The organism is Allobranchiibius sp. GilTou38, assembly GCF_017565325.1.
Lineage (GTDB): Bacteria > Actinomycetota > Actinomycetes > Actinomycetales > Dermatophilaceae > Allobranchiibius > Allobranchiibius huperziae.
Map to the genome: position 1 here is coordinate 1 of NZ_JAGEKN010000005.1, position 55,832 is coordinate 55,832.

Here is a 55,832-nt window from a genome sequence, read left to right on the forward strand (position 1 = left end):
CAGGATCAAACTCTCCAAAAAAACAATCTTGCAAAATCAAATCCCAGCTGAAATCAACAGAAGATAAAACTTCGTCAACATCAACCAAACAAAAAATCTGGCATCAATCACTCGACACGCTGTTGAGTTATCAAGAAACGATCATGCATCCCGTCAGCCGCCGACAATGCGACGATCAACCGGAACTGACTTCCTCAGGTTCTGTTCGGCTCTTGGGCGTCAGACCGAGGTCCTCGCGCACTTGGCTCCGAACAAGATCCAGATTAGCAGGGCCTGCGTGGCCCCGTCCAACCGGATCCGCCAGCCCGTTTCGCGCTGACCTGAGGAACAGTACGGCACGTTCCGCGCGGTGTGCAAATCGAGCCCCGCGCCGACCCAAATTCCCTGCGAATACTGGGAATTGGGCTCATTCAGCGAACTCGCCGAGCAGGTCCGCCCGCGTCAGGACGCCGGTCGGTTTGCCGTTCCGCACGATCATCACCGCGTCGGTGCCGCTGAGGGCCGCACGGACCTCCGAAACCGGCTCCCCGGCGCCGATCAACGGCAGCGGCTCGTCCATGTGGCTGCCCACGGAATCGGTCAGGCTCGCCTTCCCCGCGTAGAGGGCGTCGAGCAGGGAGCGCTCGCTCACCGAGCCTGCCACCTCGCCGGCCATCACCGGCGGCTCCGCGTTCACCACGGGCATCTGGGAGACGCCGAACTCCTGCAGGATCGAGATCGCGTCGCGGACCGTCTCGCTGGGGTGGGTGTGCACCAGCGCCGGCATGTCCCCCGCCTTGCGCTTCAGCAGCTCCCCGGCCGTGCGCTCGGTGTGCTCGCGCAGGAATCCGTACGACGCCATCCATTCGTCGTCGAAGATCTTGCCCATGTAGCCGCGTCCGGAGTCCGGCAGGAGCACCACGACGGTCGCCTCCGCCGGCAGCGTCGCCGCGTGCCGCAGCGCGGCGACCACGGCCATGCCGCACGAGCCACCCACGAGCAGCCCCTCCTCGCGGGCCAGCCGACGGGTCATCGCGAACGACTCCGCGTCGGAGACCGGGATGACCTCGTCGACCACGCTCGGGTCGTACGCCGCGGGCCACATGTCCTCGCCCACGCCCTCCACCAGGTAGGGGCGGCCGGTGCCTCCGGAGTAGACCGAGCCCTCGGGGTCCGCGCCGATGATCCGCACCCGTCCGCCGTCCCTGTCCGCGGAGACCTCCCGCAGGTAGCGACCGGTGCCGGTGATCGTCCCGCCGGTGCCGATGCCGGTGACGAACGACGTCAACGCACCGTCGGTGTCCCTCCAGATCTCCGGGCCCGTGGACCTGTAGTGCGAGTTGGGTCCCTCGGGGTTGGAGTACTGGTCCGGCTTCCAGCCGCCCGGGGTCTCTGCCGCGATCCGGTCCGAGACCGAGTAGTAGCTGTCCGCGTGGTCCGGCGGGACCGAGGTGGGCGTCACGACGACCTTCGCGCCGTACGCGCGCAGCACCGCACGCTTGTCCTCACCGACCTTGTCCGGGCACACGAAGATGCACTGGTACCCCTTGCGCTGTGCCACCAGCGCCAGGCCGACGCCGGTGTTGCCGGACGTCGGCTCCACGATCGTCCCGCCGGGGAGCAGTGCGCCCGACGCCTCCGCCGCCTCGACCATCCGCAAGGCGATCCGGTCCTTCACCGATCCCCCCGGGTTCAGGTACTCCACCTTGGCGAGCACCGTGGCGGCGATGCTCTCGGTGACACGGTTCAACTTGACCAGGGGGGTCTCCCCTACGAGGTCGGCGATGTGCTCGGCGTATTTCATGCCTCCATGGTCGCAGGCGTATTCAGCCCACGACGTCCCAGTCCCCGCCCCGGATGAGACGATCAGGTGAGGGCAGGGGCACCTGTCCGCGGTTCGCGCGAGAGGAGGTCAGCACCGACATGGGTAGAGCACGACGGGCACGCAAGATCGCGGCGCGCGCGGCGTACGGCGGCGGCATCGGAGCCGTCGGCGCGGGACTCGTCGGAGTCACGGGGTGGGCCGTGCTGAAGGGCGAGGCGGCGATGGCCCGCCGGATCGTCGGGCATCCGTTCGACGGCGCACCCGATGATCAGGGCACCTACGGCTCCGCGCCCGGGGTGCCGCTGGACCTGCTGGTGCTCGGCGACTCCACGGCGAAGGGCCTCGGCGCGGACCTGCCGCACCAGACCGTCGGCGCGATCAACGCCACCGCGCTGGCCGCTATCGCCGGTCGCCCCGTCCGGCTGACCAACTTCGCCGTCGTGGGCGCCGTGTCCACCGACCTGGACCGCCAGGTCGAGCAGGCGCTGGCCCTGCTGCCGCACCCCGACGTCTGCATCATCATGGTCGGCGCCAACGACGTCACCCAGCGGATGGCGCGCTCCACCTCGGTCCGCCACCTGTCCTCGACCGTCGTCGCGCTGCGCGAAGCGGGGTGCCAGGTGGTGGTGGGCACCTGCCCGGACCTCGGCGTCATCGAGCCGGTGCCCCAGCCGCTACGACTGCTGGCGCAACGGTGGTCCCGCGATCTCGCCGCGGCCCAGACCGTGGGGGTCGTCGAGCACGGCGGCCGCACGGTCTCCCTGGGCGACCTGCTCGGGCACGAGTTCCGCAGCACCCCGCAGGTCATGTTCAGCAAGGACCGCTTCCACCCGTCGGCCGCCGGCTACGCCCGGGCCGCTTCCGCACTGCTGCCCAGCGTCCTGGACTCCCTCGGCTTCGCGTCGGCGGACACCGATCGCACCCCCGACGTACGCCGCGGAGAGGGCATCAGCCCGGTCTCCGTCGCCGCCACGTACGCCGTGCGCGACCCCGGCACCGAGGTCGCCGGCACCGAGGTCAGCGGCGACACGCGCAGTCGGCAGGGCCGCTGGGCGGTCCTGTTGCGGCGGCACCGGACCCCGCTGCCCGACACGCAGGACGAGCCGCGAGCGCCCGCCGACGGTCCCGACGCGGGATCCGCGGACGGCGACCTGCGGGACGAGTCCAGCGTCGACACCGCAGACGTCTGAGCGGTCCTGAGCCCGTGGCGAGCACGCCACCGGGGCCATTCGTCGACCGTCACCGCTCGCATAGGATCGCCCTTAGTCCGAGCGATGTCACGTCGGGCAGATGAGAGCGATCCCCAGCTATCCCCCAGTGATCCAGGAGTGCCGCAATGCCCGAGGCCGTCATCGTCTCCACCGCCCGTACGCCGATCGGTCGTGCGTTCAAGGGATCGCTGAAGGACATCCGCCCGGACGACCTGGCGACCCAGGCCGTGCTGGCCGCGCTCGACAAGGTGCCCGGCCTGGACCCCGCGCTGGTGGAGGACTTCTACCTCGGCTGCGCCGAGCCCTGGGGCGAGCACGGTGCCAACATGGCCCGCGTCGTCGCCGTCCTCGCCGGCCTGGACCACGTCCCCGCCTCCACGGTGAACCGCTTCTGCGCCTCCTCCGTGCAGACCACCCGGATGGCGGCGCACGCCATCCGCGCCGGTGAGGGCGACGTCTTCATCTCCGGCGGCGTGGAGTGCGTGTCGCGCTACGCGTCGTTCTCCGGCGCCGGCGGCACCTCCGCCGACTGGCAGAACCCGAAGTTCGCCGACGCGATCGCCCGCACCGAGCAGACCGCCAAGACCGGCGCGTCCTGGCACGACCCGCGCGAGGACGGCCAGCTGCCCGATATCTACATCGCGATGGGCCAGACGGCCGAGAACGTCGCCAGCTCCCGGGGCATCAGCCGCCGCCGTCAGGACGAGTGGGGCGTCAGCAGCCAGAACCGTGCCGAGGCCGCGATCGCCTCCGGCTTCTTCGAGCGAGAGATCACCCCCGTCACGCTTCCCGACGGCACCGTCGTCTCCCGTGACGACGGCCCCCGCGCCGGCGTCACCCTGGAGAAGGTGGAGGCACTGCAGCCGGTCTTCCGCGAGAACGGCACCGTCACCGCCGGCAACTGCTGCCCGCTGAACGACGGCGCCGCGGCGGTCGTCGTGATGAGCGACGTCAAGGCCAAGGAGCTCGGGCTGACCCCGCTGGCCCGCGTCGTGTCCACCGGCGTCTCGGCGCTGTCCCCCGAGATCATGGGTCTCGGACCGGTCGAGGCGTCACGGCAGGCACTCGACCGCGCCGGCCTGACCATCGCCGATGTGGACCTCTACGAGATCAACGAGGCCTTCGCCGCCCAGGTGCTGCCGTCCGCGGACGACCTGAAGATGGACTTCGACAAGCTCAACGTGCACGGCGGGGCGATCGCGCTCGGCCACCCGTTCGGGTCGACCGGAGCCCGGATCACCACCACCCTGCTCAACGGGCTGCGCGAGGTCGACGGCACGTTCGGCCTGGAGACCATGTGCGTCGGCGGCGGCCAGGGCATGGCCGTCATCTACGAGCGCCTGTCCTGACCTCGGACATCTCGGTCAGCTCGATCGTCGCGATGACCGGCACCGGCGGTGTCGCCCTGCTGCAGGATCCGCGTCCGGACGACGTCCGGCGCGCCCTGCAGCGGGTGACCCTCCGGTGGCGTCAGCTGCCGGTCGACCGGGCGGACGCACTGTCCGCCACGGTGCGTGCTCTCGCCGCCCGGTCCGCGGAACTGGACCCGGCGGACATCCCGGATCTCGGTCCCGCGACCGCGGTCGACCAGCTGTCGGTCGCGGTCTTCGACGCGTGCGCGAGCGGCCGCTGCGCCCACCTCAGCGAACGGCTCGGCGAGTTGCTGGCGAAGTTGGCCTGAGGACGCGCGTCCTCACGGCATCCGCTCGCCGGCCTCGACGGACTGCTCGATGATGTTCTGGGCCGGCGCCAGCGGACACACCCAGCGGTCGTCGTAGCGACAGGACGGGTGGTAGAGGAAGTTCAGGTCCACGACCATCTCCTGCCCGGCGCCTCCCAGGTCCGCGCCCTTGGCCGTGTCGAGCAGATAGCGTCCGCCGCCGTACGACGTGCTGCCCGCGGTGCCGTCGCGTAGCGGCAGGAAGAGGCCGCCGGCGTACTGGTCCAGCCACCAGACGGCGACCCGCGCATCGAACGGGTCCGGCAGGGTGATCCACCCGGCCAGGCTCAGGCTGGTCGATCCGTCGGCGCCCGAGTCGATGGCGAGCTGTTGCGCCGCGCCCGCGGGCTGCAGCGGGAGCGTCCACCGCAGAGCCGGGTCGTAGGGAAACACCGGGATCCCGTGGCGGCGCAGAGGGTCCGCGGCTGGCAACGGACTCTGCGGGTGGTGCAGGAACAACGACTCCCTTCCCGCGCGCCAACGTGCGTGACCCTCGGCCGGGTCGGCGCTCACGCGCACCCGCGCGTAGAGCTGGGCCACCTCGCGACGCCAGGCCGACAGTTGCAGTGCGGTGCGCGAGTCCATGCCCGCGAGACTACGGACGGGTCACCGACCGACCTACGACGCAGGGCCGCCGCCCGGGACATCTCCCGGGCGGCGGCCCTGTGCGTGGTGCGGGTGGCGTCAGTTGCGCATCCGCGCGAGCAGCCGCAGCAGCTCCAGGTAGAGCCAGACGATCGTGACGATCAGACCGTGCGCCATCAGCCAGGAGTACTTCTCGGGCAGCCCGGCCTGCACGGCGCGGGTGATCGAGTCGAAGTCGATGGCGAGGGAGTACGCCGCGAGCGCGATGCCGATCAGGCACAGCGCGATGCCGATGCCGCCCATCCCGAAGAAGCCGAAGCCGCCGAGCACGCCGGTGAACTGCAACACCAGGTTGATCAACCCGAAGAGCATGTAGCCCACGAGCGCCATGAAGAAGATCTTCCGGCTGCGCTCGGTCACCTTGATGAGGCCGAACTTCCAGCCGGCGAACATCGCCACGAAGACGCAGGCCGTGCCGAGCACGGCCTGGGCGACCACACCGGGCCAGATCGTGTTGAAGTACTGGCTGCACGCTCCGACGAAGAGCCCCTCCACCACGGCGTAGGTGAGGATCAGCGGCACCGAGACCTTCTTCATGAAGGCGATGGCCAGCCCGATTCCGAGCCCGACGAACATGCCACCGATCCAGATGGCGAGCCCCACGGACTGGTCGCCCCGTGAGATGAACCAGGAGACCGCGGCCGAGACGACCAGGAGACCGAAGAGCGTCAGCGTGCGCACGAAGACGTCGTCGAGGGTCATCGCACGACCCTGGCCGGTGGTCACCGGCGGAAAGCCGTACCCCTGCTCCGGCTTGTCGAAGGTCGGCTGCGGGGCGTATCCCTGCGGCGCCTGCCGGCCGTAGCCGCCCGGAGGCGGGCCATACGGGTCGCGGGGCGGCGGGTTGTAGGGAGTCGCCTGGCCGCGCTGACCGAACTGCGGCTGGCCGATCCCGGCGTACTTCCCCTGCGACAGCTCGCGGTTGAAACGCGAGAAGACGGGGTTCGTGGGCATTGCTTCCTCCGAAGCCGAGACGGTGCGCCCCATCGGCGCACACCTGCGTCACATCCTATGACGATCGAGGGGGCCCGCCGGTTCCCCGCGAAGCCCGCCGAGCACCGGAACCGCGCGGTTTCAGCGGCTCTGTCGCGCGTCGTGGACGGTGATCGCGACCTGGACGCGGTTGGCCGCCTCCAACTTGGTGAGCACCCGCGAGACGTGCGCCTTGACCGTCGGCACGCTCAGATAGAGCTGCCGGCCGATCTGGGCGTTGGACAGACCCTCCCCCACCCCGATCGCCACCTCCCGTTCGCGGTCGGTGAGCCGATCGAGCCGGTGGCGTGCCGCGGCCCCGCGGTCGTCGTCGCCGCTGGAGGCGACCCTGCTCATCAGGCTCGCCGTGATGGTCGGCGACAGCATCGGCTCGCCGTCCGCGACGGCCCGCACGGCCTGCACCAGGCGGTCCGGTGGCGTGTCCTTCAACAGGAACCCGCTGGCTCCCACCCGCAGCGCCCGCAGGATCAGGTCGTCGGTGTCGAACGTGGTGAGGACGATCACCCGGACGTCGTCGGCGTAGCGCCGCACCATCTGATCGCACGCGCTGATCCCGTCCAGCCGCGGCATCCGGATGTCCATGAGGACGACGTCCGGTCGATGCCGGGCGACCACGTCGAGTGCCTCGAGGCCGTCGCCGGCCTCGGCCAGGACGGTGATGTCCGGCGCACCGCCCAGGATCATCCGCAATCCGGCGCGTACCAGCGCCTCGTCGTCGACCAGGACCACCTCGACGCCGCCCACATCCTGCTCAACCATGGCCGGCACGCTCCCACGGCAGCGACGCGCGGACCAGGAAACGGTGCGCCCGGTCGACCTCGTAGGTGAGCTCGCCGCCGGCCAGCACCGCGCGCTCGGTGAGACCGATGAGGCCGAGGCCCGAACGCGTCGGCGCATCCGCGTCGCGGCCCGACGACGGCGTCGCCATCGCGTTGCTGACCTCGATCTGCACGCCGGCGCCGTTGTCCACCTCGATCCGGACGGCGACCTGCGACGTCGGGGAGTGTTTGCGAGCGTTCGTCAGACACTCCTGGACGATACGAAAAGCGTTGCGGGACAACGGCTCCGGCACCGACCTCAGATCGCCCTCGGTGTCGGCCTCGATGGACGCTCCGGCCTCCCGTTCGTGGTCGATGAGCGCGGGCAACTGCGCCAGGGTGGGTAGTGGAGCCGCCACCTGACTCTGGTCCAGATCCGGATCGCGCAGCACCCCCAGCACATCCCTCAACTCGGTCAGTGCCAGGTGGGAGTTCTCCTGGATGAGGGTCGCGGTCTCGCGGACCTGGTCGGGGGGCAGGTCCGCGCGGTAGGCCAGGGCGCCGGAGTGCATGGCCACCAGCGAGATCCGGTGTGCGAGGACGTCGTGCATCTCGCGGGCGATCCGGGCCCGCTCTCCGGCCCGCGCCTGCGCGACGCGCAGGTCCCGTTCCCGCTCGGCGGTCTCGGCGCGTTCGTGCAGTTGTGCCACGAGCTCCCGCCGGGCCCCGATGAACAGTCCGACCGCCACGGCGAACGCGAGCGACAGCACACTGGTCGTCAGATTCGTCACCCGCTCGCCCAGCCCGGTGTCCGCGGGGTGCACCGCGCTGAACACCACTCCGGTGACGATCCAGGCGGTCCCGGCGAGGACGATGTCTCGTCGCACGCGATGCGTACAGAGGGAGATGAGCGCGATCCCTGCCGCGGCGACCGTGCTGGCCACCACCGCCGTGGACGCGATGAGGACGAGCGTGACAGCGAGCGGCCGGCGGTGGCGCAGCAACAACAACGGCAGGAGAAGGGCTCCCGCGAGGAGATCGACGTAGGGCCACCAGTCGTGGAACCGGTAGTGAGCCGTCGTGCCGTCGGCCACCGTCGCCAGCCAGAGCAACGCGCCGACCACGGCGGACGCGAGCAGACGCCACGTCTCGCTCCACCACCGGGGCATCCGGATCCGGACATCGCTCGTCACCCTGCCGACCCTAGGGCGGATCACGGGCCCGGGCCCTCCGTGGCGCAGCATCCCATCCCGACGGACCGGCGACCCCCTACCGAAGTCGCACGCGCCGTATGCGCACGGCCGATGTGCGACCCCTGCGGCTTTCGGCAGCGTGGTCGTCATGATCACAGTCGAGAACCTGACCAAACGCTACGGCGGGTACACCGCCGTCGACGACGTGTCCTTCACCGTCCGCCCGGGGGCCGTCACCGGCTTCCTCGGCCCGAACGGCGCGGGCAAGTCCACCTGCATGCGGATCGTCTGCGGGCTCATGCCCGCGACCTCCGGGCGGGCGACCGTGCTCGATCGTCCGTACGCCGCCCTGCCGAACCCCGGTCGGCACGTCGGGGTGCTGCTGGACGCGTCCGCGCAGCACGCGGGCCGCACGGGCCGCGAGGTGCTCACCCTCGGCGCCGTCACGATGGGGCTGGCGCGCACCCGGGTGGAGGAGCTGCTCGATCTGGTGGGGCTGACCGACGCCGAGGCCGGGCGCCGCATCGGGAACTACTCGCTCGGGATGCGCCAACGCCTCGGAATCGCCCACGCCCTGCTCGGCGACCCCGAGGTGCTCATCCTGGACGAACCCGCCAACGGCCTGGACCCCGCCGGCATCCGATGGATGCGCACGCTGCTGCGCGGATACGCCGACCAGGGCGGCACCGTGCTGCTGTCCTCCCACCTGCTGCACGAGATCGAGGTCGTCGCGGACGAGCTGCTCGTCATCGGCCGCGGGAAGATCGTCGCCCGCGGTCCCAAGAACGAACTGATGCAGGCCACCGGCACGACGGTGCGCTCGACCGACGACCCGGCGTTCGAACGCGTGCTGGCGGACGCCGGTCTGCGGTCCGTCACCGACGGTGATGGACTGCGCGTCAGCGCGGACCCGGGTGAAATCGGCGCACTCGCCGCTCGGCACGGCGTCGTCCTGACCCTTCTGGCACCGGCGGGATCCGCGGGCCTGGAAGACATGTTCCTGCGGCTCACCGCCGCCGACGCACGAGAGGAAGTGCCAGCATGACCACCGTAGAGACCTCCCGGGTCACCGCACCACGGCTGCCGGCCCGCCTGCCGGCGCCCGACGACCGCGCGGTGCCCTTCACCCGGCTGGTGCACGTCGAACTGCGCAAGATCCTGGACACCCGCGCGGGCCGATGGCTGCTCATCGGCATCACTGCGGTCACGGCCATCGTCGTCGGCATCGTCATCTTCACCGGGTCTGCCGACGCTCACAAGGATCTGAGCGACTTCCTGACCGCGACCGTCATCCCGCAGTCGATCCTGCTGCCGCTGCTCGGCATCATCACCGTGACGTCCGAGTGGACTCAGCGAACGGGTCTGGTCACGTTCGCGCTCGAGCCGGATCGCACGAGGGTCGGCCGATCCAAGCTCGCCTCCGCTGCGCTGCTCGGCCTGCTCGTCCTCGCGACAGCCGTCCTCCTCGCCGTCGTGGCAACCGGGCTGTGCGAGGTCCTGCGCGGCGGCCACCCGGCCTGGTCGTTGGACGCCTTGACGATCGGCGGCGTGGTGCTCGCCCAGCTGCTCGCCGTCGTGCAGGGGGTCGCGTTCGGCCTGGTGCTGCAGAACACGCCCGCGGCGATCGTCTCGTATCTCGTGCTCCCCCAGGCATGGACGATCGTGGGCGACCTCGTGCACGGTCTGCACGGTGTGCAGCCCTGGCTGGACCTCAATTCGGCGACCAGTCCGCTGGTCGATGCCTCGATGACCGCCGAGAACTGGGCACAGCTCGGGGTGGCGGGGCTCGTGTGGGTGGTCCTACCGCTCATCGCCGGCGTCGTCCGTCTGCGGCGCAGCGAGGTCAAATGACCCGCGCCGCTTGACGAGAGCTACGCCAGCACGGCCCGGTGGGATATCAGGGGACCCACCGGGCCGTGTGGCGAGCTGTCTCGACATGTCCGTGACCGGTGCCCCCGACGGGACTCGAACCCGCACTCGAGCGATTTTAAGTCGCCTGCCTCTGCCGATTGGGCTACGAGGGCAGAGACAGGCTAGCCAGACGGGGCGGGCGTGCGACGCCACGTCCCCCCGTCGACACGTCCCTCAGTCGGTGTGCAGCAGTGAGAGCGCGATGCCGTCGAGGATGTCGGCCTCGCTCGCGCGTACCTGCTCCATCCCGGCGGTCTGCGCCAACCGGGTCACGATGCGGCTCCAGATGAGGGCACCCGCGCCGATGACGTCAACCCGCCCCTGGTGCATGAACGGCATGGCAGCCCGCTCGGCCCGGTCCGCCGCCAGGATCGCCCGGCAGGACGCGAGGATCTGCTCCACCGGGAGGCTGGCGCCGTGGATGACGGCGGGGTCGTACGCGCGCAGTTGCAGCGCGTGCGCGGTGATGGTCGTGACCGACCCGGCGAGCCCGACGAGGGTCGCGACCCCGTCGAAGCCGACCTGTGCCTGCGCCCGGTCGACGGCGGCGTCGATGTCGCGGGAGGCCGCATCGATCTGCGCAGCGGTCGGCGGGTCGGAGCGCAGGTGCCGCTCGGTCATCCGTACGCAGCCGATGTCGGTGGACAGCGCCGCGTCCACGGTGCGTCCGCCACGAACGAACTCGGTGGAGCCACCACCCAGGTCGACGACCAGGTAGAGGCCGGGCACACCGGTCGCGATCAGGTCGCCGGTGGCTCCCCGGAAGCTGAGCCGCGCCTCCTCGTCGCCGGTGACGACCTCGGGTGAGACGTCGTACGCGGCGAAGGCCTGGCGTACGCCGGCCACGAACTCCTCCGCGTTCGATGCATCACGGGACGCCGAGGTGGCGACGAATCGCACTGCGGTGACGGCGTTTTCGGTACACTGGGCGGCGTACTCGCGAGCCGTGGCCAGGGTACGGTCCATGGCCTCCGGCGCGATCCGGCCGGTGGAGTCGATGCCCTGTCCGAGCCGGACGAACTCCATCCGGCGCACCACGTCGACGGGCGGGCGAGCGCCGTCACTGTCGGCGATCAGCAGTCGGATGGTGTTGGTGCCGCAGTCGACCGCCGCGACCCGGGTCACTCGGCCTCCGGGGAGCAGCAACCGCCGGTCCACCACGCGGGTAGCGCAGCCAGCGCCTCGTCACCGAGCGGGTTCACACCGGGGCCGACGGCCATCGAGTGAGCGACGAGCACATGCAGGCACTTGACGCGGGTCGGCATCCCGCCGGCGGAGATCCCGGCGATCTCGGGCACATCGCCGAGCTCGGCGCGGTGCCGCAGATAGTCCTCGTGCGCGGATCGGTAGCGTGCGGCCAGGTCGGGGTCGTGCTCCAGCCGTTCGGTCATCTCGCGCATCATGCCCTGGGACTCCAGGGTGCTGATGGCGCCGGTCAGGCGCGGGCAGGTCGCGTAGTACGTCGTGGGGAACGGCGTGCCGTCCGGCAGTCGCGGCAGCGTGCGGACCACGGCCGGGCAGCCGCACGGGCACCGGGCCGCCACGTCGATCGCGCCACGCGGCACCCGGCCGAGCTGCTGTTCGATCGCCGCGAGGTCGGCCTCACCGATGGAGCTCGTCGTCATCGGACTCGTCATCGGGGCGGGGTGCGCACCAGCGACTGCCACAGCTGCCCGTACCACGGGTGGGTGCTGGACGCCGTGGTCGCCGCCACCACGCCCGACTTGGTCACGGGGTGCGTCGTGCCCTGCTTGTCGACCACGATCGTGAGCGTGCCGCCCGGTGCCACGAAACCCAGGCGCTTGGCGGCCTGCGCCTTCACGTACGCCGGGTCGTTCCACTCCCTCTGCTGCGCCTGCAGGGAGCGGATGTCGGCCTGCTGGGAGGCCACCTGACTGCGCATGCCGTTGATGTCGCCCTGGGCCCGCAGGTAGCTGCGCAGCGTGGGGGTGATGAGCACCGCGAGGAATACCACGAGCGCGCCGAGCACCGTGAGCCGGCGCATCGAGCGCGGCGTACGACGCCGGCGTGCAGCACGGGCCGCGCCGCCCGACGTCGACGAGGCACGCGGTGTACGGGTCGGCCGCGACCCGGCGGGGCGGCTCGCCGCGGGTCGCGAACTGTGCCCACGCGGTTGCGCGGGCCGGGTCGAGCGCGGGTCGCGCGGCATGACGGTGTCTCTCCCTGCTCAGGCGGTGAAACGCGGGAACGCCGAGGCGCCGGCGTACGTCGCCGCGTCGTCCAGCTCCTCCTCGATGCGCAACAGCTGGTTGTACTTCGCGACGCGGTCCGAGCGGGCGGGCGCGCCGGTCTTGATCTGACCGCAGTTGGTGGCGACCGCGAGGTCGGCGATCGTGGTGTCCTCGGTCTCGCCCGAGCGGTGGCTCATCATGCAGCGGAAACCGTTGCTCTGGGCCAGCGTGACCGCGTCGAGGGTCTCGGTCAGCGAGCCGATCTGGTTGACCTTCACCAGCAGCGCGTTGGCCGTGCCGGTGTCGATGCCGCGCTGCAGTCGCTCGGGGTTGGTGACGAAGAGATCGTCGCCGACGATCTGCACCTGGTGGCCGATCTGGTCGGTCAGGGTCTTCCAGCCGTCCCAGTCGTCCTCGTGCAGCGGGTCTTCGAGCGAGACGAGCGGGTAGTCCGCCACCAGCTGTGCGTAGTAGGCGGACATCTGCTCGGCCGACTTCTTCGTGGCCTCGAACTGGTAGCCGCCCTTGTCGAAGAACTCGCTGGCTGCGACGTCGACGGCCAGACCGATCTCCTTGCCCGGGGTGTAGCCGGCCTTCTCGATCGCGGTCAGGATCAGGTCGAGCGCCGCGCGGTTGCTCTCCAGGTTCGGTGCGAAACCGCCCTCGTCGCCGAGGCCGGTCGACAGGCCCTGCTTCTTCAGCACCGACTTCAGGCTGTGGTAGATCTCCGCGCCCCAACGCAGTGCCTCGCGGAAGGACTCCGCGCCGATCGGGGCGATCATGAACTCCTGGATGTCGACATTGGAGTCGGCGTGCGACCCGCCGTTCAAGATGTTCATCATCGGCACCGGCAGCACGTGCGCGTTGGGGCCGCCGACGTAGCGGAAGAGTGGCAGGTCGGCCGACTCGGCGGCCGCCTTCGCGACGGCGAGGGAGACGCCCAGGATCGCGTTGGCGCCGATCTTGCCCTTGTTGGGGGTGCCGTCGATGCCGATCATCTCGGCGTCGACCAGGCGCTGCTCACTGGCGTCGAAGCCGAGCAGGTGCGGGGCCAGCTCCTCGCCGATCGCGTCGACCGCGTCCTGCACGCCCTTGCCGAGGTAGCGCTTCTTGTCGTTGTCGCGACGCTCGACCGCCTCGAACTGGCCGGTGGACGCGCCGGAGGGAACGGCCGCGCGACCGACGACGCCGTCGTCCAGTGCGACCTCGACCTCGACCGTCGGGTTGCCGCGCGAGTCCAGGATCTCGCGGGCGAGGATTGCATCGATGCTGGCCACTTCAGGCTCCCAAGGTCGGTGGACGGCGTACTGATCCACGAGCCTAACGGCGTCGGCAGGGCAGGCGCGCGCGGCGCGCAGAACCACCGTGACTCAGGTAGGGCCCGGAGCCACAGGTCGGCCCGTGGCTCTCGGTCCTCCCCGCGTCCCGGTCACTCCTCGGGGCGGGACAGCGGCCGTGACCGCTCCGCCACCGCCTGCACCTCTCGAGCCAGCAACGCTTCGGCGGACTCCCCGCGCTCGCGCGCCGCCGCGACCTGCCGCAGTAGCTGGGAGCCGGCCGACTCGTCGTACGCGAGGTCGACGCCCCGCCGGGCGGCACGGGACAGCAGCTTCTCCGCGACGAGCAAGGTGGGCAGTCCCTTGGGGATGCCGGCCAGCAGGTCGCCGGCGTCCCGGTCGGGCTTCTCGGTGGCCTTGATCTGCTCCCACGAGGCCTCGACCTCACCGGCGGTGGTGGCGTCACCGTCGCCGAAGACATGCGGGTGGCGCCGGATCAGCTTGGCGACGAGGCCGCCCGCGACGTCGTCGATGTCGAACGGCTCCTGCTGGTCCTCGGCCGCGAGACGCGCGTGGAAGAGCACCTGAAGCAGGACGTCGCCGAGCTCCTCGGCGAGGTGGGCACGATCGCGTCGTTCGATGGCCTCGAGCGTCTCGTAGGTCTCTTCGATCAGGTACTTCGCCAGGCTGTCGTGGGTCTGCTCGGCGTCCCATGGACAGCCGCCGGGCGACCGCAGCGTGTCCATCACGGCGACCGCGTCCAGCAGCCGGGCTCCCGGCAGATCCCAGGAGCCGACGACGATCTCCACCGACGGCGGGGTCTCCAGCCGGGTCAACTCACCGGCGAGTGCATCGGTCAGGCCGGGGTCGCCGTCCGCGGAGCCGATCCAGACCACCCGGCCGTCGTGCTGGGCGAGCGCCCGCGCCAGCTCGCGGCGGTCGTCGTATCGGGTCGCCCGCACCTCGACGCCGCTGGTGCGGACCGCGTCCGGCACCGGCTCGTCCGGATCCGCGGCGTAGACGACGTCGGCCGCCTCGAGCACCTGCCAGGCGGACCTGCTGAGCAGGCCGGCGGGCACCCGGGGGGAAGTGACGAGGATCGCGAGCGACGCCTCGCGCGCGACGACGGCGATGGTCAGCCCTTGCTCGAGCTCTTGCTGACGATCCACGGCTCCGAGGTCGCGAGCACCCCGTTGGCGCCGCCCCATCGGCCGAACCGCGGGTTGATCTCGACCTTGGCGGCGTTGACGATCTTGGTGATCTCGGCGACACCGGCCTGGGAGTTGCTGATGTTGGTGACCGCGACGTTGCTGCGCAGCGCGTCGATGGCGGCGGTCGAGGGGTTGGCGACGTTGCGCTGCGCGAACTCCTGGCGGGCCTGCGCTGCGGAGAACGCGCCGCCCTGCTCCGCGGCCACGCGCTGGAAGTCGTTGGCGAACACCAGATAGGTGATGGCGGAGCGGGAGTTGAAGTCCGCGGCGCCGGAGCCGAACGCCTGCTTGATCTGGGTGACCGCGTCCTGCACCTGATCGACGCTGACGCGGGTGCCGTCGTAGGACGCAGCGGTGGTGCTGTTGTGGAACAGCTGGCTGCTACCGCACCCGCTGACCCCGACGACGGTGACGGCTAGGGCGGCGATGCCGACGGCACGGCGCGACGTACTCACTTGTGGACCTCCTCGAACGACAGCGGTCATCATGCCAGCACGCTCCGGCTCACGCGCCCGCGGCTCCGGCGGCCGCCGCGATGTCGTCCAGCAGCACCGCCTTCACCAGGGCCGTCGCCCAGCGCAGCACCTCCAGGTCGCGCAGCGGCTGGCCGCCGACCGGTGCCGTCTTCGGCGTCGGCACCAGGGCGTGCGTCGGCTTCACCAGCGTGCCGGGGAAGAGCCGCTGCAGGCGCAGCGACTGGCTCTCACGCAGCTCCAGCGGGCCGAACCGGATATAGCGGCCCTGGGAGCTGATGTCCCCCACCCCGCCCTGCCGCGCGATGATCCGCAGCCGCGCCACCTCGAACAGGTTGCGGACCGGCTGCGGCGGTGTGCCGTAGCGGTCCTGCAGCTCCGCCTCGATCTCGGTGAGGCCGTTCTCGTCCTCCACGACCGCCAGCTTCTTGTACGCCTCGAGCCGCAACCGCTCCCCCGGCACGTACTCGTGCGGCAGGTGCGCGTCGACCGGCAGCTCGATCTTGACCTCGTTCGGGGTGGTGTCCTTCTCCCCGCGGAAGTCGGCCACGGCTTCGCCCACCATCCGCACGTACAGGTCGAAGCCCACGCCGGCGATGTGCCCGGACTGCTCGCCGCCGAGCAGGTTGCCCGCGCCACGGATCTCCAGGTCCTTCATGGCGACCTGCATGCCGGCGCCGAGGTCGGTGTGGCTGGCGATGGTCTGCAGCCGGTCGTGGGCCGTCTCGGTCAGCGGCTTCTCGGGCGGGAAGAGGAAGTAGGCGTAGGCGCGTTCGCGCCCTCGACCGACGCGGCCGCGCAGCTGGTGCAGCTGCGACAGGCCCATCAGGTCGGCCCGCTCGACGATCAGCGTGTTGGCGTTGGAGATGTCCAGGCCCGTCTCGACGATCGTGGTGCACACCAGCACGTCGGCGCGGCGTTCCCAGAAGTCGACGACGACGTCCTCGAGGCGCTGCTCGGGCATCTTGCCGTGCGCCGTCACCACCCTCGCCTCGGGCACGAGTTCACGCAGCCGCGTGGCCGCCTTCTCGATCGTCGCCACCTTGTTGTGGATGAAGAAGACCTGACCCTCGCGCATGAGCTCGCGGCGCACGGCGGCGCCGATCTGCTTCTCGTCCCAGCCGCCGACGAAGGTCAGGACCGGGTGACGCTCCTCGGGCGGCGTTGCGAGAGTGGACATCTCGCGAATGCCGGTGACGGCCATCTCCAGGGTGCGCGGGATCGGCGTCGCGGACATCGCGAGCACGTCGACCGCCGTGCGCATCTGCTTCAGCTGCTCCTTGTGCTCGACACCGAAGCGCTGCTCCTCATCGACCACGACGAGGCCGAGGTCCTTGTACTGGACCTCCTTCGACAGCAGTCGATGGGTGCCGATGACCAGATCGACGCCGCCGCCCTTGAGCCCCTCGATGACCTCGCGTGCCTCGCGGTCGGACTGGAAGCGCGACAGCGCCTTCACCACGACGGGGAAGCCGGCGTACCGCTCGGTGAAGGTCTGCACGTGCTGCTTCACCAGCAGGGTGGTCGGGCAGAGCACCGCGACCTGCTTGCCGTCCTGGATGGCCTTGAACGCCGCCCGCACCGCGATCTCGGTCTTGCCGTACCCGACGTCTCCGCAGATGAGCCGGTCCATCGGCACCGACTTCTCCATGTCGGCCTTGACCTCGTCGATGCTGGAGAGCTGATCGGGCGTCTCGACGTAGGCGAAGGCGTCCTCCAGCTCGTGCTGCCACGGGCTGTCGGGCGCGAACGCGTGCCCCTCGGTGGCCATCCGCGCCGAGTAGAGCCGGATGAGCTCGCCGGCGATCTGGCGCACGTGCCGCTTGGCGCGCGACTTGGTGGTCTGCCAGTCCGAGCCGCCCATCTTGTTGAGGGTGGGCATCTCACCGCCTACGTAGCGGGTGACCTGGTCGAGCTGATCGGTCGGCACGAAGAGCCGGTCGCCGGGCTGCCCACGCTTGGACGCGGCGTACTCCAGGACCAGGTACTCGCGGGTCGCGCCGCCCACGGAGCGCTGCATCATCTCCACGAAGCGGCCGACGCCGTGCTGCTCGTGCACGACGTAGTCGCCGGTGCGCAGCTGGAGCGGGTCGACCACGTTGCGGCGGCGCGCGGGCATCCGGCGCATGTCCTTGGTGCTGCCGCTCGTGCCGCGACTGCCCGTCAGGTCGGCCTCGGTCACGACGACCAGGTCGCTGGACGGCAGCGCGAAGCCGCGCCCCAGGCAGCCGGTGCTGACCTCGACCATGCCGGGGTCGAGGGGGCCGAGCGCGCGGGTGGTGACGTCGTTCTCCGACAACACCTCGGTGACCCGCTTGGCCAGGCCCGGGCCCTCGGTGACCACGAGCACCCGCTGCCCCTCGGCGGCCCACTTGCGCAGGTCGTCGACGGCGTGCTCGGTGTTGCTCCGGTAGGCCGGGATCTCCTGCGTGTGCAAGGTGATCCGCTCCCCTGGCAGCTCGTCCTCGGCGAACTCGGCCAGCTCCTCGTCGGACGAGAACGACGACATCGACCACCACGGCCGGCCGGTGGCCAGCGCGTGGTCACGCAGCTGAGACAGGCTCCAGTACGACGCGGTGCCGAGCGCGCCCCGCAGGTCGACTGGTACGACGTTGCCGGCGGCCGCGTTGGCCCAGCTCGCGTCGAGGAACTCCTCGCTGGTGGTCACCAGGTCGGCGGCGCGGGTGCGCACGCGTTCGGGATCGCAGAGCACGACGTGGGTGCCGGGCAGCAGCACGTCGAGGAGCGGCTGCATCGCGTCGCCGAGCAGGATCGGTGACAAGGACTCCATGCCCTCGACCGCGATGCCCTCGGCGACCTTCTCCAGCATGTCGCTGACACCGGCGAGCTGCGGCGCGAGCTCCCTGGCACGGTCGCGGACCGCGGTGGTGAGCAGCAGTTCGCGGCACGGCGGGGCCCACAGTCCGCCCTCGGCGATCTCCAGCGAGCGCTGGTCGGCGACCTTGAACCAGCGCACCTCCTCGACGGTGTCGCCCCAGAACTCAACCCGCTGCGGGTGCTCCTCGGTCGGCGGGAAGACGTCGAGGATGCCTCCGCGGACGGCGAACTCGCCGCGGCGTTCGACCATGTCGACCCGGGCGTACGCCGCGTCGGCGAGAGCCTCGACGACGTCCTCGAGTCGCGCGTCGGTGCCGGGCCGCAGCTCGACCGGCTGCAGGTCGCCGAGACCGTGGGCGAGGGGCTGCAGGACGGCGCGCACGCTCGCCACGACGACGTCGATCGGGCCGTGTTCCGCATGCTCGGCGTGGTCGGGGTGTGCGAGGCGCCGCAGCAGGGCGAGTCGACGGCCGACGGTGTCGCTGCGCGGGCTCAGCCGCTCGTGCGGCAACGTCTCCCAGCTGGGGAACTCCGCGACGGCGTGCTCGGGCAGCAGGCTGCGCAGCGCCTCGGACAGGTCGCCGGCCTCGCGTCCGGTGGCGGTCACGGCCAGGATCGGCACCCGCGCCCCGTCGCCGGGACGCGTCAACAGGGACAGCAGCGGCGCCCGGGCGCCGGGCGAGGCGGCCACGTCGACGACGTCCGCGGAGCTGCGGAAATCGAGGACACGGCGTACGGCGGGGTCGCCGGACAGCAGATCGAGCAACGGGTCGAGGCGCACGGGATTTCTTCCGGTCGGCAGCACAAAAGCCCCGGATCACGAGATCTCGGGGTGGTGTTTCCAGTGTAGGCGCGGGCTGAGACAGCCCTCACGGGCCCGCGCAACGGCACCGCCCGGTCCCTCGCAGCGGATGGACGTCGACGGCCGGGCACCTACGATCGAGCGATGCCCCGTGAGATGAGCGTCCAGGACACCGTCACCATCGCCGGTGTCAGCCCGCAGGAGGTCTTCGCGGCCATCAGCGACCCGTCCCGGATGGGGCGGTGGAGCCCGGAGAACACCGGCGCCGTCATCGAGACCGCCGGCGGGCCCGCTCCGGTCGGCACGTCGTTCGTCGGCGCCAACATCCGGTTCGGCGCGAAGTGGCACACACGATGCGTCGTGACCGCCTCGGACCCGGGCCGCCGGTTCGCGTTCGACGTCAAGGCGATCGGTATGCGCAAGCCCGGCCTCAGGGCCCGCATCGCCACCTGGGAGTACCGCCTGGAGCCGTCGACCGACGGCACGACGGTCACCGAGGTGTGGACCGACGGACGCGGCGGGTGGCCGGCGTTCGCGGCGAAGGGTTTCGACAAGGTCGTGACCCGCGGGTCGACGTTCGCCGACTGGCAGCGCGGCAACATCGCCCGCACCCTGGCGAACCTGAAGAAGGACCTCGAGCGCACCTCGGCCTGACGCCCCGGAACTCGCCGGTTGTCAGCGGTTCTGTGGCGCCGGCGTCACGGAACCGCTGACAACCGGGCGGCCGTCACCAGGCGTGCACGACGTTCTGGGCGTCGGGAAGGTCCTTCTGCACCAGCAGGTCGATCGCGTCGACCGCCGACGGCAGGAGGAAGTCCAGCTCCTTGCGCTCCGTGGCGTTGAAGTCCTTCAGCACGTACGACGCCGCGTCCATCCGGCCCGGCGGGCGCCCGATGCCCACCCGCACCCGCAGGTAGTCCTTGGTGCCGAGTGACTTGGTGATCGAGCGCAGCCCGTTGTGGCCGCCCTCGCCGCCACCGCGCTTGAGCCGGACCGCGCCGAAGTCGATGTCGAGCTCGTCGTGCACCACGATCAACCGCTCGGGCGGGATCTTGAAGAAGCTCATCAGCGCGGCGACCGGGCCGCCCGACTCGTTCATGTAGGTGGAAGGCACCGCGACCACCGCCGACGGGCCCGGGAGACCTCCCCCGGCGGTGCCGAGGCGGATCTGCGCCCCGCGGGCACGCGCCTTGTGGGCCTTCAGGGTGGCCCCGGCGCGGTCGGCCAGCAGCTCGGCCACCATCGCGCCGACGTTGTGCCGGTTGCCGGCGTACGCCGTGCCCGGGTTGCCGAGTCCGACGATCAGCCAAGGGTCCACGGGCAGTCAGTATGCCCGGACGGACACCGCCGCCGCGCAACGGCCGATCACCCCCATCGACGCCGAATGCGCGCTTCGCACGCCCGGACCGACAGCTTCCGGGGGCGAAACGCGCACTCGACGTCTCAGGGAGATGCTTACTCGGAGTCGTCGCCCTTCTCGGCGTCGTCGGACTCGCCCTCGGCAGCCTCGGCCTCGGCGGCCTCGTCCTCGTCGGACTCCTCGCGCTCGATGCCGGCCTCGGCCTCGGCCTCGGCGAGCTCGCTCTCCAGCTCCTCGACCGACTGCTGCTGCACGATGTTGACGATGAGCAGCTCCTCGTCCGCCTCCAGCTCGGCGCCGGCGGGCAGCGTGACGTCCTTGGCCAGGATCTGGCTGCCGGCCTCGAGGCCCTCGACGGAGACGGTGACCGACTCGGGGATCTTGAAGGCGTCGGCCAGCACGGACAGCGTGCTGTTCTCGACGGTGACGACGGTCTCGATGCCGGCCTCGCCCTCGATGTGCACGGGGACGTCGACGACGACCTTCTCGCCGCGGCGGACGATGACCAGGTCGATGTGCTCGATGACCGGCTTGATCGCGTCGCGCTGCACGTCCTTGGCCAGGGCCAGGTGCTCGGTGCCCTCCAGGTCGATGGTGAGGATTGCGTTCGCGTTCTTCAGCAGCAGCATGGTCTCGTGCCCCGGCAGGGTCATGTGGACGGGGTCGCTGCCGTGCCCGTAGAGCACCGCGGGGATCTTGTGCGCCCGGCGGATGCGGCGGGCCGCACCCTTACCGAACTCGGTGCGCGACTCGGCGTGGAGCTTGTTCTCGGTCGTGGCCATGACGAAATCCTTTGATCAGCGGGGTGTTCAGAAGATGGGCCTCGACGCGGGACAGGGCGTGAAGATCGCGGAGCTCATGCTCGACGCGCACCACCGCGGGTAGAACGCCTCGCGGGCGGAGCATCGTCGATCACGGATCACCGGTGCGTTCGCGCACCGTCCCTCGCCGAGGCAACGTCGCTGATCGTATGCCGAGCGCTCGCCGACGCCCAAATCGAGCTCCGGCCGGTGGTGGGGTCGCCGCGCGCCCTATGGAGCGCGCAGCGACCTCATCGTCACCGGAAAGGTCAGGACTGACCGTCGAACATGCTGGTGACCGAGCCGTCCTCGAAGACCTCGCGGATGGCCTGGCTGAGCAGCGGTGCGATCGACAGCACGGTGAGCTTGTCGAACTGTTTGTCGTCAGGCACCGGCAGGGTGTCGGTGACGATCACCTCGGAGGCGACGGAGTCGCGCATCCGCTCGATGGCCGGCCCGGAGAAGATCGGGTGGGTCGCTGCGATGACCACGCCTGCGGCGCCGTCGTTCATGAGGGCGTCTGCGGCGTTGCAGATGGTGCCGCCGCTGTCGATCATGTCGTCCACGAGGATGCACAAGCGCCCGCGCACCTGGCCGATGACCCGGTTCGCGACGCTCTTGTTGGGCTGTGTGACATCGCGCGTCTTGTGGATGAAGGCCAGCGGCACCCCGCCGAGGCGCTTGGACCAGGACTCGGCGACCTTGATCCGGCCGGCGTCAGGTGAGACCACGGCCAGCTCGCGGTCGCCGTACTTGCCCGACACGTAGTCGGCCAGGATCGGCAGCGCCTGCAGGTGGTCCACGGGGCCGTCGAAGAAGCCCTGGATCTGGTCGGTGTGCAGGTCCAGCGCCATCAGTCGGTCGGCGCCGGCGGTCTTGAACAGGTCGGCCATCAGGCGGGCGCTGATGGGCTCGCGGCCGCGGGACTTCTTGTCCTGGCGGGCATAGCCGTAGAACGGCGTGACCACGGTGATCCGCTTGGCCGAGGCGCGTTTGAGCGCGTCGACCATGATCAGCTGCTCCATGATCCAGTTGTTGACCGATGCGGTGTGACTCTGGATCACGAAGGCGTCGCAGCCGCGCACCGACTCCTCGTAGCGCACGTAGATCTCGCTGTTGGCGAAGTCGTACGCCGCGGTGGGCACCAGCGAGGTGCCGATCCCGGCGGCGACCTGCGCGGCCAGGTCCGGGTGGGCCCGGCCGCTGACGATGATGAGCTTCTTCTCGGTGGTCTTGGTCAGGCCGCTCACAGTGTCTCGTCCTTGGTCGCAGGGGCGGCGTCGCCGCGATCTCGCAGCGCCGCTTCTGCGGCCTCGGCCTGCGCGGTGCCCGGTCGTTTCTGCAGGGCCCAGCCCTCGATGTTGCGCTGGGCGGCGACCGAGATCGCGAGCGCGCCCGGCGGCACGTCCTTGCGGATCACCGCGCCCGCGCCCGATCCCGCGCCGTCGCCGACGGTGACCGGGGCGACGTACATGTTGTCGCTGCCCATCCGGCAGTCGTTGCCGACGTAGGAGCGGTGCTTGGTCACCCCGTCGTAGTTCACGAAGACGCTGGCGGCACCGATGTTGCTGCGCTCTCCGATGGTGGCGTCGCCGACGTACGAGAGGTGCGGCACCTTGCTGCCCTTGCCGATGGTGGAGTTCTTGGCCTCCACGAAGGTGCCGATCTTGGACTCCGCACCGAGCTCGGTGCCCGGGCGCAGGTAGGCGAACGGGCCGACGGACGCGCCGGGCCCGACGACCGAGAGCTCGGCGTGCGTGCGGACGACCTTCGCGCCGTCGCCGATCTCCATGTCGGTCAGCGTCGAGTCAGGTCCGATCGTGCAGTCGGCGCCGATGGTCGTGGCGCCGCGCAGCTGCGTGCCCGGCTCGATCACGGTGTCGCGTCCGACGCTGACGTCCATGTCGACCCAGGTGGTGTCGGGGTCGATCACGACGGCGCCGCTCTGCGTCATCAACCGGTCCACGATGCGCCGGTTGAGCTCCTTGCCGAGCCGCGCGAGCTGCGCCTTGTCGTTGACGCCCTCGGTCTGCCACAGGTCGTCCAGGACGTACGCCGAGACGCTGTGCCCCTGCCCCACGACGGCCCCGACGACGTCGGTCAGGTACTTCTCGCCGCCTTCGCCGTGCACCTCGATCTGGCCGATCGTGTCGCGCAGGTGGCCGGCGTCGAAGGCGAAGAGACCGGAGTTGAACTCACCGATCTCGCGCTGCTCGGGGGTGGCGTGCTTGTGCTCGACGATGGCCTGCACGGTGCCGTCGGCACCGCGGACGATGCGCCCGTAGCCGGCCGCGTCCGGCACGATCCCGGTCACGACGGTGGCGACGGCGTCGGTCGACTCGTGGTGCCGGGTGAGGTCCGAGAGCGTCTGCGCCGTGAGCAGCGGGGTGTCGCCGGTGATGACGAGCACGGTGCCCTGCAGGTCGCTCGGCAGCACGGCCAGCGCGCACTCGACAGCGCGACCGGTGCCGTAGACCTCGTCCTGGTCGGCGATCAGGACGTCCGGGTCGACCGCTCGCGCCGCCTCGGCGACGGCGTCACGTTGGGCGCGTACGACGACCGAGACGTGCGCGGCTCCGGTGCCGGTTGCCGCGTACAGCGCATGGGCGACGAGGGGACGGCCGCCGATCCGATGCAGCGCCTTGTTGATCGACGATCGCATCCGCGTGCCGTCCCCAGCAGACAGGACGATCACGGCGGCGGGGGTGGGGCTCACTCGTAGGGCTCCTCGAGGCTGCGGACAGCGCAATTAGGCGGCCGGTTTCGGACGCGATGCTACCGGTCGGACCCGGACGCAGGCTCGGGGCCGGCGGCTCCCCGGGTTGGAATCGAACCAACGTCGCTAATCCTGATTCAAAGTCAGGCGGCCCCTACCAGCAGAGCAACCGGGGAACGCCCGGCTGCCTCCCACGGGAGACGCCGAACGCCGACAAGGGTAGAGGACGTCGCGCGCGTGCCTGGACCGCAACGACGCGGGCCTACCCCACAATGGGCGGATGGCCCCACCTCAGCCGCGCACCCGTATGACCGCCACCCAGCGACGGGAGCAGCTCATCGTCGTCGGCCGCGACATCTTCGCCTCCGACGGTGTGCAGGGCGCCACCGTCGAGGAGATCGCGACCCGCGCCGGCGTCACCAAGCCGGTCGTGTACGAGCACTTCGGCGGCAAGGAGGGCCTCTACGCGGTCGTCGTCGACCGGGCGATCCAGGACATCCTCACCGCCATCACCAACGCTCTGTCCGAGCCGGCGGGAATCCGCGTCCTGCTCGAGCGGGCGGTCCTGGCGCTGCTGGACTTCATGGAGACCTCCCCCTCCTCGTTCGAGGTGCTGGTGCGCAGTTCGCCCTCGTGGCACGGCGACGGGTCGGCCGCGAGCCTGATGTCGGCGATCGCCGTACGGGTCGAGGAGCTCTTCGAGGCGACGTTCGAGAGTCATGGTTTCGACCCCACTCCCGCGCCGGTTTACGCGCAGACGCTGATCGGGAGCATCGCGCTCACCGGTGTGTGGTGGATCCATCACGAGGACCGGCCGGACAAGGAGTTCGTGGCAGCGCACATCATCAACCTGATGTGGAACGGGCTGCACGATCTACAGAAGAATCCGGTCCTGCCGTCCCGCGTGGCGCCCCCGACACCTGCCGACTGATCCGAGCGTCGCCACACTGACGTAGGTGGAGCCGACAGCCACAGGTCGTCCTGTGGCTGTCGGCTCTACCTGCGTCAGGGTCGAGTGCGCCAGCTCAGGCCTGCTGGATCTCCACCCGGTTGCCGACCGGGTCGTCGGTATGGAAGCGGCGGACACCCGGGATGTCGTCGCTCGGCCTGACCTCGCCGCCTGCCGCTCGCACGGCGGCCGCGACCGCATCGAGGTCGTCCACCAGCACGCAGGGATGGGCCTTCTTCGCCGGGGTGAACGTCTCCTGGACGCCGAGGTGCAACTCCTGCGGTCCGACCTGGAACCAGCACCCTCCCCGCGCGCGCAACCTCTCCGGCTTCTCGATCTCCGCCAGCCCGAGGACACCGGTGTAGAAGCCTCGCAAGTCCTCCTCCGACCCCGCTGGGCAGGCGAGCTGCACGTGGTGCAGTCCGAGCGCCGTCACGGTCGCGCCTCGAGGACGCCGACCGCGAAGATCCGGCGGAAGGGGAACGGGACGCCGTACGCCGCGCGAGGGTAGGCGGCGTCGAGCCGGGCCGCCAGATCGGCGAGAAACACCTGGGTCTCAGCCGGATCCAGCACGTCGAGCAGCGGCCGCAGCGCAGTGCCCTTCACCCATTCCAGCACCGGATGGTCCTGCTCCCCCGCGGCGTCGAGCACCTGCAGGTAGGTGGTCTCCCACACGTCGAGGCGCGCACCGGCGGCGGCCAGGACGTCGGCGTACCCCTGCGGCGCGGAGACCGGGTCCGCGCGCAGCAGCCCCACCGGCTCCGCTCCCCTCGGCTGCTCGCGCGCCGCCTCCCGGATGATCCGGTGCGAGGGCGCGTCGAAGTTGCCGGGCACCTGCATGGCGAAGACACCTGACTCGTCGAGCGATTCGAGCCAGCGCGGAATCAGGTCGAGGTGGCCGGGCACCCATTGCAGCGTCGCGTTCGTCAGGATCACGTCGGGCCGGCCGTACGCGCCGACGTCGACGGTCGCGACGTCGGCCTCCACCCAGCGCACCCGCCCGGCAGTGTCGCGGTCGGCGGCCTTGCGCAGCATGTCGGCCGAGGAGTCGATGCCGACCACCGTCGCGTCGGGCCAGCGTTCCGCGGCGATGAGCGTGGCGATCCCGTTGCCGCAGCCCAGGTCGACGACGACCTTCGGACCGTGGTGCGGGACGCGCGCCAGCAGGTCGAGGAACGGTCGGGTGCGCAGGTCGGCGTACCGCTCGTACTGCGTCGGATCCCAGGTCGTCATGCGCCGCCTCCCAGTCGAAGTATCTTGACGTCAAGATACTCGGTAATGTCTTGATGTCAAGAAGCTTGATGCTGGCTATAGTCGGTTCATGCCCGATCGGCCCGGCCCGCCTGACGACGTCGACGCGATCGTCGACGCCTGGTCGCGCGAACGCCCCGACCTGAATGTCCGCCCGTTGCAGGTGCTCTCGCGCATCACCCGCCTCGCCCGGTTGCTCGACCAGGCACGCGGCACGGCGTTCAGCAAGCACGACCTCGACGGCTGGGAGTTCGACGTGCTCTCCGCCCTGCGCCGCGTTGGCGAGCCCTATCGCCTGTCGCCCGGCGCCCTCATGCAGCAGACCCTCGTGACCAGCGGCACCATGACCAACCGTGTCGACCGACTGGAGGAGCGCGGCTTCGTACGCCGTGGTCCCGCGCCGCATGACCGCCGCGGCGTCCTGGTACGACTGACCCCGTCCGGGCTCGCCGTCGTCGACGCCGCCATGGCCGACCTGCTGGAGCACGAGCAGGCCCTTCTGGCCCACCTGCCGGTCCGCGAGCAGGAGCGGCTGGCGGGCACGCTGCGCACCCTGCTCACCGCCGTAGAGGCCTGAGACTCGCTCAGTCCTCTACGGATTCGGCGATCTCCAGCCAGCTGAGCTCCATCTCCTCGCGTTCGGCGTGCAGCGCGCGCAACTGACCGTCCAGCTCCGCCGCGCGGGCGTGGTCGGACGCTGCCGAGACCAGCGCGTCGTGCAGCGTCTGCTCGCGGTCGGCCAGTTTGGACATCGAACGCTCCAACCGGGCCATGTCCTTGCGCGCCTCCCGCTGCTGAGCGGGGTCCGTCCGCGCGGCCTGCGGCGTGGCCACACGAGCCGGCGATCCGTCGGAGCGGGCCCGCCGGGCCGCGCGCAGCTCTAGGAATTGGTGCACCCCACCCGGCAGCTCGCGGATCTGGCCGTCGCCGAGAAGCGCCACCTGCCGGTCGCACATCCGCTCCAGCAGGTAGCGGTCGTGGGAGACCACGACGAGCGTGCCGGCCCATCCGTCGAGCACGTCCTCCATCGAGGTCAGGGTCTCGATGTCCAGATCGTTGGTCGGCTCGTCCAGCAGCAGCACGTTCGGCTCGTGCATCAGCAGCCGCAGGAACTGCAGACGACGCCGCTCGCCACCGGAGAGCTGGGACACCCGCACCTGCTGGCGGCCGCCGTCGAAACCGAGCCGCTTGGCCAGGCTGCTGGCGCTGACCTCCTTGCCCTCGAGCATGATGTGCGACTTGACGTCGGTGATCGCGTCGATCACCCGCAGCCCGTCGAAGCGCTCCAGCTCGCGGACCTCCTGGGTCAACATCGCGAGCTGAACGGTCTTGCCCTGCTTACGTTTCCCGGCAGCGAGCGGCTGGGTGCCCTCGATCGCCCGCAACAGGGTCGACTTGCCGGCGCCGTTGGCCCCGACGATGCCGGTGCGCTCACCGGGAGCAAGTCGCCAGGTCTGGCGATCGATGAGCGGCCGCTCGTCGACGGTGACGGTCGCGTCGATGAGATCGACGACGTCCTTCCCGAGACGGGTGGTGGCGAAGCGGACGAGCTCGACCCCGTTGCGCGGCTCCGGCTCACCGGCGATCAGCTCGTTGGCCGCGTCGATGCGGAAGCGCGGCTTGCTGGTGCGGGCCGGCGGTCCGCGGCGCAGCCAGGCCAGCTCCTTGCGCAGCAGGTTGGTGCGGCGTTCCTCGGTGACCGCGGCCATCCGGTCGCGCTCGTTCTTGGCGAGCACGTACGCCGCGTAACCACCGTCGTACTGCTCGACCTGACCGTCCACGACCTCCCAGGTGCGGGTCGCGATCTCGTCGAGGAACCACCGGTCGTGGGTGATCGTGGCGAACGCGCCCGAGGCGCCCGCGCGGTGGCGCACCAGGTGCGCGGCGAGCCACTGCACGCCCTCGACGTCGAGGTGGTTGGTGGGCTCGTCGAGCAGCAGCAGCGCGGGGTCGTCGATGAGCAGGCACGCGAGCGCGACCCGGCGACGTTCGCCCCCGGACAGCGGCCCGACCAGGGCGTCCGGGCCCCCGACGGTGTCGAAACCGACACCGCCCAGCAGCCCGTCCAGGATGTCGCGCACCCTGGCGTCGGCGGCCCACTCGTGCTCGGCGCGGTCGCCGACCACAGCGGCGTGCACCGTGGACGCCGGGTCGAGCCGGTCGTCCTGGGAGAGCATCCCGACCCGCAGACCGCCGACCCGCGTGACCCGGCCGTCGTTCACGCCCTGGACCCCCGCAAGCACCCGCAGCAGCGTCGACTTGCCGCCGCCGTTGCGCCCGACAACCCCGATGCGGTCTCCTGTGCCGACGCCGAGGGAGACTTCGTCGAGGAGTTGACGGGTGCCCAGCGCCAGCGAGATGCGCTCGCAGGCGAGCAGATTCGGCATGGGACAAGGCTAATGCGGTGCGTGCACGTTCCTGACCAGTCGCTCCGCGCCTGAGTAGCGACGGTGCTCACGAGCGCGCGAGGTCAGGCCGGACCGACCGAGTGCAGGTCGGTCACCACGTGGGCTCCGGGGGCGGGTCCGACGGCGCGTACGACGTCGTCGGCCACCTTGCCCGCGCTCAGGGTGACCATCAGGTCGAGCGCCAGATGGTGGCTCGCGCAGAGGAACGCCACGGTCGGTCCGGACCCGCAGACGACCGCTCCGCACGCCCCGGCCTCCATCCCCGTGTCGATGACCTCGCGCAGCCTCGGCATCAGGGAGATGGCGGCGTCCTGCAGGTCGTTGCGCAGGTGCGGCGCCAGCTCGTCGACGTCGCCGGACCGCAACGCGGACATCAGGGCTCCGGACGGCTCGGGCGCGGGCACCGACTCCCCGGCGCGCAACCGGTCGCACTCGGCGTAGACCTTCGGGGTCGACAAGCCCTCGTGCTGCAGGGCGAACACCCAGTGGAAGTCGGCCTGCGTGAGCACCGGGGCCAGCACCTCACCACGCCCCGACCCAAGGGCCGTCCCACCGGTGATGGCGAACGGCACATCCGAGCCGATCTCCGCGCCGATCCCCATCAGGTCGGCCCGGGTCAGCCCGAGCGACCAGAGCGCGTCGGCCGCGACCAACGCCGCCGCGGCATCGGCCGACCCTCCGGCCATCCCGCCGGCGACCGGGATGTGCTTGTCGATGTCGATCTGCAGCATCTCCTCGATGCCGAACCGCTCGCCGAGCAGCTGCACCGCGCGGACCGCGAGGTTGTCGGTGCCGGTGGGCACGGCGGCGGCGTACGGACCGTTGACGACGCACCCCCAGTGGGTCGCGGGCGTCACACGGACGTCGTCGGTGAGGTTGACGGCGTGGAAGACCGTCGCGAGGGAGTGGTAGCCGTCGTCGCGCAACGGGCCGACCTGCAGCTCGAGGTTGACCTTCGCGGGCACCCTCACCTGGACACCGGGTGAGGAGGGAACGGTCCGCATGCCGCCCACTATGCCGGACGATTCGCGGCGATCGCGGCGAACGCCTCGATGGTCAATCGCTCGCCGCGCAGGCCGGGATCCACCCCGGCGGCGCGCAGGGCCTGCTCGGCGAGGGCAGGGCTGCCGGCCCAGCCGGCGAGCGCCGATCGCAACGTCTTGCGGCGCTGGGCGAACGCCGCGTCGATGCAGGTGAAGACCGCCTCCCGCGGGGCCTGCGAGACCGGCGCGTCGCGGCGGATCATCTCGACCAGCCCGGAGTCGACGTTCGGCGCCGGCCAGAAGACGTTGCGGCCGACGCGGTCGGCGAGGCGGACCCGCGCGTACCAGGCGGCCTTCGCGCTGGGGGCTCCGTAGACACGACTGCCCGGAGGTGACGCGAGGCGCTCGGCGACCTCCCACTGCACCATCACGAGGACGCGGGTAATGCTCGGGAACCACTCCAGGTAGGACAGCACGACCGGCACCGACACGTTGTAGGGAAGGTTGGCCACCAGGGCGACAGGCTGCGGATCCGGCAGGAGCGGCGTGCGCAGCGCGTCGGCCTGCACCACCTGGAGCCGGTCGGCACGGTCCGGGGCCACCTCGCGCACGGTCTGCGGCAGCCGCGCGGCCAGGGTCGGGTCGATCTCCACCGCGGTCACGCCGCCCGCGCACTCCAGCAGGGCCAGGGTCAGCGACCCCAGGCCCGGGCCGACCTCGACGACCTGGTCATCCGGGCCGACGCCGGAGAGGCGCGCGATCTTGCGCACCGTGTTGGCGTCGATGACGAAGTTCTGACCCCACTGCTTGGTCGGACGCAGACCCAGCTCCGCGGCGAGCGCGCGCACCTGCGTCGCGCCGAGGAGGCCGTCACCGGCGGGCGTCGTCACGGCGCCACCCTACGCAGCAGTACCCGACCGGTTGTCAGCGTCCGCGGGGCATCGGCGCCACAAGGACGCTGACCACCGCGGGACCAGCCGGTCACCAGGGCCCGTAGACCCGTTCGCTGTTGTCCGACAACGCTTTCGCCAGCGTCGGGACGTCGACGTTGAGGACGCCGGCCATCGCCCGCACGGTGAGCGGCACGAGGTAGGACGCGTTACTCGCCCCGCGGTACGGCGAGGGGGTGAGATACGGCGCGTCCGTCTCGACCAGGAGGTGCTCCAGCGGGGTCACCGCGAGCGCGTTGCGCAGGTCACGCGCGTTCTTGAAGGTCACCGTGCCGGCGAAGCTGAGGAAGTAGCCATGCTCGACGCATTCGCGCGCCATCGCCACATCGCCCGAGAAGCAGTGCAGCACCGTGCGGTCCGGCGCGCCCTGCTCGGCGAGGATCCGCAGCACGTCCTGGTGCGCGTCCCGGTCGTGGATCTGCAGCGCCTTGCCGAGGCGTTTGGCGAGCTCGATGTGCTCACGGAACGACGCCTGCTGCGCCGGGCGACCGACCTCGCCGGTGCGGTAGTAGTCCAGCCCGGTCTCGCCGACCGCCCGGATCCGCGGGTGCGCGGCGATGGCGGCGATCTCGGCGAGGGCCTCGTCCAGGGTGCCTTCGGCGGCCAGGCGCGGCGCCTCATTCGGGTGCAGCGCGACAGCGCCCACCAGCTCGGGGTACTGCTCGACGACCCGCGCGGTGAACCGGGCACCCTCGACGTCGCAGCCGACCTGCACGAACCGGTCCACCCCGACGGCCCGCGCCGCGGCGATGGCCTGCGGGATGTCGGGCGGGCTCTCGCCGTCGCGCGCCATGTCCCAGTGCGTGTGGTTGTCGACCACGGCGACGGGCAGCCGGTCGGGCGCGGGCGGCGGCCCGCCGCGCGAGCCGGCCTCGTGACCCCGGCTCACGGCGTACGACCGATCACGCGAGTTCGCCCTGCAGCCGGGCCAGTTCGTCATCGACGACACTCGGGTCGAGCTTGGTGAAGACCGGCGCCGGTTTCGGCACGGGCACACCCGGCACGATCGCGCGGCGCTCCCAGCGAGGCGTGGCGGAGTAGTCGCCGGTGATGACCGGGTAGCCGCGCTCGGGCTGGTCGAGGTCGCGTACCTGCTCCAGTCGCGGCATGGGAACGAACTCACCCGTCCCACCGAACACCCGGTGGATGACGTTGGCGCTGTGCGGCAGGAACGGCGCGAGCATCGTGTTGAGGTCGCTCACCACCTGCGCGAGGGTGTGCAGCACCGTCGCGAGCCGGTCACGCTGATCCTCGCCCTTGAGCTTGAAGGGCTCGGTGTCGGTGACGTACTTGTTCGCCTCGCGCACCCACCGCATGGCCTCCTGCAGCGCCGCCTTCTGCCGGTGTGCCTCGATGAGGCGGCCGACCTCGGCGAACCCACCGCGTACGCCGTCCAGCAGGGCCTCGTCGATGGACTCGGTCGCGGCGGGGGTCGGGATCTCGCCGAAGTTCTTGGCGATCATCGACGCGGTGCGGTTGACCAGGTTGCCCCAGCCGGCGACCAGCTCGGAGTTGTTGCGCTGCACGAACTCGGCCCAGGTGAAGTCGGAGTCCTGGGTCTCCGGACCGGCGGCGCTGATGAAGTAGCGCAGCGCGTCCGGCCCGTAGCGGGCGACCATGTCCTGCACGTAGATCACGTGTCCTCGGGAGGTCGAGAACTGGGCGCCCTCCATCGTCAGGTACTCCGAGGACACCACCTGGGTGGGCAGGTTGAGCTCGCCGTACTTCCCCGGCTGTCCGCCACGGGTCCCCTTGCCGTTGTTGGCGAGGATCTCCGCGGGCCAGATCTGGGAGTGGAAGACGATGTTGTCCTTACCCATGAAGTAGTACGACCGCGCGGCCGGGTCGTTCCACCACTCCCGCCAGCGGTCGGGCTCCCCCAGCCGGCGTGCCCACTCGATCGAGGCCGACAGGTAGCCGATGACGGCGTCGAACCACACGTAGAAACGCTTGGACTCCCACCCCTTCCGCGGGATGGGGATGCCCCAGTCGATGTCGCGGGTCATCGCGCGCGGCCGGATCTCGGCCAGGATGTTCTGGCTGAACTTGATGACGTTGGGGCGCCACTCCCCGCTGGCCTCGCGCTCGTCCAGCCACTCCCCGAGCGCGTCGGCCAGCGCCGGCAGGTCCAGGAAGTAGTGCTGGGTCTCGATGAACTCCGGCGTCTCGCCGTTGATCTTGCTGCGCGGGTCGATCAGGTCGGTGGCGTCCAGCTGGTTGCCGCAGTTGTCGCACTGGTCGCCGCGTGCGTCGGGATATCCGCAGATCGGGCAGGTGCCCTCGATGTAGCGGTCGGGCAGGGTGCGCCCAGTGCTCGGGCTGATCGCGCCGCGGGTGGTCTGCTCCACGAAGTAGCCGTTGGCGTCGATGGACTCGAAGAGCTGCTGGACGACGGTGTAGTGGTTGACGGTGGTGGTGCGGGTGAACAGGTCGTAGGACAGCCCGAGATCGGTCAGGTCCTGGGCGATCACCGCGTTGTACTTGTCGGCGATCTCACGCACCGTGACACCCTCGCGCTCGGCGAGCACCAGGATCGGCGTGCCGTGCTCGTCGGTGCCGCTGACCATGAGCACGTCGTGCCCGGCCATCCGCATGTACCGGCTGAAGACGTCGGCGGGCACCCCGAAACCGGCGACGTGACCGATGTGGCGGGGACCGTTCGAGTACGGCCAGGCGACTGCAGACAGGATCTTCATGACCGGGCAAGTCTAGGGAGGGCGGGCCACCGGTTTTCCCCAGCCCGAACGGCGACGCCCGCTGAGTCAGCGCAGGGCGTCGTACGACGACGTGGGGGTTCTGCGTCTGCGGTCAGTGCTGCCGCCCTGGCCACAGACGCAAACCGTGCACCTACCGCGAGCGCGGGGTCAGCGGGGCTCCGGCATCTCGGGCACCACCGGCGGTGCCTTCTGTCCTCTGGCCACGACCGCGGCGTCGTACAGCGCCTTCTTCGACAGCCCGGTCTGCTCGGCGACGCTCGCGCACGCGTCCTTCAGTCGTACGCCGTCCGCCACCAGCCCCAACACCTGCGGGAGAGCGTCCTCAAGGGTGACCTGCACCTGCGGAGCGCCATCGACCACGACGGTGATCTCCCCGCGGACGCCGTCGGCGGCCCACTGCGCCAACTCACCGAGCCCGCCGCGGCGGACCTCCTCGTAGGTCTTGGTGAGCTCACGGCACACCGCACCGCGCCGGTCGGCGCCGAACGCGTCGGCCATCGCGGCGAGCGTCTCGGACAATCGGTGCGGCGCCTCGAAGAAGACCATCGTGCGGCGCTCGCCGGCCAACGCGGCCAACTGGCGGGCGCGTTCACCGGCCTTGCGGGAGCAGAACCCCTCGAAACAGAACCGGTCGACCGGCAGGCCCGACACCGCCAGTGCCATGAGCACCGCCGACGGGCCGGGCACGCAGGTCACCGCGAGCCCCCGCTCGGCGCAGGCCACCACCAGGCGGTAGCCGGGGTCGGACACCGAGGGCATCCCGGCGTCGGTCACGAGCACGACCCGCTCGCCGCCCGCGATCCGCTCGACCAGCTCCGGTGTACGCCGCGCCTCGTTGTGCTCGTGGTAGCTCACGATCGCGCCGCCGACGGTGATGCCGAGGTCGTCGGTGAGCCGCCGCAGGCGGCGGGTGTCCTCGGCGGCGACCACGTCGGCGGTGGTCAGTTCCGCGCCGAGCCGTGGGGCGGCGTCGCGCGGATCGCCGATCGGGGTGGCGGCCAGCACCAGTGCTCCAGTCACGCACGCCACCCTGGCACGGCGACCGGGCCGTGGCAGACACGGCGTGACGCAGCCCCGTCGGTTAATCTCCCTGCGGCGGCCCTGCCAACCGGTGGCGGACCGCGATGCGCAGCGACGTGGCAGGGAGGTCACCCGTGATCCAGACGCTCGTGCGTCCGCCGCGGCGTACCCGCCTGGCGCCGACCCGGGCCCTCAGCACCACCGAGCAGCTGCGCCGACGGCTGCTCGGGCGACCGCGTACGGCGCAGGAGAAGCTCTGGGGCTGGCTCGGCCCGGCGATGCTGACCGTCGTCGGCGGGATCCTGCGGTTCTGGAACGTCGGCCGCCCCCACCAGCTGATCTTCGACGAGACGTACTACGTCAAAGAGGGCTGGTCCCTCATGCGCTTCGGGTACGAGCGCAAGCAGGACAAGACCACCGGCATCACGAACAACCCCGACAGCCTCTTCACGATGGGCAATCCGCACATCTACGGTTCGAACCCCGACTTCGTGGTGCACCCGCCGATGGGCAAGTGGCTGATCGGCCTCGGAGAGTCGCTTTTCGGCATCAACAGCTCGTTCGGCTGGCGGTTCGCGGTCGCGACGACCGGCACCCTTAGCATCTACCTCGTCGGCCGGGCCGCCTGGCACCTCTTCCGGTCGCCGCTGCTCGCCGCCATCGCCTCGCTCCTGCTGTGCTTCGAGGGCAGCGAGTTCGTCATGTCCCGCACCGGGATCCTCGACATCATGGTGATGTTCTGGGCGCTCGCCGGGTTCGTCGCGCTGCTCGCCGACCGGGCCCGCACCCGCGGCATCCTGGCCCGCAAGGTCGCCGCGATGAAGGACGCCGGCACCTGGGACGCGCACGACCTGGCCGGACCGTGGCTCGGCTGGCGGCCGTGGCGCTGGGTCGCCGCCGTGTGCCTGGGTCTGGACGTGGCCACCAAGTGGTCCGGCGGCTACTACCTCGCGGTCTTCTGCGTGATGTCGGTGCTCTGGGACGTCGGCGCCCGGCGCAGTGTCGGCGTACGCCGCTGGATCAGCGCGACGTTCCTCAAGGACGCGCTGCCCGCGGCGGTCTACATGGTGGCGGTCGCCGTCGGCACCTATCTGATCACCTGGATCGGTTGGTTCTCCCACCCGGGCGCGTACGACCGGCAGTGGGCGGCCGACAATCCGGCAGTGAAGAACGACGGCATCTCTCCTGACAGCCACCTCTTCGCCTGGCTGCCGGATCCGTTGCGCTCGCTGTGGCAGTACAACGTCGAGATGTACAAGGCCGCGTTGTCGATCACGCAGCCGCACCCGTACGAGTCGAACCCGTGGTCGTGGATGCTGCAGACCCGCCCGACGTCGTTCTTCTACGAGAGCCCGCCCCCGCACGAGTGCGGCGCGGCGCAGTGCAGCAAGGCCATCACCTCACTGGGCAACGTCGGCATCTGGTGGTTCGGCACGGTGGCGCTGGCGGTGCTGCTCTTCTGCTGGCTGCTACGCCGCGACTGGCGCGCCGGTGCGATCTGGGGCGGTGTCGCGGCGGGCTGGTTCCCGTGGTTCCAGTACCAGCAGCGGACCATCTTCACCTTCTACAGCGTGGTCTTCTCCCCGTACGTCGTGCTCGCGTGCGTCTTCGTGCTGGGGCTGATGCTGGGGCCGGTCACGGCTGACGCGCGCCGGGTGCTCTTCGGCAAGGTGGCCGTCGGCGGCTATCTGCTCCTGGTGACGGCGCTCTTCATCTTCTTCTGGCCCATCTGGACCGGCCAGGTCATCCCGCAGACCCACTGGCAGTGGCGGATGTGGTTCCCCAGCTGGGTCTGAGGAGCCGCGCGCCGACGCAGGAAAGTGACCGATCCGCCGACAACCCACGTCGGCCTGTGGCGCCGGTGCAGGAAAGTGACCGATCCGCCGACAACCAACGCAGGTGACGCCGGCAGCGGAGGCCGGCTGCAGCGATCCTCGTCCAAGCCGCTTCAGAACCGGCACGGCCGCAGATGAATAAGGCTCAGTTCGCGGGCCGCGCGCTGAACTGGCGCGACAGACCGCCGCTCACCGCGTCGAGGACCTCGTCCGCACGGTCGGTGGTGACATCGCGGATCTCGTAGGAGCCGCTGCCGGCGGCCGTCGCGAGCATCACCGAGCAGACACCCACCCGACGCTGGAAGAGCGACTGCCGCGTGGTTAGAGCGACCACCCCGCCGCGCTCGATCACGAACGTCGTGCGGCGCACGGCACCGGACCGGCCGACCACGAAACGGTCGGTGACCTGGTGGCCGAGAGCGGCCGAGCGGCTGACCGCGAGCGGCCAGGCCAGCACTATGGCGAGCACGGCCAGCGCGACCCACCACCACGAGGACATCCACCACGCCATCACGAGGAGGACGGCCGCGGCGAGGACGGAGACTCCGAACGCCCGACCCCAGCGCCGGCGACGGGCCGCAGCGCCGTGCTGTCGCAAGGGGATCCGCAGCTCTCCGGGCAACCGGAGCACCCGGCCGGCGGTCCGCGCGATCACAGCGGTCGGCGACGGAGGGGCCAGCATCGCGCTCATTCCGCGATCGTCGCCCTTGAGGCCGGTGGTGACCGCCCGCAGCCGGGCGCCCCCGACCCAGCGCAGCGGGATCGGTTCGTGAAGCTCGATCCCCCGCAGCCGCCGGGTCTCCAGCGACACGGCGCGGGTGGTGAGCAGCCCGCGGGCGACATGCAGGGTCTCCCCGCCACGGCTGCGGGTCAGCCGGAAACCGAAGAACGCCAGCGCGTACGCGAGCAGGGACAGCAGCACCACGACGACGAGCAGGACGAGCACGCCGACGGCGACGGCGAGCACGGTCCCGGCGCGCAGCACCGCCCCGCTCACATCGCGCAGAGCCCCCGACCGGGTCGGGTCGAGCCCGGTGGCCTGGACCACCTGACTGGCCAGACCGAAGATCGCCAGGGCGGCGACCAGCCCGCTCGGGCCGAACGGCGCGTACCGCAGCCAGGACGGATCGAGCCGGTAGAGCTCGACGTCCGCACCCTCGTCGTGCTGCCGCTCCGGCTCGACCGGCCCGGGCTCCTTGGACAGTTCGACGCCCCCGGCCCGGCTGCGGTGCAGCAGGTCGGCTCGCAGGTCGGCCGCCTCCCGCGTGGTCAGCCCGTTGAGCCGCATCTCCTTCTCACCGGCGGCGGTGCCGATCTTCACCTCCGCGAGGCCGAGCGCACGGTGCAGGATCGACGCGGTGACGTCGACCGAACGCACCCGGTCGGCCGGCGCGGAGACCGTCGTACGCCGCAGCAGCCCGGCTCGTAGCTGCACCTGGCTGTCGGTGAAGCGGTAGCGGGTCGTGAGCCAGCGGGCGACTCCCGCGCCGATGGCGACCGCGGCGACGATGAGCCCCCACCAGTTCTGTCCGCCGCTGCGACCGGCGAAGACCACCGTGACCAGGGCGGGCAGGAAGCGGATGATCTCCCGGACCGGGTGGATCAGCAGCATCCGCGGGCTGAGCCGCCGCCAGACGCCGTCCTCGGGGATGTCCGCGATGTACCCGACACTGCCCGGTGCCGTCACGTCGCGTCGCCGGGACTGGCCGCTGTGGCGGTCGTGAGGTCGCGGACGACCTTCTCGGCGTCGCCGCGCCGCAGACCCTCGATGCGCAGCTCACCCTTGGCCGACGCGGTCGTGATCGTGACGGTGGTCAGGCCGAACAGCTGGTCGATGGGGCCGCGCTCGGTGTCGACGGTCTGCACCCGGGAGACCGGCGCGATGCGCCGCTCGCGCACCAGCCAGCCGCGCTGGGTGTAGACGGCGGTGTCGGTGATCTCCCAGCGATGCACGGCGTAGCGCCAGAACGGCACCACGCAGATCCCGACCACGGCCAGCAGCGCAGCGGCCGCGCACGCGACGTAGCGCCACACCCCGGTGATGGCGCCGGTCCACACCAGGACCACCGCCACGACAAGCACGACGACCCCCGCGACTCCGTACTGCGTCGCCCACATGGCCTTCGCGCGGGGCGCCACCAGGTGTCTCGGCTCCCTCAGCTGATCCACACGGGAAACCCTCTCACGGCGCCTCGTTCGCCGACCCGCGCAACGCCAGACGAACGGCCTCGCCGAGGTCTGCGCAGACGGCCGACGCCGCGCGGGCGGCCTGCTGCGTCGTCGCCGCTCCGGGCACGAGGATCGCGCGGGCACCGGCCGCGCGCGCCGCCGACATGTCGCCCTCGGTGTCTCCGATCAGCACGCATGCACTCGCGGCCACCCCGAGCGCCGCGGCAGCGGCGAACACCATGCCGGGCCGCGGTTTGCGGCATACGCAGTCGTCCTGTGGCGTGTGCGGGCAGAACTGCCAGGTGTCGAACGGCCCGAGCAGTTCTTCGACGCGGTCGTTGACGGCCCGCATGTCGGCCTCGGTGATGTACCCGCGCCCGATGGCCGACTGGTTGGTCACCACGCCGGTGCGCAGGCCGGCCGCGCGTACGGCGTCGACGGCCTCGCGCGCGCCAGGGACGGGTACGACGAGGGCCGGGTCGCCGTTGTACGCGACGTTCCCGATGAGCGTGTCGTCACGATCGAAGAGGACGGCTTGCGGGCGGGATGTCGACACCTGCAGATCTTCCCCCACCGCCGACGCGACCGATGTATTACCTTCGGCCACAACACATCTGCGCGGGTTGAACGAGGGGCGTCATGGACACCGAGAACACGAACGACTTCCACATCGCCAACGGCGTGTTCATCGGTGCGGGCGTGGTCTACCTGATCGTCCTCGTGTTCTACATCTGGGCGATCGTGCGCATCATCCGCCGTTCGGGCTACTCCGGCTGGTGGGTCCTCATCGGGCTCGTGCCGATCCTCAACGTGATCATGTTCTTCGTCTTCGCGTTCAAGAAGTCGCCGACGGAGCGCGAACTGGAGTACCTGCGGGGCGGAGCGGGCCGGGCGCCCCAGCGCTACTGAGCGCCGTTGCGGCGTACCGCCGACTGCGGTAGCAAGGGGGACCGACCGTCGCGCGGCAGGAGCACCCCATGGAGCACGGACCGCTGACCGACCGGGTCGCCCTGGTCGCCGGGGCCACCCGCGGCGCCGGCCGGGCGATCGCCGTCGTACTGGCGCGCGCGGGCGCCTTCGTCTACGCGACCGGCCGCAGCAGCCGGGCCTTCGGCCGTTCGGAGATCGACCGCCCCGAGACCATCGAGGGCACGGCCGAGGCGATGCACGCGGCGGGCGGCACCGGGCGCGCCGTGGTGGTCGACCACGAGGATCTGGACGCGGTGCAAGCGCTGGTGCGCGAGATCGAGCAGGACCACGGCCGGCTCGACGTGCTCGTCAACGACATCTTCGGCGGCGACCGCTACGCGCAGTGGGACCGCCCGCTGTGGGAGCACGACCTGGAGGGCGGCCTGCGGATGCTGCGGATGGGCGTCGACACCCACCTGATCACCAGCCACCACGCACTGCCGCTGATGCTGCGCACGGCGCGCGATACCGGCGTACGCGCGCTGGTGGTGGAGATGACCGACGGCACGGCGCAGTTCAACAGTTCCTTCCGCGAGGGCGTCGGTTTCTACTACGACCTGGTCAAGGCCACCGTCGGACGCATCGTCGACGGCCTCACCTTCGAGTTGCGGGAGGAGCCGGTGACGGCCATCGGCGTCACACCCGGCTGGTTGCGCTCCGAAGCGATGCTCGAGGGGTTCGGCGTGACCGAGGAGCGCTGGCGTGACGCCCTGGCGAAGGAGCCGGGCTTCGCCATCTCCGAGTCCCCGACGTACGTCGCGCGCGGAGTCGCGGCGGCAGCCGCCGATCCGGGGGTCGACCGATGGTCCGGTCAGATCGTCACCGCCCGCCAGCTCTCGGACGCGTACGACGTGACCGACGCCGACGGGTCGCGCCCGGACTGCTGGGGCTACCTGGCCCGCCGCACCGCCGGGGACGGGGCAGCGCCCTTGTCCGTGGAGGACTACCGCTAGCGACGCAGGCCGTCGAGGATGACCGTCACCAGGGTGTGAGCGCGGGCAACCCACTCCCCCTCGGGCACACGCGACAGGGCACCGAGCAGCAGGATGACGTCGGTCGCGTCGACATCCTCGCGCACGTCGCCGGCCCCCGCGCCCTCGTCGAGCAGGGTCTGCAGCGCGTGGTCCAGCCGTTTCTCGTTGTCGGCGTAGAGGTTCTGCCACGCCGACGCCTCGATCGCCGCGACGACGCCGCGTTTGACGCGCGCGTACTCCAGGAGACGGTCCAGCCACAGCTCCAGCGCCCGCAGCGGCGGGTGTTCGGCGAGCAGCGCGGGCACCGTCTGCACCAGGTCGCCCATCTCCTGCCGATACACCTCGGCAACCAGGTGCTCCCGGGTCGGGAAGTGGCGGTAGAGCGTGCCCTGCCCCACCTGCGCGGCCTTGGCGACGGCCTGCAGCCGCAGACCGTCGACGGATCCGCCCGACGCGACCAGCGCCGCGCGTGCGGAGCTGACGATGCGAGCACGGTTGACGACCGCGTCCGCACGAGGTGCGCGTGCTGGCATGGCCTCCCCGTTCGGGACTCGCGTCAGTTTAGAGCTGGAGGCAGGCATGAGCGGGATCGACGGCAAGGTCGTGGCCATCACCGGCGCGAGCAGCGGGATCGGCGAGGCGACGGCGCTGGAGTTGGCCGGACGCGGCGCGGCGATCGTCCTGGGTGCCCGACGCACCGACCGCCTGGCGGCGCTGGCCGGGCGGATCCGCGCCGATGGCGGACGTGCTCAGGTCGTGGCGACAGACGTCACACGACGCGCCGACCTGACGCGACTGGTCGCAGTCGCCGTCGAGACCTTCGGACGGCTCGACGTCCTGGTGAGCAACGCGGGAATCGCCCGGACCGCACCGGTATCCGACCTCGATGTCGACTCGTGGGACGCGATGATCGACGTCAACGTGCGGGGTGTACTGCACGGCATCGCCGCCGCGCTGCCCGTCTTCCGGCAACAGGGGCGCGGTCATCTCGTGACCACGGTGTCGACCTCGGGGCTGAAGATCGTCCCGACCCAGGCCGTCTACGCGGGCACCAAGAACGCGGTCCGCACCCTGCTCGAAGCGCTGCGCCAGGAGTCCACCGACGGCGTCCTGCGCACCACCTCGATCTCGCCGGGGTTCGTGCGCACCGAACTGGTCGACTCCGTGGAGGACCCCGAGATCCGGGAGCAGATGCAGCGACGGATGGGCGAGCTGGGCATCGACCCCGCCGCGGTGGCCCGCGCCATCGCGTTCGCCATCGAGCAGCCCGACGACGTGGAGATCGGCGACCTGACCATCCGACCCACGTCACAGGGCTGATCACCAGGGCCGGTAAATGAATCAGACCCCGCCGCCCGACGCTGTCGCGCCGACCTGACGGGGTCTGCCACTGGTGGAGCTGAGGGGATTCGAACCCCTGGCCTTCTCATTGCGAACGAGACGCGCTACCAACTGCGCCACAGCCCCAAAAGCAAGCGAAACTCTAACACCGCGCGCCCCATCCGCCGAACCGGCTCACCTGCTGAGCGTCACGACCAGAATCACGACCCCGACCACTATCGCGACCGCCCCGCTGATGCGTTGCACCTTGAACGCGGCCGCGCTGGGCTCGGCCGCTCCGGGGTTCTTGTACTGCCACGCACGGGTGCGTCGCCAGGTGGCCTCCGGCGCGATGACGTTGCACAGGGCGATGCCGAAGAACACGATGAAGAACGGGATCATGAACCAGTGCATGAGGTGAACCTAGAGCAAGCGCAACGATCTTGAGCCCGGACGCAGCCGTTCCCAGCGAAACCCCAGGAAGGGCGGGTCAGCCGGCGCGGAAGGCCGAGGGCAGCTCCTCGACCTCGGGGTCGAGCGCCATCCCGTCGAAGGGCAGCTCCTGCACCGGCACGTTCTCGTAGGACGCGGGTGCGGCGGGAGCACGCTCAGGAGCCTTGGCCTTCATCGTGTAGGTCGGCTTGGGCACCTGGACCGGCGACCAGGTGTCGTCGGGGGCGCTCTGCGCTGTGACAGACGCGGCGGGCACGGGCGACTCGGGGGCACCGACGGTCGGTACGGCGACCGTCTCGACCTCGACGCGCTCGTTCTTCCGCGCTGCGGGAGCGGGCTGAGCACGGACCGGCGCGGGCTGGGCGTCGAACGGCACGTCGTCCCAGCGGATCAACTCCACGTGGGTCTCGTCGTCGTGGCGCTCGGCGACGGGGCGCCGGCGGCGCACCGGCTGCTGCGGTCGCGACTGCGGGGTCGTCCGACGCACGGCCGGTGCGTCGTGGCCCGCGCGGCGCTGCTCGGCCACGGTCTCGGCGCGCAGCCACAGCAGCACCGCACCCAGCAGCATCAGCGAGGCGACGATCGCGAGCCAGGACACGGCCCCGGCGACCACAAGGAGCAGCGTCAGCGGCAGCAGGCCGGCGGCGACGAGGAACGCGATGCCGCGCGTACGGCGCCGTCCCGCCACGGTTCGTGCCCGGTCGAGCACGTGGTGAAGCTTGTCCGTCATGGACGAATCCGCAGACATGGCAACCTCGTTCGAATGGTGTGCGGGAAGTTGCGGCTCATCGTGCACGGGATGCTCGCCGTGGATCACGGTGCCGGCGCGCAGCGAGGTGCGCTCGGCAGCGTGCGAGTGGGAGGCATCGACGGTGACCGGCGCGCGGCGCTCCAGCACCCGCATGGCGTCGGAGAACGTCTCGACGGTGCGCGCCGTCAGGAGCACCTGCCGGCGGCGGATCTGGTGCTGCAACAGCCAACCGGCCCAGACGACCACGATCGCAACGAAGATGAGGCTGCTCGGGTTGTCCACGAGGGCGACGCTACGGCGTACGGAAAGCGTTGCACCGCAGCACCGTCGGTGTGTCGTCAGACCGGTTCCGGATACGTCGCCCGCAGCCTCCCGACCATCGTCTCGCCCGCAGCGAGGTCCTCCCTCACGACCGCGAACGTGCGATGGTCGCGCCACTGGCCGTTGATGTGCAGATAGGCCCGGCGCAGCCCCTCGTCACGCAGCTCCAGCTTGCGGACGACCGCCAGGCTCGAGTGGTTCTCGGGGCGGATGTTCACCTCGACCCGGTGCAGTCCGACGGTGCCGAAGGCGTGATCGATCGCGGTCGCGAGGGCGTACGGCGTGATGCCGCGCCCGGCGTACCGCTGCGAGATCCAGTAGCCCACCCCCGCGGATCGCAGCGCGCCCCGCACGATGTTGAACAGGTGCATCTGGCCGACCAGCTCGCCGTCGACGGCGACCGCGAACGGCAACAGCTCACCGCGCGCCGCCAGCCGGTCCTGCTGGCGCACCATCTGCGCGAACGACACGGGGGCCTGCTGGATCGGCGAGGTGGAGTCCCACTCCCTGGTCCAGGCGGCGTTCCGCGCACGCAACTGCACGAACTCGGCCCGGTCGGCCCGAGCACGCAACGGTCGCAACATGATCCGCATTCCGCGCCAGTCACCGGCGATCGCGATCGGCCACGGCCGGTCGCTCAATGGTCACCACCGCCGTGCACCTGGGCGACCGCGTGCGGCACGACGTCCCGCAGCACCTCGATCGCGTCCCGCACCCCGCCCGTGGAGCCAGGGAGATTGACGATCAGCGTGCGGCCGGCCACTCCCGCCAGTCCCCGTGACAGCACCGCAGACACGACACCCTTGCGCACGCCGGCCGCGCGCAGCGCCTCCGGGATGCCGGCGACCCGGCGGTAGAGCAGCGCTGCCGTCTCCTCCGGCGTGTGGTCCGACGGCGCCAGGCCCGTGCCGCCCGTCGTGAGGACCAGATCCACCCCGTCCGCGACGGCGGCCCGCAGAGCATCCCCCACCGGCGGACCGTCGGGGACGATCAGCGCCTCGTCCGCGTCGAACCCCCACTCCCGCACGGCGGCCACGAGCAGTGGACCGGAGCGGTCGTCGTACTCGCCCATGAAGGCCCGGTCCGAACAGGTGATGATCAACGCCCTAGGCATCCTGTTCGCTCCAATCACCGGAGCGGCCACCGGATTTCGCCGTTACCCGGATATCGGTGATCCGCGCGTGCTTGTCGACGGCCTTGATCATGTCGACCAGCGCGAGCGCCGCCACGGACACGCTGGTGAGCGCCTCCATCTCGATGCCGGTGCGGTCGGCCGTGCGCACCTCGGCCTCGATGTCGACGCCGTCGTCCTGCACCACCAGGCTCACCGACACGGCGTGCACGGCGACGGGGTGCGCCAGCGGCACGAGCTCCGGAGTGCGCTTGGCGGCCTGGATGCCCGCGATCCGCGCCACGGCCAGGGCGTCGCCCTTCGGCACGGTCCGGTCGCGCAGCGCACCGATCGCCGCGCGCGACAACAGGACCCGACCACGTGCCTTCGCCACGCGCGCCGTCACCGGTTTCTGCGAGACGTCGACCATCCGGGCGTCGCCGGCGTCGTCGAGGTGGGTCAGTCGGTCCATGTCAGGCGCCGCCGATCAACGGGATGACCTCGAGCACATCACCCTCGTGCACCTGGGTGACCTCTGCGGGCACCACCGCCAGAGCGTTGGCGTGCGCGAGCCCGCCCATGATGTGCGACGCCTGGCCCCCGGAGGACACGATGCGCCGATCGTGATCCAGGACGACCCGGGCGAACTGTGCGCGACCGGGCGGGGAGGACCACCCGGTCTGCACCGTCGCGCGGACGCTGTGCGCGGCATCGGGCCGACCGGCCATCCTGCGCAGCGCCGGCGCCACGAACACCTCGAACGAGACGAGGGAGCTGACCGGGTTGCCGGGCAGGCAGAACACCGGCACGTCCCCCAGCATCCCGAACCCCTGCGGCTTCCCGGGCTGCATCGCCACCTGGGTGAATTCGAAGTCGTCGGCGAAGGCCAGCTTCAGGGGCTCGAACGCGCCCGCACTCACTCCGCCGGAGGTCACGATGGCGTCGACCTCCCCCGCGAGCGATGTCAGGGCCGCGCGGGTCTCGGGTCCCCCGTCGCCGACCGTGCGGACCGCGCCGACCACGAAGCCGTGCGCCGTCACCAGCGAGGCCAGCATCGGGCCGTTGCAATCGATGACCTGCCCGTATGCCAGACCGCTCCCAGCGGGGCGCAGTTCGTCGCCGGTGGTCACGATCCCGACGCGCGGTCGGGGAATGACATCCACCTCGGCGTGCCCGGCGGACACGATGGCCGGCATGTGCCACGGCGCGACCCTGGTGCCGGCCAACGCCACCACGTCGCCCTTCCGGACGTCGCCACCGAGCCGGCGTACGGCGGTGCCGGGCGCGACGGCGTGCTCGACGCGCACCTGATGGGTGCCGCCATCGGTCAGTTCGACCTGCACCACGCTGTCCGCGCCGGCGGGCACGGGCGCGCCGGTCATGATCCGCCAGGCGGTGCCCGGCTGCAGCACCGACGACCGGGTGTCACCGGCCGGGATGTCGCCGTCCACCGGAAGGGTCACCGGTGCGTCGGCGACGTCGGCAGCGCGGACGGCGTACCCGTCCATGGCGGAGTTGTCGAAACCGGGCAGGGCGGCACCGGAGACGACGTCGGCGGCCAACACCGACCCCAGCAGCTCCGGTGCGAGCACCGGGATGCGGCGGGGCGCGAGCGACCGGACCTGATCGAGCAGGTGTCGGCGGTGATCCTCGACGCTACGCATGGCCTCGACCCGAGAGTCGCCTCAATGCTCCATGAGGCGGTGCTCGGCCTTGCCCGCCGCCTCGTCGGACGCCGCCCACTCGCGCACCCAGTCCCGAAAGGTGTCGCCGAAGTCACGGTGGCGGGCGGCCAGCCGCACCACGGCCTTCAGATAGTCCAGCCGGTCTCCGGTGTCGTAGCGGTTGCCGCGGAAGATCACGCCGGTCACCCCGCCGCCGGGCACGCCCGGGTCGGTCAGCTTCAGCATCGCGTCGGTCAGCTGGATCTCACCGCCGCGCCCCGGCTCGGTCTTCTCCAACGCGTCGAAAATCGCCGGGTCGAGCACGTAGCGACCGATGATCGCCAGATTGCTCGGCGCTTCGCCCGGCTCGGGCTTCTCCACCAGGGACTTCACGCGGACCAGGTCCCGCTCGCCCTCGATCGACTCGACGTCGGCGCAGCCGTAGAGCTGCACCTGGTCCTCGGGGACCTCCATGAGCGCCACGACGGAACCGCCGTACGTGCCGCGCGCCGCGATCATCCGCTCCAGCAGGTCCTCGGTCTCATCGATGAGGTCGTCGCCGAGCAGCACGGCGAACGGCTCGTCACCCACGTGCGGTCTCGCGCAGAGCACCGCGTGGCCGAGGCCGAGCGGCTCGCCCTGGCGGATGAAATGCACATTGCCGAGGTTGGCCGACTTGCGCACCCGGTCCAGGCGCAGTTCGTCGCCCTTGCGCTCCAACGCCTGCTCGAGCTCCCAGTGCCGGTCGAAGTGGTTCTCCATGGCGGACTTGTTGCGACCGGTGATGGTGAGGATGTTGTCGCATCCGGCGCGGATGGCCTCCTCGACGACGTACTGGATCGCCGGCTTGTCCACGACCGGGAGCATCTCTTTGGGAATCGCCTTGGTGGCAGGCAGGAACCGGGTGCCGAGGCCGGCCGCGGGGATCACGGCCTTGTGCACGTCGGTCTTGTGGGGTGCCGTCATGCCCGAAGGCTAACCGCTCGTCGTTGGGGCCGGTGACGCGTTCCCCGGAGCCCCGGTCCAGCCCGGCGGGTCGGCACACTGGGCCCCATGTGGCGTGAACTCCCCCAGGACAAACATGCGGCCCGGGCGCTGATCCGCGCCGGCCGTCGCGCGCGCCCCGCGCAGGAGCGCTCCGAGGACGACGCGGCACTCGCCGGGCACCTGCGGGACCTGCTGGGCGACCGGCCGTCGGGTCTCGCCGCGACGTACTCCGCGCTGCCGACCGAACCGCCCACCAGGGCCATGAGGACGCTGCTGGAGCAGGCCGGATGGCGGGTGATGGTGCCGATCCTGTTGCCGGACAACGATCTCGGATGGGACGACGGGAACGCTCACGACCCGTCGTACGTTGCCGAGGCGACCCTGTTGATCGTCCCGGCCCTCGCAGTCGACCGCCGCGGCATGCGGCTCGGACAGGGCGGGGGCAGTTACGACCGCTCCCTGCATCGGCGTTCGCCGGGGTCACTCGCGCTGGCCGTGGTCTACGACGACGAGCTGGCGGACGTCGTACCCAGCGAGCCCCACGACCTGGCCGTGGACGCCGTGCTCACACCCCGTGCAGGGGTACGACACCTGACAGAATGACGACTCGCCGCTGAAGGGAGACCCGCATGCCGACGTCGGGGGGCTCCACGGCGATCGACTCCTTCGGCCCGCACCAACTCGCCATCGCCCTGCTCGTCGGCTCCCTGGTGCTCCTGGTCTCGGTGGCGGCGGTGCGCCTCGCGAACCGCTCCGGGCTGCCGACCCTGCTGCTCTACCTGGCGATCGGCGTGGCCATCGGGGAGGCCGGCTTCGGCATCCGCTTCGACGACCCGACGCTCACGCAGGTGCTCGGCTACACCGCGCTGGTCCTGATCCTCACCGAGGGCGGGCTCACGACCCGGTGGTCGACCATCAAATCCTCCGTGGCGCCCGCCGCCCTGCTCTCCACCTTGGGCGTGGTGGTCTCGATCTCCGTCGTCGGAGTCGCATCGCACTTCCTGCTCGACCTGTCGTGGCAGATCAGCTTCCTGCTCGGCGCGATCGTGTCCTCCACCGACGCCGCCGCCGTCTTCTCCGTGCTGCGCAACGTGCCGCTGCCGCACCGCCTCACCGGTGTCCTGGAGGCCGAGTCCGGCTTCAACGACGCGCCCGTCGTCCTGATCGTCATCGCCCTCGCCGAGGCCGCGACCCCGGGCCAGACGAGCGGCGCCTGGTGGACCGTGGTGCTGACGGCCGTCTTCGAGCTGGCGGGCGGCGCCGTGATCGGGCTCCTGCTCGGCTGGGGTCTCGGCCGGCTCATCCGACGCGCCGGTGTCGGGTCGTCCGGCTTGTTCTCCATCGGCATCGTGGCCATCTGCGTGCTCTCCTACGCCGGCGCGACGCTCGCGCACACCAGCGGCTTCATCGCCTGCTACCTCACGGCGCTGGTGCTCGGGAACCTGCACCTTCCGCACCGGCAGGCGGTGCTCGGGTTCGGGCAGGCGCTGGGGTGGCTGGCCCAGATCGGCCTGTTCGTGCTGCTGGGACTGCTGGCCTCCCCCTCCCGGCTCGAGGCTCAGCTGGTGCCGGCCCTGGTGATCGGGCTGGTCCTGCTGCTGCTCGCCCGTCCCGCCTCGATCGTGGCGAGCATGTCGTGGTTCGGGTTCCGGTGGCGCGAGCAGGTCTTCCTGTCCTGGGCCGGCCTGCGCGGCGCGGTCCCCGTCGTCCTCGCGACCGTCCCACTCACGCTCGGGACGCCCCGCACCGAGTGGATCTTCGACCTCGTCTTCGTGCTCGTCGTGGTCTTCACCCTGCTGCAGGCCCCGACCTTGCCGGCGCTCGCCCGGCGCCTCGGACTGATCGAGGACACCCAGGCCCTGGACATGCAGGTGGAGTCCACCCCGCTGGAGGACCTGCACGCGGAGATGCTGCAGGTGCGCGTGGGCCCGCTCTCCCGGCTGCACGGCGTGGAACTGCACGAACTGCGCCTGCCACCGGGCGCCAACGTGACCATGGTGGTGCGCGAGGGTGCCAGCTTCGTCCCCGACCGCCGTACCGTCCTACGGCGCAGCGACCAGCTCCTGCTGGTCACCACGGCCGCCACCCGTAGCGCCACCATCCGGCGGGTACGCGCGGTGAGCCAGGGCGGCCGCCTCGCGGACTGGCGGGCCCGCGGGTCCGGCACGCCGTAGCGCTCTCCTAGACTTGGCGCCCGTGCCCACCTACTCATACGCGTGCAAGGACTGCGGTCACGCGTTCGACATCTCGCAGGCCTTCACCGACGACGCCCTGAGCATCTGTCCCAACTGCGGCGGAAACCTGCGCAAGGTGTGGGGCTCGGTCGGCGTGGTCTTCAAGGGTTCGGGCTTCTACCGCAACGACAGCCGCGACGCCGACAAGAAGAAAGCGGCCAGCTCCGCGAGCGCCTCGAGCAGCTCCTCCGAGGGCAGCACGTCGTCCGATGCCCCCACTGCCAAGTCCAAGGACTCCTCGTCCTCCTCGTCCTCGGGATCCTCCGACTCGTCGTCTTCGTCGTCCTCGTCGAAGCCCGCGTCGGGCTCCACCGGCTCCACGGGGTCCTCCTCCGGTTCCGGCAGCAGCGCGGGCTCCAAGCCCGCCTCCTGACCGGCTCGCGCCCCTTTTCCACACCCCCGCCGCGGGCGCCCGGTTGCCCACACCGCCACGCCCGACCGGTCGCGCGGCCGCACACAGTGGATAGCGTGCGGCCATGACTACAGCTGCAGCCCCTGCCGACCTCGGCGTCATCGGCGGCTCGGGCTTCTACTCCTTCCTGGAGGACACCGAGCACGTCAAGGTGACCACCCCGTTCGGCGACCCGACCGACGACATCGTGATCGGCGACGTCGGCGGTCGGCGGGTCGCCTTCCTCGCCCGGCACGGGCAGGGTCACCGTTACCCGCCGCACCGGCTCAACTACCGCGCCAATCTGTGGGCGCTGCGGTCGGTCGGGGTGCGTCAGGTGCTCGCGCCGTGCGCCGTCGGCTCACTGATCCGTGAGCAGGGGCCCGGCACCGTCGTCGTCCCCGACCAGGTCGTCGACCGCACCTACGGCCGCGACCAGACCGTCTACGACGAGCCGGGCACCGTGGTGCACGTCGGCCTCGCGGATCCGTACTGCCCGCACGGGCGTTCGGCCGTGTTGGGCTCGCCGGACTCCGCCGCGCCAGGACTCGACCTGGTCGACGGCGGCACGATGGTCGTCATCAACGGCCCGCGCTTCTCCACCCGGGCCGAGTCCCTGTGGCACCAGGCTGCGGGGTGGAGCGTGGTCGGTATGACGGGCATGCCGGAGGCTGCGATCGCGCGGGAGCTGGCCATGTGCTTCACCTCCGTGTGCCTGGTCACCGACCTCGACGCCGGGGTCGACTCGGGCGAGGCCGTCAGCCACACCGAGGTGCTGCGGGTCTTCGAGCGCAACATCGAGGGGCTGAAGTCGCTGCTGATGGACACCATCGCCCGGATGCCCGCGGCCGTCTCCGACGCAGACGCCACGTGCGGCTGCCGCCGCGCGCTCGACGGACTGTCGCTGCCCTTCACCCTGCCGTGAACCGCGTGCACGCCCTGCTGCCGCCGGCCTGGCGCGGACCCGGCCGTGCTGCTGCGTGGCGGCGTGCCCGCGGCCGCCGCGTCGCGAGCGCCGGCCTGCTGCTGGTCGCCGGCCTGCTCGGGTGGGGTGCGCTGCAAGGACCCGCCGCCGCATCGGGCTCGATCATCGTCGCTGCGCACGAGCTGCCGGCAGGCCACGTCGTGGAGCCGGGCGATCTGCGCGAGCGTGCCTGGCCCGCCGGAGCCGGCCTTGCGGGAGCACTCCCTCGCTCGGCGGCCCAGGGATCGGTCACCACCGGTGTGATCGCCGCAGGCGAGCCGGTGACCGCCTCCCGGGTGCGTACCGGTCGTCGATGGCCCGGCGTACGCGCCGGTGACGTCGTGGTGTCCGTGCCGGTGGCCGACCCGATGCTGACCCGGCTGCTGCGCGCGGGTGACCGCATCGACGTGCTGGGGGCGACAGGGTCGGTGGGTGCGGACCTCCTGGTGCTCCTGGTCACACAGGCCCCGACCGCGCCCAGCACATCATCGGGTGAGATCTGGGTGAGCGCCCCGACGTCGGTCGCCGCGCGGATCGCTGCCGAGACCGTGACCTCACGGACTGCCGGCACCCAACTGACCGTCGTGCTGCACCCCGCGGCCTGAAGCACGCGCCGGGATCCCGGCGCCTGCAGCGAGAGCTCGACGCGCTACTCCCAGTGCGGTGGGCGTTGCTCGCGCCACCAGCGCTCGTCCCGGTCGTCGGGCTCGCCGGACGACGTGCGAGCCGCCTCGCCCGATCCGGCCCAGCCTTCGTCCTGATCGTCCGCGGACACCGCGAAGTCGTCGGCCGGCTCCGCGGGTCGCTCACGCGGGGCCGCGGTCGGCGGCCGCACGGCACGCCGAGGGCGGCGTCGTCGCTCAGTCATCGCTCCGTTGCGGCGACAGTCCGGGCACCGCGTTCCGCCGGGCCGACGCCGCGTTCACCGCGCGCACCAACCGGGCGACCTCCTTGGCGGGGTCGCGGAAGAGGTCACGCGTGAGCACCCGTTCGTGGCTCCAGCCGCGGGCCCGCAGCTGAGCGGGCCGGATGCGCTCGCGGTCGCGGGCGTAGGGCTGCGACGCGTACGCGGCTCCGTCGGTCTCGATCGCGACCAGCAGGTCTCCGCGGCGCCCCGGATCCTCCACGACCAGGTCGATGCGCGGATCGCCGAGACCGTGCCCGGTGTGCACCGTCAGCCCCTCGGCGCCGAGACGGCGTGCCAGGTCGACGACCGTCACCGAGAGATCGACCGGGGAGCCCTGCGGCGCCGACGGCGCGTCGAGCACGCTGCCGGTCGACGCCGTACGTCGCCTGCGCCCCGGCGTGCCGGACGGGGACGGAGCGGCAGCGTCGTCACCGCGCGTGATCCGTCGCCCGGACCCGCCGGACGCGGCATAGAGCAGGTAGTCGCGCAGCAGCAGGGCGCCGCGGGAGCGCAGCGCCGAAGGATCCAGATCCTCCCCGGACACGCCCGACACCACCACGATGCGGCGACGGGCCCGGCTCATCGCGGTGGTGACGAGCCGCTCGCCGCCCCCCTCGCTCACCGCACCGAGACGCTGCGGCACCCGTCCGCGCGCGTCCCGTCCGAACCCGACCGCCACGACGACTGCGTCACGCACCAGCCCGAGCGCGCGGTCCGCGGTGGTCACGACGCATCGACCGAGCAGCGCGGCCGAGGCAGCGTCGCCCGCAGCGGTGCGCAGCGCCGCGCGGATCCGTTCCGCATGGCGGGCGTCGAAGGACACGACCCCGATGCTCTCCTGCGGGCGGGCGCGCACCTGGTCCAGCAGGACCTGCACGACGTGCTCCACCTCGCCCGGTGACGTGCCGTCGTCGTAGCGGGCGTCGCCCACCACGTCCAGGCGCAGGCCGCCGGACCGGTCGGCCGCGGGGAAGGTGACGATCTCCTCGTCGTAGACCCGGGACGCCGCGAAACCGAACAGCCGCTCGTCGAAGGAGCGGTAGTGGGTGCCGAGGGCGCATACGGGGAAGAGCTCACGCGCGCGGTCGAGCAGCACGTCGCCGCCGCGTGCGGCAGGGCCGGTGGGGAACGGCGCGGGCGCGGCACCGGCCGGGTCGCCGAAGACGACCAGCTGCGCCCCCCGGGCGATCGCCGGTACGGCGTGCGCGGTCCACACCGCCGACGCGTCGTCGACGATGACGGCGTCGAACCAGAGCCCGGCGGGCAGGTGCGTGGGCACCGCGAGGGGTGACATGGCCCAGCAGGGCGCGAGCGCCGTCGTGAGCTCCGGTGCCACCCGGAGCAACTCACCGACGCGCCCGGAATGGCGCTCGAGGGACCCCACCTGTTCCGGCAGGTCACGCTCGGCCGCCGCGCGCTGCGCGGCGATCGTGGCCCGCAACCGGGCGGCCCCGAGGCTGAGGTGGCGGCTGTCGGCGCCGGCGTACGCCTGCGCCGTCCCGCGCACCTGGTCTCCGGTGCCCTCCTCGTACGCCGGGATGGACGCGGCGACATGGTTCACGATCGATGCCCACCACACGAACTCCAGCTCCTGCGCGGCATCCGCAGCCTGCACGTGCCGCGACGCGAGGTCGGCGAGAAGGTCCCCGAGCCCGACGTCCCGCAGCCGGTCCAGGGTCGGCAGGGACGCCGCCGCGGCCTGCAGACGCGTGGGCTGGGCGGCGAGCAGCTCCAGTCGTTCCTGAAGCGCCTGGTAGTCCATCTCGAGCAGTTCGCCCCCGTCCGGCGTGTCCGCCAGACGCTCGCCCAGCCACTCCAGCTCTCCGCGCAGCTCCTCGACCCGGCGCGCCAGCTCGGGCACGCTCGTGCGGGTCGCCGGGCGGGCTCCGGGTCCGGCAGCCGCACGCCACTGCTGGCGTTGGTCGCGGGCGCGCACCAGCACCGCGTGCAGATCGCGCGGCGGCGCACCGGGGCGCAACAAGGCGCGGGCCTGTCGTTCGAGCCGCCGGCGCTCCAGCGCGCCCACGCGCTGCTCGACGCCGGTGCGCTCGCGGCGACCGGTGGTGGCGGTGACCATGTCGTCCAGCGGCGCGTCGAAGATCTCCGTCTGGAACACCTCGAGCGTCTGGTGCACCTGCCGCAGCAGCTCGAGCAGCTCCTCCTCGGCCACCAGGCTCGTCGGCGCGGGCAGCCCCAGGTCGGCGCAGAGCTCCTCCCATGGCGCCTGGTGGGTCGCGAGCCCTCCGCCGGAGAGCCGCTCGACGATCTCCTGGGCACGTTCGGTCTGGCTGGCACCGACCAGGCGCGCGCCGTACCAGGCGTCGGTCTCCCCCGTGGTCGACCAGGCGCCGCCTGCGACCACGGCCGCCAGCTGCTGCTGCAAGTCGTTGCGTCGACGGACGCCCCCGATGCCGGTCAACGCGTCGCCGGTGAGCCGCACCCGAGACCGCGGCGGCGGGGTGCGACGGCTGAGCCGGGTGAGCTGATCCTGTGCCTCGTCCAGGGTCACCCCCCACGGGTCGAGGGGTTCGTGCATGAGCGCGTAGTGCTGCTGCACGCGCGAGCGCAGTGCTGCGACGTCCACATCGAGCGCGGGCACCCGTTCGGCCGATCCCGACGAGGCGTGCAGCACGTCCCGCAGGTGCTGGAGCACCTGCTCGGGTGTGCGGTCCGCACGTCCGAGGTCGAGCATCACATCGGTGAGGCCGGCCCCGGCCAGGTGCTGTTGCACGTCGTCGATACTCGCCCGGGCGTGCGAGACGAAGAGGGCCCGCCGACCTTGTGCCGCCATCGACGTGATGAGGGCGGCCACCGTGTGCGTCTTGCCGGTGCCGGCGGCGCCGAGCACGCACAGGTTCGCACCGGCGACGACGGCGTCAACGACCTCCTGCTGGGTGGAGTCCAGGTCGAGCGCGAGCCACTCGTCCCTGGGGTCGTGCTCGCTGTATTCCGGCGGCAGTGCCCCGACCTCGTCCATCTCCTGCGGGTCGCCGGCGAGCGCGGGCACGACGTGTCCCTGCGCGAGCGTCGTCGCCTGATCGGGCAGGTCGCGCATCAACGGCAGCTTGAAACGGCTGAAGACACCCACCGTCAGGCGGGGCTCGATGCGGAAGTCCAGCAGCCCCGCGCAGGCGGCGCGCATGACGTCGTACGCCGCGCGTGGGTCGAAGTTGCTGCCGAGCGCGACCGCGTCCAGGACGGCCCGGGTGTTCAGGTCCACGCCGAGGGCGGTGAGGGTCGCGACGAGCACCGGGTTGACCTCGACCCGGTCGGAGACGACCAGGTGCAGATCATCGGCGACCGGCCGCAACGTGCAGGTGCGCAGCAGCACCGGTGCGTGCGGGGTGCGGTCGGCGCCCGCCCAGGACCAGCTCGCGATGCCGACGGCCAGATGGCAAGAGGTGAGCCCGAAGTCGTCGTACAGGCGGGCCGCGAGGTGCGCGACGCCGCGGCCCTGCTCCAGCACCCGCTCGCGGGCAGCCGGCTCGCGGAAGAGCTCTGAGAAGCGGACGGTGCCGGAGGACAGCAGACGGGCCATCCCCGCCGGATGCGCGGTGGTCAGATCGATCCGCTGGTCAGTGACGGTGCCGGCGTCCCACAGCAGCGAGTTCGGCCCGCCGATGGCGGACAGCTGCTCCTGCCAGGCTTTGGCCGCCTTCGAAACCAGTGCGGTGCGGGCTGATTCGTCCGTGCCGGTCTCGACGTCTGTCACCACGACAGGCTAACGGTGCGGTGGCCTCGACGACGCCCCGCACTAGCCGCGTTTGAGGTAGGCGTCCAAGAAGACGTTCGTGACGTCCTGGGGGGTGCGCGCCTGGTAGGACAGTCCGTTGGTCGCGGACGCCATCGTGTCGAGCGCGGACTTGTCGATCTGGTCGCCGATCCCGATGGCGACGATCTTGACCGGTTTGGCGGGGTTGTAGGCGCCGCGCAGCTTGCTGACGAGCTGCTGCAGGCTGAGACCGCCGGCAGGGTTGTCGTTGGCCCCGTCGGTCAGGATGACCACGGAGTTGACGTAGCGAGGATCGTACGAGGCGCTCACCCGCTGGTACGCCGCCCAGGTGCTGTCGTAGAGCGCGGTGTCACCGTTGCGGACCACCAGGTCGGGCAGGGTCTTCACGGCGGCCTTCAGGTTGGCCTTGAAGGCGTCGCCGGCGGGGGTGTGCGCGATCGACTCGATGCCGCCGGACTCGTCGAGCCAGGGTTGAGAGCCGACCAGGTTGGTGGAGAACGCCCACGCTCCGATCTTCGTGGTCGGCGGCAGCGCGTCGAGTGCACCGATGCTGAACTGCTCCAGCAGCTCGATCCGACTCTGCCCCTGGGCGATCGGAGCGGTCATCGACCCGGACACGTCGAGCAGGACCAGCATCCGCGCGTCCTTGGCGAGTTCGTTGTAGTCCTTGACCGCGAGCACCGACTCCGAGCTGCTGGGCTGGGAGATCATCTTGGCGTAACTCGGGAGGGCCGCCGGGCTCGGCGCGGCGGCGTCCGGCACCCGGAAACCGGCGGCGACGAGCTGGCGTTTGACGCCCGGTGAGGTCAGCCGCTCGTACAGGGCGCTCAGGACCTTCGCGTCGGGGGCGTCCGACTTCACGGGCAC

55 protein-coding genes and 3 tRNA genes (1 of these 58 running past the window's edge) are annotated in these 55,832 nt (G+C 71.1%); 17 read left to right on the plus strand and 41 right to left on the minus strand.

Features of this window, described 5'->3' with window-relative positions:
* Nucleotides 1-406: 406 nt before the first annotated feature.
* Nucleotides 407-1,783 (minus strand): cystathionine beta-synthase, encoded by a 1,377-nt coding sequence (locus JOB34_RS03420; RefSeq protein ID WP_208051415.1) that lies wholly within the window; start codon nucleotides 1,781-1,783, stop codon nucleotides 407-409.
* Nucleotides 1,784-1,902: 119 nt separating this feature from the next.
* Between JOB34_RS03420 and JOB34_RS03425 the strand changes: the two genes are divergently transcribed.
* The 3 genes from JOB34_RS03425 to JOB34_RS03435 all read left to right on the plus strand — a co-directional run bounded on the left by JOB34_RS03425 (nucleotide 1,903) and on the right by JOB34_RS03435 (nucleotide 4,696).
* Complete coding sequence (locus JOB34_RS03425) at nucleotides 1,903-2,994, plus strand: SGNH/GDSL hydrolase family protein (RefSeq protein ID WP_179479125.1); 1,092 nt, start codon at nucleotides 1,903-1,905, stop codon at nucleotides 2,992-2,994.
* Nucleotides 2,995-3,140: 146 nt separating this feature from the next.
* On the plus strand, nucleotides 3,141-4,364 hold the full coding sequence (locus tag JOB34_RS03430; RefSeq protein WP_208051416.1) for an acetyl-CoA C-acetyltransferase: 1,224 nt from the start codon (nucleotides 3,141-3,143) through the stop codon (nucleotides 4,362-4,364).
* 32 nt (nucleotides 4,365-4,396) lie between these two features.
* Complete coding sequence (locus JOB34_RS03435) at nucleotides 4,397-4,696, plus strand: hypothetical protein (RefSeq protein ID WP_208051417.1); 300 nt, start codon at nucleotides 4,397-4,399, stop codon at nucleotides 4,694-4,696.
* Between the two features lie 12 nt (nucleotides 4,697-4,708).
* Here the strand turns inward: JOB34_RS03435 and JOB34_RS03440 are convergent, their stop codons facing one another.
* The 4 genes from JOB34_RS03440 to JOB34_RS17815 form a co-directional block, all read right to left on the minus strand.
* On the minus strand, nucleotides 4,709-5,320 hold the full coding sequence (locus JOB34_RS03440; RefSeq protein ID WP_208051418.1) for a DUF1684 domain-containing protein: 612 nt from the start codon (nucleotides 5,318-5,320) through the stop codon (nucleotides 4,709-4,711).
* Between the two features lie 99 nt (nucleotides 5,321-5,419).
* On the minus strand, nucleotides 5,420-6,334 hold the full coding sequence (locus JOB34_RS03445; protein ID WP_208051419.1) for a Bax inhibitor-1/YccA family protein: 915 nt from the start codon (nucleotides 6,332-6,334) through the stop codon (nucleotides 5,420-5,422).
* A 120-nt stretch (nucleotides 6,335-6,454) separates the two neighbouring features.
* Nucleotides 6,455-7,132, minus strand: coding sequence for a response regulator transcription factor (locus JOB34_RS03450; protein ID WP_179479115.1), 678 nt, complete (start codon nucleotides 7,130-7,132; stop codon nucleotides 6,455-6,457).
* Nucleotides 7,125-8,324, minus strand: a complete 1,200-nt coding sequence (locus tag JOB34_RS17815) for a histidine kinase (RefSeq protein WP_208051420.1) — start codon at nucleotides 8,322-8,324, stop codon at nucleotides 7,125-7,127. The genes JOB34_RS03450 and JOB34_RS17815 overlap by 8 nt, the downstream gene beginning before the upstream one ends.
* 148 nt (nucleotides 8,325-8,472) lie before the next feature.
* Between JOB34_RS17815 and JOB34_RS03460 the strand changes: the two genes are divergently transcribed.
* The gene (locus tag JOB34_RS03460; protein ID WP_208051421.1) at nucleotides 8,473-9,369 is read left to right on the plus strand and encodes an ATP-binding cassette domain-containing protein; all 897 of its coding nucleotides are present in this window, start codon (nucleotides 8,473-8,475) and stop codon (nucleotides 9,367-9,369) included.
* Nucleotides 9,366-10,175, plus strand: a complete 810-nt coding sequence (locus tag JOB34_RS03465) for an ABC transporter permease (RefSeq protein WP_208051422.1) — start codon at nucleotides 9,366-9,368, stop codon at nucleotides 10,173-10,175. Before JOB34_RS03460 ends, JOB34_RS03465 begins: the two co-directional genes overlap by 4 nt.
* Before the next feature lie 99 nt (nucleotides 10,176-10,274).
* Here JOB34_RS03465 and JOB34_RS03470 read toward each other — a convergent pair.
* From JOB34_RS03470 to mfd, 8 genes are all read right to left on the minus strand, one after another.
* A tRNA-Leu gene (locus JOB34_RS03470) sits at nucleotides 10,275-10,348 on the minus strand.
* A gap of 61 nt (nucleotides 10,349-10,409) precedes the next feature.
* Nucleotides 10,410-11,360, minus strand: a complete 951-nt coding sequence (locus JOB34_RS03475; RefSeq protein WP_208051423.1) for a Ppx/GppA phosphatase family protein — start codon at nucleotides 11,358-11,360, stop codon at nucleotides 10,410-10,412.
* A complete protein-coding gene (locus tag JOB34_RS03480) occupies nucleotides 11,357-11,860 on the minus strand; it encodes a DUF501 domain-containing protein (protein ID WP_179479105.1) in 504 nt (167 codons plus the stop codon). Before JOB34_RS03480 ends, JOB34_RS03475 begins: the two co-directional genes overlap by 4 nt.
* An 8-nt stretch (nucleotides 11,861-11,868) precedes the next feature.
* Nucleotides 11,869-12,405, minus strand: coding sequence for a septum formation initiator family protein (locus JOB34_RS03485; protein WP_208051424.1), 537 nt, complete (start codon nucleotides 12,403-12,405; stop codon nucleotides 11,869-11,871).
* 18 nt (nucleotides 12,406-12,423) lie between these two features.
* On the minus strand, nucleotides 12,424-13,704 hold the full coding sequence (gene eno / locus JOB34_RS03490) for a phosphopyruvate hydratase (RefSeq protein WP_208051425.1): 1,281 nt from the start codon (nucleotides 13,702-13,704) through the stop codon (nucleotides 12,424-12,426).
* 152 nt (nucleotides 13,705-13,856) lie between these two features.
* On the minus strand, nucleotides 13,857-14,873 hold the full coding sequence (locus JOB34_RS03495; protein ID WP_347813699.1) for a MazG family protein: 1,017 nt from the start codon (nucleotides 14,871-14,873) through the stop codon (nucleotides 13,857-13,859).
* Nucleotides 14,840-15,370 carry a hypothetical protein gene (locus JOB34_RS03500; protein ID WP_208051427.1) on the minus strand — a complete coding sequence of 177 codons (531 nt, stop codon included), beginning with the start codon at nucleotides 15,368-15,370 and terminating at the stop codon, nucleotides 14,840-14,842. The genes JOB34_RS03495 and JOB34_RS03500 overlap by 34 nt, the downstream gene beginning before the upstream one ends.
* 49 nt (nucleotides 15,371-15,419) lie before the next feature.
* The gene (gene mfd / locus JOB34_RS03505; protein WP_347813701.1) at nucleotides 15,420-19,007 is read right to left on the minus strand and encodes a transcription-repair coupling factor; all 3,588 of its coding nucleotides are present in this window, start codon (nucleotides 19,005-19,007) and stop codon (nucleotides 15,420-15,422) included.
* A 165-nt stretch (nucleotides 19,008-19,172) separates the two neighbouring features.
* Here mfd and JOB34_RS03510 point away from each other — a divergent pair, with 165 nt between their 5' ends.
* The gene (locus JOB34_RS03510; protein WP_208051428.1) at nucleotides 19,173-19,682 is read left to right on the plus strand and encodes an SRPBCC family protein; all 510 of its coding nucleotides are present in this window, start codon (nucleotides 19,173-19,175) and stop codon (nucleotides 19,680-19,682) included.
* Between the two features lie 73 nt (nucleotides 19,683-19,755).
* Here the strand turns inward: JOB34_RS03510 and pth are convergent, their stop codons facing one another.
* The 5 genes from pth to JOB34_RS03535 form a co-directional block, all read right to left on the minus strand.
* Nucleotides 19,756-20,352, minus strand: coding sequence for an aminoacyl-tRNA hydrolase (gene pth / locus JOB34_RS03515; protein ID WP_208051687.1), 597 nt, complete (start codon nucleotides 20,350-20,352; stop codon nucleotides 19,756-19,758).
* 131 nt (nucleotides 20,353-20,483) lie between these two features.
* Nucleotides 20,484-21,170, minus strand: a complete 687-nt coding sequence (locus tag JOB34_RS03520) for a 50S ribosomal protein L25/general stress protein Ctc (protein ID WP_179479093.1) — start codon at nucleotides 21,168-21,170, stop codon at nucleotides 20,484-20,486.
* Between the two features lie 287 nt (nucleotides 21,171-21,457).
* On the minus strand, nucleotides 21,458-22,438 hold the full coding sequence (locus JOB34_RS03525) for a ribose-phosphate diphosphokinase (RefSeq protein ID WP_208051429.1): 981 nt from the start codon (nucleotides 22,436-22,438) through the stop codon (nucleotides 21,458-21,460).
* Nucleotides 22,435-23,904 (minus strand): bifunctional UDP-N-acetylglucosamine diphosphorylase/glucosamine-1-phosphate N-acetyltransferase GlmU, encoded by a 1,470-nt coding sequence (gene glmU, locus JOB34_RS03530; protein WP_208051430.1) that lies wholly within the window; start codon nucleotides 23,902-23,904, stop codon nucleotides 22,435-22,437. Before glmU ends, JOB34_RS03525 begins: the two co-directional genes overlap by 4 nt.
* A 97-nt stretch (nucleotides 23,905-24,001) precedes the next feature.
* Nucleotides 24,002-24,080, minus strand: a tRNA-Gln gene (locus JOB34_RS03535).
* A gap of 104 nt (nucleotides 24,081-24,184) precedes the next feature.
* Here JOB34_RS03535 and JOB34_RS03540 point away from each other — a divergent pair.
* The gene (locus JOB34_RS03540) at nucleotides 24,185-24,835 is read left to right on the plus strand and encodes a TetR/AcrR family transcriptional regulator (protein WP_243757600.1); all 651 of its coding nucleotides are present in this window, start codon (nucleotides 24,185-24,187) and stop codon (nucleotides 24,833-24,835) included.
* A gap of 94 nt (nucleotides 24,836-24,929) precedes the next feature.
* Here the strand turns inward: JOB34_RS03540 and JOB34_RS03545 are convergent, their stop codons facing one another.
* Entirely contained in the window at nucleotides 24,930-25,289 is a 360-nt protein-coding gene (locus JOB34_RS03545; RefSeq protein WP_208051431.1) for a VOC family protein, read from the minus strand.
* Complete coding sequence (locus tag JOB34_RS03550; RefSeq protein WP_208051432.1) at nucleotides 25,286-26,086, minus strand: methyltransferase domain-containing protein; 801 nt, start codon at nucleotides 26,084-26,086, stop codon at nucleotides 25,286-25,288. The genes JOB34_RS03545 and JOB34_RS03550 overlap by 4 nt, the downstream gene beginning before the upstream one ends.
* A gap of 88 nt (nucleotides 26,087-26,174) precedes the next feature.
* Between JOB34_RS03550 and JOB34_RS03555 the strand changes: the two genes are divergently transcribed.
* Nucleotides 26,175-26,681, plus strand: a complete 507-nt coding sequence (locus JOB34_RS03555) for a MarR family winged helix-turn-helix transcriptional regulator (protein WP_208051433.1) — start codon at nucleotides 26,175-26,177, stop codon at nucleotides 26,679-26,681.
* A gap of 7 nt (nucleotides 26,682-26,688) precedes the next feature.
* Here JOB34_RS03555 and JOB34_RS03560 read toward each other — a convergent pair whose 3' ends face one another.
* From JOB34_RS03560 to rsmI, 6 genes are all read right to left on the minus strand, one after another.
* Entirely contained in the window at nucleotides 26,689-28,491 is a 1,803-nt protein-coding gene (locus tag JOB34_RS03560) for an ABC-F family ATP-binding cassette domain-containing protein (RefSeq protein ID WP_208051434.1), read from the minus strand.
* Between the two features lie 83 nt (nucleotides 28,492-28,574).
* Nucleotides 28,575-29,516 carry a 4-(cytidine 5'-diphospho)-2-C-methyl-D-erythritol kinase gene (locus tag JOB34_RS03565; protein WP_208051435.1) on the minus strand — a complete coding sequence of 314 codons (942 nt, stop codon included), beginning with the start codon at nucleotides 29,514-29,516 and terminating at the stop codon, nucleotides 28,575-28,577.
* Nucleotides 29,517-29,524: 8 nt separating this feature from the next.
* A complete protein-coding gene (rsmA, locus tag JOB34_RS03570) occupies nucleotides 29,525-30,385 on the minus strand; it encodes a 16S rRNA (adenine(1518)-N(6)/adenine(1519)-N(6))-dimethyltransferase RsmA (RefSeq protein ID WP_179479081.1) in 861 nt (286 codons plus the stop codon).
* A 91-nt stretch (nucleotides 30,386-30,476) separates the two neighbouring features.
* Nucleotides 30,477-31,334, minus strand: coding sequence for a TatD family hydrolase (locus JOB34_RS03575; RefSeq protein ID WP_347813702.1), 858 nt, complete (start codon nucleotides 31,332-31,334; stop codon nucleotides 30,477-30,479).
* A 13-nt stretch (nucleotides 31,335-31,347) separates the two neighbouring features.
* A complete protein-coding gene (metG, locus tag JOB34_RS03580) occupies nucleotides 31,348-33,141 on the minus strand; it encodes a methionine--tRNA ligase (protein WP_208051437.1) in 1,794 nt (597 codons plus the stop codon).
* 168 nt (nucleotides 33,142-33,309) lie between these two features.
* The gene (rsmI, locus tag JOB34_RS03585; protein ID WP_347813703.1) at nucleotides 33,310-34,182 is read right to left on the minus strand and encodes a 16S rRNA (cytidine(1402)-2'-O)-methyltransferase; all 873 of its coding nucleotides are present in this window, start codon (nucleotides 34,180-34,182) and stop codon (nucleotides 33,310-33,312) included.
* Between the two features lie 134 nt (nucleotides 34,183-34,316).
* Here rsmI and JOB34_RS03590 point away from each other — a divergent pair, with 134 nt between their 5' ends.
* A complete protein-coding gene (locus JOB34_RS03590; RefSeq protein ID WP_347813704.1) occupies nucleotides 34,317-35,978 on the plus strand; it encodes a phospholipid carrier-dependent glycosyltransferase in 1,662 nt (553 codons plus the stop codon).
* A gap of 184 nt (nucleotides 35,979-36,162) precedes the next feature.
* On the opposite strand, the gene JOB34_RS03595 is transcribed toward JOB34_RS03590, so the two are convergent.
* Genes JOB34_RS03595 through JOB34_RS03605 form a run of 3 tightly spaced genes read right to left on the minus strand, consistent with a single transcriptional unit; the run spans nucleotide 36,163 to nucleotide 38,742 of the window.
* Entirely contained in the window at nucleotides 36,163-37,704 is a 1,542-nt protein-coding gene (locus tag JOB34_RS03595) for a PH domain-containing protein (RefSeq protein WP_208051440.1), read from the minus strand.
* A complete protein-coding gene (locus JOB34_RS03600) occupies nucleotides 37,701-38,186 on the minus strand; it encodes a PH domain-containing protein (protein WP_347813705.1) in 486 nt (161 codons plus the stop codon). The genes JOB34_RS03595 and JOB34_RS03600 overlap by 4 nt, the downstream gene beginning before the upstream one ends.
* Nucleotides 38,187-38,199: 13 nt before the next feature.
* A complete protein-coding gene (locus tag JOB34_RS03605) occupies nucleotides 38,200-38,742 on the minus strand; it encodes an HAD-IIIA family hydrolase (protein ID WP_208051441.1) in 543 nt (180 codons plus the stop codon).
* Between the two features lie 83 nt (nucleotides 38,743-38,825).
* Here JOB34_RS03605 and JOB34_RS03610 point away from each other — a divergent pair, with 83 nt between their 5' ends.
* Together JOB34_RS03610 and JOB34_RS03615 are read left to right on the plus strand one after the other, a co-directional pair.
* Nucleotides 38,826-39,095, plus strand: coding sequence for a DUF805 domain-containing protein (locus tag JOB34_RS03610; RefSeq protein ID WP_208051442.1), 270 nt, complete (start codon nucleotides 38,826-38,828; stop codon nucleotides 39,093-39,095).
* A gap of 68 nt (nucleotides 39,096-39,163) precedes the next feature.
* The gene (locus JOB34_RS03615; protein ID WP_208051443.1) at nucleotides 39,164-40,108 is read left to right on the plus strand and encodes an SDR family oxidoreductase; all 945 of its coding nucleotides are present in this window, start codon (nucleotides 39,164-39,166) and stop codon (nucleotides 40,106-40,108) included.
* Here the strand turns inward: JOB34_RS03615 and JOB34_RS03620 are convergent.
* Nucleotides 40,105-40,662, minus strand: coding sequence for a TetR/AcrR family transcriptional regulator (locus JOB34_RS03620; RefSeq protein ID WP_208051444.1), 558 nt, complete (start codon nucleotides 40,660-40,662; stop codon nucleotides 40,105-40,107). The genes JOB34_RS03615 and JOB34_RS03620 overlap by 4 nt on opposite strands.
* A gap of 46 nt (nucleotides 40,663-40,708) precedes the next feature.
* On the opposite strand from JOB34_RS03620, the gene JOB34_RS03625 reads away from it, so the two are divergent.
* Entirely contained in the window at nucleotides 40,709-41,449 is a 741-nt protein-coding gene (locus JOB34_RS03625) for an SDR family oxidoreductase (RefSeq protein WP_208051445.1), read from the plus strand.
* A 71-nt stretch (nucleotides 41,450-41,520) separates the two neighbouring features.
* Here the strand turns inward: JOB34_RS03625 and JOB34_RS03630 are convergent.
* From JOB34_RS03630 to galU, 8 genes are all read right to left on the minus strand, one after another.
* Nucleotides 41,521-41,596: transfer RNA gene (locus tag JOB34_RS03630), tRNA-Ala, on the minus strand.
* A gap of 48 nt (nucleotides 41,597-41,644) precedes the next feature.
* A complete protein-coding gene (locus tag JOB34_RS03635) occupies nucleotides 41,645-41,863 on the minus strand; it encodes a DUF6199 family natural product biosynthesis protein (RefSeq protein ID WP_208051446.1) in 219 nt (72 codons plus the stop codon).
* A gap of 76 nt (nucleotides 41,864-41,939) precedes the next feature.
* Complete coding sequence (locus JOB34_RS03640; RefSeq protein WP_208051447.1) at nucleotides 41,940-42,935, minus strand: hypothetical protein; 996 nt, start codon at nucleotides 42,933-42,935, stop codon at nucleotides 41,940-41,942.
* Between the two features lie 56 nt (nucleotides 42,936-42,991).
* On the minus strand, nucleotides 42,992-43,615 hold the full coding sequence (locus JOB34_RS03645) for a GNAT family protein (RefSeq protein WP_243757601.1): 624 nt from the start codon (nucleotides 43,613-43,615) through the stop codon (nucleotides 42,992-42,994).
* Nucleotides 43,612-44,088, minus strand: coding sequence for a MogA/MoaB family molybdenum cofactor biosynthesis protein (locus JOB34_RS03650; protein ID WP_208051448.1), 477 nt, complete (start codon nucleotides 44,086-44,088; stop codon nucleotides 43,612-43,614). Before JOB34_RS03650 ends, JOB34_RS03645 begins: the two co-directional genes overlap by 4 nt.
* Nucleotides 44,081-44,557 carry a cyclic pyranopterin monophosphate synthase MoaC gene (gene moaC, locus JOB34_RS03655; protein ID WP_208051449.1) on the minus strand — a complete coding sequence of 159 codons (477 nt, stop codon included), beginning with the start codon at nucleotides 44,555-44,557 and terminating at the stop codon, nucleotides 44,081-44,083. Before moaC ends, JOB34_RS03650 begins: the two co-directional genes overlap by 8 nt.
* Nucleotide 44,558: 1 nt before the next feature.
* The gene (glp, locus tag JOB34_RS03660) at nucleotides 44,559-45,749 is read right to left on the minus strand and encodes a gephyrin-like molybdotransferase Glp (protein ID WP_208051450.1); all 1,191 of its coding nucleotides are present in this window, start codon (nucleotides 45,747-45,749) and stop codon (nucleotides 44,559-44,561) included.
* A gap of 21 nt (nucleotides 45,750-45,770) precedes the next feature.
* A complete protein-coding gene (gene galU, locus JOB34_RS03665; RefSeq protein ID WP_208051451.1) occupies nucleotides 45,771-46,715 on the minus strand; it encodes a UTP--glucose-1-phosphate uridylyltransferase GalU in 945 nt (314 codons plus the stop codon).
* Nucleotides 46,716-46,802: 87 nt separating this feature from the next.
* On the opposite strand from galU, the gene JOB34_RS03670 reads away from it, so the two are divergent.
* The 5 genes from JOB34_RS03670 (at nucleotide 46,803) to JOB34_RS03690 (ending at nucleotide 50,930) form a co-directional block, all read left to right on the plus strand.
* Complete coding sequence (locus JOB34_RS03670) at nucleotides 46,803-47,339, plus strand: 5-formyltetrahydrofolate cyclo-ligase (RefSeq protein ID WP_208051452.1); 537 nt, start codon at nucleotides 46,803-46,805, stop codon at nucleotides 47,337-47,339.
* 26 nt (nucleotides 47,340-47,365) lie between these two features.
* Entirely contained in the window at nucleotides 47,366-48,910 is a 1,545-nt protein-coding gene (locus JOB34_RS03675; RefSeq protein WP_208051453.1) for a potassium/proton antiporter, read from the plus strand.
* Between the two features lie 22 nt (nucleotides 48,911-48,932).
* A complete protein-coding gene (locus tag JOB34_RS03680; protein ID WP_208051454.1) occupies nucleotides 48,933-49,343 on the plus strand; it encodes an FmdB family zinc ribbon protein in 411 nt (136 codons plus the stop codon).
* Between the two features lie 103 nt (nucleotides 49,344-49,446).
* A complete protein-coding gene (locus JOB34_RS03685; RefSeq protein WP_208051455.1) occupies nucleotides 49,447-50,286 on the plus strand; it encodes an S-methyl-5'-thioadenosine phosphorylase in 840 nt (279 codons plus the stop codon).
* Nucleotides 50,283-50,930: an SAF domain-containing protein gene (locus JOB34_RS03690; RefSeq protein WP_208051456.1), complete on the plus strand. Its 648-nt coding sequence runs from the start codon at nucleotides 50,283-50,285 to the stop codon at nucleotides 50,928-50,930. The genes JOB34_RS03685 and JOB34_RS03690 overlap by 4 nt, the downstream gene beginning before the upstream one ends.
* A gap of 44 nt (nucleotides 50,931-50,974) precedes the next feature.
* On the opposite strand, the gene JOB34_RS03695 is transcribed toward JOB34_RS03690, so the two are convergent.
* The 3 genes in view from JOB34_RS03695 to JOB34_RS18025 are tightly spaced (at most 42 nt apart) and all read right to left on the minus strand, a layout consistent with a single transcriptional unit that may run on beyond the window.
* On the minus strand, nucleotides 50,975-51,193 hold the full coding sequence (locus JOB34_RS03695) for a hypothetical protein (protein ID WP_179479058.1): 219 nt from the start codon (nucleotides 51,191-51,193) through the stop codon (nucleotides 50,975-50,977).
* Nucleotides 51,186-54,944: an AAA family ATPase gene (locus JOB34_RS03700; protein ID WP_208051457.1), complete on the minus strand. Its 3,759-nt coding sequence runs from the start codon at nucleotides 54,942-54,944 to the stop codon at nucleotides 51,186-51,188. Before JOB34_RS03700 ends, JOB34_RS03695 begins: the two co-directional genes overlap by 8 nt.
* Before the next feature lie 42 nt (nucleotides 54,945-54,986).
* Nucleotides 54,987-55,832, minus strand: partial view of a VWA domain-containing protein gene (locus JOB34_RS18025; protein WP_208051458.1) — the 3' portion only. Its footprint extends 810 nt past the window's final position; 846 of the gene's 1,656 nt are visible here — the last part of the coding sequence; its start codon lies beyond the right edge, outside the window; its stop codon occupies nucleotides 54,987-54,989.

What these genes read in the sequence shown, in the direction of transcription:
- JOB34_RS03425 (WP_179479125.1), top strand. Translation starts at nt 1,903, where the DNA reads ATGGGTAGAGCACGACGGGCACGCAAGATCGCGGCGCGCGCGGCGTAC.
- JOB34_RS03480 (WP_179479105.1), bottom strand. Translation starts at nt 11,860, where the DNA reads ATGACGACGAGCTCCATCGGTGAGGCCGACCTCGCGGCGATCGAACAG.
- JOB34_RS03485 (WP_208051424.1), bottom strand. Translation starts at nt 12,405, where the DNA reads ATGCCGCGCGACCCGCGCTCGACCCGGCCCGCGCAACCGCGTGGGCAC.
- JOB34_RS03440 (WP_208051418.1), bottom strand. Translation starts at nt 5,320, where the DNA reads ATGGACTCGCGCACCGCACTGCAACTGTCGGCCTGGCGTCGCGAGGTG.
- JOB34_RS03610 (WP_208051442.1), top strand. Translation starts at nt 38,826, where the DNA reads ATGGACACCGAGAACACGAACGACTTCCACATCGCCAACGGCGTGTTC.
- JOB34_RS03650 (WP_208051448.1), bottom strand. Translation starts at nt 44,088, where the DNA reads ATGCCTAGGGCGTTGATCATCACCTGTTCGGACCGGGCCTTCATGGGC.
- JOB34_RS03555 (WP_208051433.1), top strand. Translation starts at nt 26,175, where the DNA reads ATGCCCGATCGGCCCGGCCCGCCTGACGACGTCGACGCGATCGTCGAC.
- JOB34_RS03560 (WP_208051434.1), bottom strand. Translation starts at nt 28,491, where the DNA reads ATGCCGAATCTGCTCGCCTGCGAGCGCATCTCGCTGGCGCTGGGCACC.
- JOB34_RS03520 (WP_179479093.1), bottom strand. Translation starts at nt 21,170, where the DNA reads ATGGCCACGACCGAGAACAAGCTCCACGCCGAGTCGCGCACCGAGTTC.
- JOB34_RS03635 (WP_208051446.1), bottom strand. Translation starts at nt 41,863, where the DNA reads ATGCACTGGTTCATGATCCCGTTCTTCATCGTGTTCTTCGGCATCGCC.
- JOB34_RS03685 (WP_208051455.1), top strand. Translation starts at nt 49,447, where the DNA reads ATGACTACAGCTGCAGCCCCTGCCGACCTCGGCGTCATCGGCGGCTCG.
- JOB34_RS03695 (WP_179479058.1), bottom strand. Translation starts at nt 51,193, where the DNA reads ATGACTGAGCGACGACGCCGCCCTCGGCGTGCCGTGCGGCCGCCGACC.
- JOB34_RS03445 (WP_208051419.1), bottom strand. Translation starts at nt 6,334, where the DNA reads ATGCCCACGAACCCCGTCTTCTCGCGTTTCAACCGCGAGCTGTCGCAG.
- JOB34_RS03625 (WP_208051445.1), top strand. Translation starts at nt 40,709, where the DNA reads ATGAGCGGGATCGACGGCAAGGTCGTGGCCATCACCGGCGCGAGCAGC.
- JOB34_RS03450 (WP_179479115.1), bottom strand. Translation starts at nt 7,132, where the DNA reads ATGGTTGAGCAGGATGTGGGCGGCGTCGAGGTGGTCCTGGTCGACGAC.
- JOB34_RS03565 (WP_208051435.1), bottom strand. Translation starts at nt 29,516, where the DNA reads ATGCGGACCGTTCCCTCCTCACCCGGTGTCCAGGTGAGGGTGCCCGCG.
- JOB34_RS03670 (WP_208051452.1), top strand. Translation starts at nt 46,803, where the DNA reads ATGTGGCGTGAACTCCCCCAGGACAAACATGCGGCCCGGGCGCTGATC.
- JOB34_RS03430 (WP_208051416.1), top strand. Translation starts at nt 3,141, where the DNA reads ATGCCCGAGGCCGTCATCGTCTCCACCGCCCGTACGCCGATCGGTCGT.
- JOB34_RS03540 (WP_243757600.1), top strand. Translation starts at nt 24,185, where the DNA reads ATGGCCCCACCTCAGCCGCGCACCCGTATGACCGCCACCCAGCGACGG.
- glp (WP_208051450.1), bottom strand. Translation starts at nt 45,749, where the DNA reads ATGCGTAGCGTCGAGGATCACCGCCGACACCTGCTCGATCAGGTCCGG.
- metG (WP_208051437.1), bottom strand. Translation starts at nt 33,141, where the DNA reads ATGAAGATCCTGTCTGCAGTCGCCTGGCCGTACTCGAACGGTCCCCGC.
- JOB34_RS03435 (WP_208051417.1), top strand. Translation starts at nt 4,397, where the DNA reads ATGACCGGCACCGGCGGTGTCGCCCTGCTGCAGGATCCGCGTCCGGAC.
- JOB34_RS03510 (WP_208051428.1), top strand. Translation starts at nt 19,173, where the DNA reads ATGCCCCGTGAGATGAGCGTCCAGGACACCGTCACCATCGCCGGTGTC.
- JOB34_RS03460 (WP_208051421.1), top strand. Translation starts at nt 8,473, where the DNA reads ATGATCACAGTCGAGAACCTGACCAAACGCTACGGCGGGTACACCGCC.
- JOB34_RS03675 (WP_208051453.1), top strand. Translation starts at nt 47,366, where the DNA reads ATGCCGACGTCGGGGGGCTCCACGGCGATCGACTCCTTCGGCCCGCAC.
- JOB34_RS03620 (WP_208051444.1), bottom strand. Translation starts at nt 40,662, where the DNA reads ATGCCAGCACGCGCACCTCGTGCGGACGCGGTCGTCAACCGTGCTCGC.
- moaC (WP_208051449.1), bottom strand. Translation starts at nt 44,557, where the DNA reads ATGGACCGACTGACCCACCTCGACGACGCCGGCGACGCCCGGATGGTC.
- galU (WP_208051451.1), bottom strand. Translation starts at nt 46,715, where the DNA reads ATGACGGCACCCCACAAGACCGACGTGCACAAGGCCGTGATCCCCGCG.
- JOB34_RS03465 (WP_208051422.1), top strand. Translation starts at nt 9,366, where the DNA reads ATGACCACCGTAGAGACCTCCCGGGTCACCGCACCACGGCTGCCGGCC.
- JOB34_RS03550 (WP_208051432.1), bottom strand. Translation starts at nt 26,086, where the DNA reads ATGACGACCTGGGATCCGACGCAGTACGAGCGGTACGCCGACCTGCGC.
- JOB34_RS03420 (WP_208051415.1), bottom strand. Translation starts at nt 1,783, where the DNA reads ATGAAATACGCCGAGCACATCGCCGACCTCGTAGGGGAGACCCCCCTG.
- JOB34_RS03615 (WP_208051443.1), top strand. Translation starts at nt 39,164, where the DNA reads ATGGAGCACGGACCGCTGACCGACCGGGTCGCCCTGGTCGCCGGGGCC.